The sequence below is a fragment of the Pseudoflavitalea sp. G-6-1-2 genome (genome assembly GCF_012927185.1).
GTDB lineage: Bacteria > Bacteroidota > Bacteroidia > Chitinophagales > Chitinophagaceae > Pseudobacter.
This window is the reverse complement of sequence record NZ_JABBGB010000002.1, coordinates 749,729-807,399: the sequence shown is the minus strand read 5'-3', so window position 1 is coordinate 807,399 and position 57,671 is coordinate 749,729. Positions and strand designations below refer to the sequence as shown.

Sequence of the window (57,671 nt, the reverse complement as noted above, 5' to 3'; positions counted from 1 at the left end):
AAAAAGTAAAGGTTTGGGGATGTTTGTGTACTTAATTCCGGATAAAAATACAATTATTAGGCATTAATCCATAAAATTTACGGCGATTTGCGCTCTGTATTGGATAAAATAAAGTGATTCCACAATTTTATATCAATTAATACGGAGCTACATGATAACTACAAATATCCATCCGGCTGATGAACAGGAACTGCTCGCACGCATTGCAAAGGGCGACCAGCAGGCGTTTTCGCAGATCGTTGCGCGATATGCTTCGCTCATCAATCTCCATCTGGCACGGACAGTGAAAGATGAGAGGAAGGCAGAGGAAGTAGCGCAGGATGTTTTTATGAGTATCTGGATGTTCCGCGAGAAGCTGGCAGGAATGCAGAACTTCCCCGGTTTTGTATATGTGGTTACGAAGAACAGAATGTATAACCAACTGAAGAAAAAGAAAACTGGTTTGTCTGTGGTTGCTGCCGATCCTGCACAGGAACTTTGGGCCGAACCCGAATCTGAAATTGAACTGAAAGAACTGCATTCCATTTTGCATAAAGGCATCGAATCGCTTCCCGAAAAAAGGAAAGAGGTGTTCAAACTCAGCCGTCTCAAAGGACTGAGCAACGAAGAGATCGCCGCCATGCTGAATGTTTCTAAGAATACCATCAGAGAACATATCAGAGAAGCGTTGGCTTATCTGCGTTGTTTTGTTCCCCGCAGTTTCGAAGCAAATGCAGAATGTATCCCCTGCAATGAGAAAAGAAAAGCGGCACGCGCCGTAGCCTGATGCCTCATTGCAAATACCCGCTGCTGCAACTATCTTTGCAGTATGCTGTACAGGTTGCCTGAAACGCTCAAAGATCATCCGGATGTAATGCTGCATATGGGCGATACGCCCGTTGCGAAGATCAAGCTGATGCATTCCACCAGTAAGAAAAACGGATTCATGACCGATCATACATTCGTTTTTGTACTGAAGGGAGAGAAGATGATGTATTTCGGCAACAACACGGTGAAAGCCACTGAAGGACAATTGCTGATTCTCAAAAGAGGCATCTACGTAACATCTGAAGTAGTGCTGGCCGATCAGCCATTTGAGGCATTGGTGTTGTTTCTGACGGATGATTTTGTAAAGAGATTCCTGCTTGCACATCAACTGCATGTAACAGAACCTCCGGCATCAAAGGAATTGATGGTGGTGCCCACCAACGAACTGCTGGATGATTTCAAAATTCAGTTCACCGGATTCTTTCATCAACCCATACAACGCCTCGATGCTATTCTGCAACTCAAACAGCAGGAGCTGCTGTTGCTGCTGCTTGCAGGTGAATGCAAAGAACAGATACTCGCATTTCTGCAGAACATTGCCTTCGGCAAACCCGATATAGAATTCATTGTACGAACCCATCTGCTGCAACCGGTTACACTCGAAGAACTGGCGAAACTTTCGCATCGCAGTCTTGCTTCGTTCAAGCGCGATTTTCAGCAGCATTTTCAATGCGCTCCCAAAAAATGGATCAACGATCAGCGACTCGAACATGCACGAACACTATTGCTTCACTCCGGAATGCAGGTGACTGAAATAGCCATGGAATGTGGTTTTGAGAATACTTCCCACTTCATCAGGATCTTCAAAGAGAAATACGGAGCCACTCCGCAACTCAGCAGAGTAGGAATTGCTGTAAACTGAGCCGGAATAAACATCATCTGAGCTGATACCGTTACCGGCGGTTTTTGATCGCAGATAATTTTGCTGTATAAATTATCTACGATGAAAAGAATAGTCGCATTTCTTGCATGTGCGTTTGCTGTTTCGTTTGCTGCAGCGCAACAGAGCAATGGCCTTGCCAATCCTGAGAGCATTATCTCCGACGGGAAATTTCTTTACGTAACCAACATTGGAAAAAAACTGGAGCCTGTTGCGAAAGACGGTGATGGCAGCATCAGCAAACTCAGTCTTAACGGTGATATCATCGAAGCAAATATCACCAAAGAAATACTGAACGCACCTAAGGGCACTGCCATCATCAAAGGTGTGTTGTATGTAGCGGATATCGATCGCATTGTAGGCATTGAATTGTCTACCGGCAATAAAGTAAAAGAAATTGATCTCGCTAAGCAGAACGTAAGTTTTGCCAATGATCTGGAAGTGAAGAATGATCATACTTTGTTCTTATCCGAAACCGTTCCGGGAAGCATCATCGAAGTAGATCTGAATACCGAAGCAGTAACAACCATCGCAAACGTGAAAGGCGCAAATGGTATCTGTTACGATGCAAAGCGTAAGAAACTCTATACCTGCAGTTTTGTTTTTGAAGATTTGAAAGCAGGCGTATTGGGTGTGATCACATGGAGCGACAACAAACCTGTTTATGAAGCTATTGGCGCTATTGGTGGAGCATTCGACGGATTGGCTTTACTGAACGATCATACATTGCTGGTTTCTGAATGGAGTGCAATGGACCATGCAGCAGGATCTTTGTGGAAGATCGATCTTCAGAACAGCTTTTCTTCCAAAATTGAATTGCCTGCAATAGGTGGTCCTGCTGATTTTTATTTCGATGCAAAACAAAAGAAGGTATTCATTCCTGCATTGCTGGAAGGGAAGATGTTCACGTATTCTTTCTAGTCTCTGTCCCGCACCTGCACATGTTTTTCCACCTGCTCAAACGCGGCCTGCGCCTGTTCCAGTATCGATTGAAAGATAGCAGCCGCAGGCCTTCTTACTGCCCGAGATGCCGATTGTCCGGCCCACATGGTCTGATAATCCGGCAGATCGTGCTGCTGTGCAAAACTGCGAATCGGCGCTGTGAGACTTTGCTGAACAGGGTAGGGCAGTGTGGCAATGCCTGATGCACTGATTGCGCGCATCAGTTTGGTTTCAATTCCTCTGGCCCATCTTCCTGAGAGGTTCTTCGTTAACACGGCTTCGTTCGATGCTGCATTCTGAATGCGGTGTTTGTGTGCGTTGGGCGCCGAACTTTCGTTGCACACGAGAAAGGCGCTTCCGATCTGAACGCCCTGTGCGCCGAGCATCATTGCCGCCATCATGGTACTTCCGTCGCAGATGCCGCCGGCGGCGAGTATGGGTCTGCGGATGGCGTCTGCCAGCTGCGGCACCAGGCTCATGGTTCCGATCATCGGAGGACTGCCTTCCGTGAGGAAAGTGCCCCGGTGTCCACCAGCTTCCGAGCCTTGTGCCGTGATGATGTCTACAAACTTATTATCGAGCAGCAATGCCTCTTCTACGCAGGTAGCTGTGCCGATCAGCCGCGCTCCGCGATTCTTGAGATCGGCTATATGATCGTCTTCGGGTATGCCGAAGGTGAAACTCACTACGGGAATTTTTTCGCTGATCAGTATCTCTATCTGATCATGATATGTATAGTATCTCAGCTGCCCCGGTACCGGTGGCACATAGGCAATGCCATGCTCAGCTGCAAAGGCTGTGAGAAATTCTTTCATGGCGCCGAAGGCAACCTGATCTACGGTTGGTATCGTATGTGCAAATAAGTTTACTGCAAATGGCTTGTTGGTGAGCGCTTTCACTTCCCTGATCAGCGCCAGGGTCTGATCGGGTGAGAGTCCGCCTACAGGCAGAGACCCCAGCCCGCCCGCATTTGAGATGGCCGCTACCATGGCCGGTGTGGTAATGCCCAGCATCGGAGCTTGCACCGCCGGATAGGTTATGTTGAGCAATGAAGTGACTTTATTATGCCATTTCATACCAGTGAATTTTTTTGTGATACAGGTTAGGCCTGCAAGTTACCCCATAAACCATATACCCGCAGTGGTTGCAATAAATTGAGTGATGCGTCGTTTCTGAAACATTGCGTTATGTCAAATAAATATGAATAAAATTTATATGAATCATCTTAATTCCCTTCACTTGATAAATAAAAAAAAATGATTGTAACTTTAAAGGCCTACATCCTATGCATATCCATACCTGAAGGGGTTGCAATGGATGGTTACAATCATTACCCATATGCACCAGGTGATCGAATTCTTTGAAAAATTACTGGATACATCTGATTGGCCACCCCGCTGGTATTGTGGAAAATGGACCGATTTTCATGGGTGGCTCTTCATCATAAGCGATTTATTGGTCTGGTCAGCCTATTTTGCGATTCCGCTGATCATCATACGCTACATTTCCAGAAGACACGACGCAAGATTTTTCCGGCTCTATTTCCTTTTTGCAGGTTTCATATGTGCCTGTGGAGCAACGCATTTATTCGATGCGCTCTCCTTCTGGTATCCTGCATACAGGTTAGGAGCACTGATGCGGCTCATTACAGGATTGATCAGTTGGACCACTGTAGTATATCTGATAAAGCTGATGCCGCTGGCCATCAAACTCAGAACATCGTCGCAGCTGGAAGCGGAAATACAGCAGAGAGAGAAAGCAGAAGATAAATTCAGGACCCTGCTCGAAGTGGCTCCGGATTGTATGGTGATAATGGATGGCAACGGAACGGTGCAGCTGGTGAATGCGCAAACCGAAAAGATGTTCGGACTGAACCGCGAAACCATGATCGGCAAAAGCATCGACCAGCTGATGCTGAGCAGTTTCGACAGGCTGCTGGGAATTATCAGAACCAGTGCAGCCGCCAATACAGACGGAAACACTACACAGGTAGACAGAATAGAATGTTTCGGCAAGCGGGCAGGGGAACCGGAGTTTCCCATCGAGATCAGTCTCAGCCCATTGCAAACAGAAGATGGCCTGCTGCTCATCGCAGCGATCCGGGATGTATCGGAAAAGAAGAGAATGGAAAAAGAGATCCGGGAAGCCAACAGCTCATTGGAAAAAAAGGTACAGCAACGCACCGAAGAACTGGAGCGAAAAAACCGTGAGCTGGAAACATTTGCTTACGTAGCTTCGCACGACCTGCAGGAACCCCTCAGAACCACTTCGGCTTTTGTGGATCTCCTGCGGAAAAGATATCACGGGCAGATGGATGAAACAGCGGATCAATACCTCGATTTCATTCATCAGAGCTCGGATCGTATGAAGGTACTGATCACCAACCTGCTCGACTATTCGAGAATCGGCAGGGAGAAAGAACTGGTAGAAGTAGATTGCAACGAGCTGCTGCAGGATGTGGTAGGAGATCTGGATCAGAGCATCAGAGAAAACAATGCGGCTGTTCAATGCGAATCGCTGCCAACTGTGAATGCTTACAAAGTTGAATTGAAACAGCTCTTTCAGAACCTGATCAGTAATTCACTCAAATTCAGAAAACCGGGCATCAGTCCGGATATCAGGGTAGGCGCCCTGAGAGAAAACGGACATTGGGTCTTTTCATTCAAAGATAATGGCATAGGCATCAATCCTGCCTATCACGAAAAAGTGTTTGTGTTATTTCAGCGACTGCACAAACGAACCGAATACGAAGGAACCGGCATCGGCCTTGCGAACTGTAAAAAAATAGTAGAACTGCACGGAGGGAAGATCTGGGTAGAGTCTGCACAGAACGAAGGCTGCACCTTTTTCTTTACGATTTCAGAAATACAGTAATTATGAGACGAAAATTGAACTGCATCCTATTGATCGACGACGATGAACCAACCAACTTTCTGAACAAACTGATCATCGAAGAAGCGGAGTGCGCAGAAAATGTTCAGGTAGAACAAAGCGCACCCGATGCCCTTGAATACCTTACCACTGAGATCGAAGAAGTGGCAGGCTCAGGCTCTACGCCCGACCTCATCTTTCTCGACATCAACATGCCTGCTATGGACGGTTGGGAATTTCTGGAAGAATACCAGAAACTCACACCTGCTCAAAAAGCCAGGGTAATTGTGGTAATGCTCACCACCTCTTATAATCCGGAAGATGAAGTGAAAGCCCGCAACCATGGACTGATTGCGGAGTTCAGAAACAAACCTCTCACAACGGAAATGCTGATGGATGTTCTGCACCAGCACTTCCCGGAGAAATTCTGATCAGAGCGGCATCACAATCTTCAGCGTACATCCCTCACCGGGAGCGCTGATGATCTCCATTTCGCCGTTCTGCATCTCAACACGGCTCATGATGTTGTGTAAACCAATGCCTTTCCCTTTTTTGCGTGGATCAAATCCGATACCATTGTCTTTTATTGTGAGACGGGTGAACTGCTGATCTGTTTTCAGTTCTATTTCTGCAAGGCTGGCCCTTGCATGTTTTACGATATTGTTCACCTGCTCCTGCACAATGCGGTAAATGATCAGCTTCTTGTTGTTGCTGAGACTCTCCACATGCGGATCATTTGCCCTGATCTTGATCTTCAGTCCCTGCGATACGCTCATGTTCTCGATCATCTCCAGCAGGGCTTCCTTCAGCCCGATATCGCCCAGTGAAGGCGGTACCAGATTCTTGGATAAACTTCTTATCTCATTGATGGCTTTCGAAATGCTGTCGTAGCTTTTGTACAGCAGTTCTTTGCTGATATCTTCTTCGTTGATGGCCATATCCACGCAGAGCTTGGCAGTGGCGAGTATCTGGTTGATATTGTCGTGCAGCTCCAGTCCTATATCCCTTCTTTCCTGCTCCTGCGTTTGAATGGTGATGCGGGTGATCAGTTTCTGCGTTTCTATCTGTTCTTCCTGCTTTCTCTTGCGTTCGGTGATATCGAGCATAGCGCCGATCATGCCATAGGGTTTGTGTTCCGATTTCAGAATATAGCCACGGTCGTACACAAAACGGTAGCTGCCGTCTGCTCCGAGATAGCGGTATTCTTCTTCCCACTGGCTGATGCCGTCGCTGAGGCAGCTGGCAATTTTGGTGAGCACCCGCTCCCGGTCGTCCGGATGGATGTTCTTGTGATGCCAGGCCGTTGTCGGTTGCACTTTCGAGGCAGGATAACCGAAAGTATTGGTGATACCATCGTTCCAGGTGATCTTATGATCGTTGAGGTTCCATTCCCAGATGGTATCGTTGGTAGCTTTGATGATGGTGTTGTAGCGTTCGTAGTTCTCCACCACGTGCTGCAATATTTTTTTCCGCTCAAGGCTGTACATGATGGTTTTGGTGAGCAGTTTCTCGTCGAACTCGCCTTTCATCAGGTAATCCTGTGCACCTTCGGTAATGGTTTGAAGGGCAATCTGTTTGTCGTCGAGACCGCTGAGTACGATAATGGAAATATGAGAAGCCTGCTGATGCAGCTGCGTAAAAGTGGCAGCCCCCTCACTGTCGGGAAGGGTAAGATCGAGAAAAATAAGGTCTGGTTGAAAATCCTGCACAAGCGTAATGGCTTCGGCCAGGCTTTGGGCGTGTTGCAGGGTCTGAACGGGCAGCTTCGTTAGTCTCAGGTATTCATTAAACAGGTAAAAGTCGCTCTGACTATCTTCAATTACGAGGATATGAAGCGGATGCGTAGAATTGATCATAGCGCTGATTTGTGGTGTGATGCCGGTCGATTCCGGATTGACATCTAACCATTTACGGTTATTGCTAACCTTTAGTTTTCGGCTTTTTGTAAATAAATGTCGCATCTCCTGCACTGGGCAGGGTACGGAAATGCGGGTCATAGTCAGGAATTGCCCTAAGGATAAGGTGTTGCGGAGAATTGCCTCGTACAATTACAGGAAAAAGGTACTAATATTTCTGCATAAAAAAATGGGCGGCATTAAACGCTCAATAAAGAAATCCGGTAACTTGATGCCTGACAGCCAGCCCTGTATGATCAGCGATTGACATTTCACAAATCTCTTCCGGCAGCTGGGAAAGAACCGATTAACTTTGAACGCAAATTCAGAAAACCCAATGATCAAACCGAGCAGTTATTGCCAGGCAGTGAGCGGAATGGAAGCGGGTAACCCGAATATCCATTACCACGACAACGAATACGGATTTCCTATTCACAACGATAATGAACTCTTTGCCCGGCTGGTGCTCGAAATCAATCAGGCCGGACTGAGCTGGATCACCATCCTTCGTAAAAAAGATAATTTCTTTGCAGCCTACGATAATTTCGATATCGACAAAGTGAGCCGCTACTCCGAAAAGAAAATAGCTGCCTTACTGGAAGATGCCGGCATCATCCGCAATAAACTCAAAGTGAATGCTGCCATCGAAAATGCCAAACGAATCAAAACGCTGCAAAAGGAGTTTGGATCGTTTGAGAGATGGCTCGATGCGCATCATCCCATGACAAAAGAAGAATGGATGAAGCTCTTCAAAAAAACATTCGTATTCACCGGTGGAGAAATCGTCAATGAATTTCTCATGAGTACGGGCTATCTTCCCGGTGCGCATATCGACACCTGCGCCATTCACAAAAAAGTGCTGAAACAAAAACCCGCCTGGGCTCAAATCAAGAAGAAGAAATAATGAAATGGATCAAACGCGTACTGCAACTGCTGGTGTTATGGGTTGCAGTGCATTGCAGCATCGCTGCAATAGTGGGGCTTCGCTCATTCGACGGGAAAGCAGATGTAGCCATCGTTTTAGGCAATGAAGTGTATAAGGATGGAACCCTTTCTCCCTGGCTGCGTGGAAGGGTAGATGCTGCGCTGCATCTTTACAACAATCATCAGGTGAAAAAGATCTTCGTCAGCGGAGGCATCGGCGATTCCGGATATCCCGAAGGAGACGCCATGCGCAATTACCTTATTCAACAGGGAGTGCCGGTTGCGGATATCATCACAGACAATCTCGGCAACAACAGTTATCTCACGGCTAAGAATTTTGTGGAGGCGAATCAGCAGCTGAAATACGAATCAGCGGTGGCTGTGTCTAGTTGGTTCCATGTACTGAGATGTAAGTATATTCTTCAGAAACTGGGTGTGAAAAAAGTATATGGAGATCATTCGCGCAGTTATTTCGGAAAAGATATCCTGTATCTCCTGCGCGAGTTCCCGGCATACTACAAATACATGCTGGTGTACTAATTGAGGCGAAGTGCGGGCAGGCGGTAATGCTGACCGTCCACCACAAACAATTCGTCGATCTCATAGTCCCAGTATCTGTAGAGGGGGGATTGGGTGAGGTAGCTGTCTACATCCTCTTTCTCTTCTGCTGTGAAAGTGATCCATATGCGCTGCGATTCCATGCTTACCACATACTGATCAATGATCCCTTTCTCGATCAATGTATTGATGTATACACGGTGGGAGGGGACCAGGGAAGTAAAATCATCGTCCATCTCAAATTGTATCGTCACCTGGTATTTCTTCATGTCTGAGAAATATAACAGTAAATAGCAGCAAAAGGTTGAATATGCCTGTTTAGAGGGTCCATTCTACAATCTGGTTGGCCCATTCTGCACGGTGCGGAGTGGTTACCTTGATGTAGTTGTCGGTATATCCTTCCATCATGCCGCTGTGGTCGAACTTCTCAAATAATACTTTACGTGTCTGACCCGCATGAAGTTGGGTGAAGTACTGCATTTTCATGTAACTCAGGTTACGGAGGCTCTTGTTGCGCTCATGCCTTACTTCGATGGGCACCACAGGCGTAATTTCCAGCGCCTTTGTGTTGTCTCTTTCCGAGTACGTGAACACGTGGAGATAAGATATGTCGAGTGAATGGAGGAAGTCGAATGTTTCTTTGAAATCTTCAGCCGTTTCGCCGGGGAATCCAACGATTACGTCAACTCCGATGGCGCAATGTGGCATCAGGGTTTTGATCAGCTGCACGCGTTCGGCATAGAGCTCGCGTTTGTAGCGGCGGCGCATCAGTCCGAGTATGCGGTTGCTACCGCTTTGCAGCGGAATATGGAAATGAGGCATGAACTTGTTGCTGTTGGCTACGTGTTCGATGATCTCATTGGTGAGCAGGTTCGGTTCGATCGAGGAAATTCTGTAACGCTGAATGCCTTCCACTTCGTCGAGCGCTTTCACCAGCTGAAAGAAGTCTTCTTCGTGTTTTTTGTCGCCATCGGGGCCCTTGCCGAAATCGCCGAGGTTTACGCCCGTGAGCACTATTTCTTTCACACCTTCGGATGCGAGGCGCGTTGCGTGTTTCACTACATTTTCTATACTGTCGCTACGGCTCTTGCCGCGGGCCATGGGAATGGTGCAGAAAGAACAGTTGTAATCGCATCCGTCCTGCACTTTCATGAAGGTGCGGGTGCGGTCGTTGGCGCTGTAAGACGAGTTGAATCCGCTCACTTCTTCGATATCGCAGCTGCAGATGAGTGCGGAATTCCCTTTGGTGAGCTCTTTGAGGTGATGGCCGATATTGAATTTCTCAGCGGCTCCCAGCACCAGGTCCACACCGGGGATCTCAGCGATCTCCTTTGGTTTCAGCTGGGCGTAACATCCGGTGATCACCACCAGACTTTCGGGGGCTTTACGCTGAATGCGGCGTACCAGATGGCGGCACTCCTTATCGGCATTCTCGGTAACGGAACAGGTGTTGATCACATACACGTCTGCGAGGTCGTCGAACGCCCGTTTCTCGAATCCTTCATTTTCCAGCTGTCTTGCCAGGGTAGAGGTCTCGGAGAAATTGAGTTTGCAACCCAACGTATGAAATGCCACTGTTCTTTTTGTTTCCATCAGGGCGCAAAGATAGGATAGTTTACGTTTTGCCGTTAAATTGCACAAAATAGTGGGAATGAGAACCAATCAGAGCAGGATCTATGTAGTGCTGCTGGTGCTTGCCAGCCTGATAATCACCGTATATGTGAAGTACCGCAACAAAAAGCAGGGGGAAGAGGCCCGGCAGGAGCAGGTGATCCGACAGGCGGAAAGGGCTATCAGGGCAAAGCAGGAGCGCTACCGGAACAACGACACCGGTCGCCGGGATCCATCACGCCCACCCAGTGATGAGCCAACCCGCATTCCCGGATTCGACCGCAACCGCCCCGGACAACTCATTTTCACTAAACATGCCCGTTGCCGCATGGGCTGCCGCCATATCGATGAGGACGAAGTGCGTGAGATTCTGCAAAACGGCCGCATCAACGAACGCAAGTCGGAACCGGCCGCCCGCCCAGATCCCAAATACGCACTCGAAGGCCGGACCAGAGATGGGCAGGAAGTGCGCATCATTTTTGCTCCATCGGACCGCGGAATGGTGGTGATCACCGTAATAGACCTCGATACCGAATGGCCATGTGATTGCAAATAAGTTAAAACAAGGGTAAAGGCCCGAAGCGGTTACGCATTCTGGTACACGAATATTATATTTACGCTTTCTACCCTGATGAAGTATTTGTTATTACCCATTAAAGGCCTCTACTTCCTCTATGCATGCATCACATTCGTGTTGCTGATGTTGCTGGTTTTTCCGGTTGTGATCGTAGCATCCTTCTTCGGAAAGATAAAAGGAGGTAATTTTATTTATCGCGCATGCGCCTTCTGGGCCGATGTATGGTTCTTTCTGATCGGCATCCGGCATAAGAATATCTTTGAAGTTCCGCATGATAAAAAGCAGCAGTTCATCTTCGTTGCCAATCATATTTCCTATCTCGATATTCCTGTTATTGTGAAAACGGTTCGGCAACCGGTGCGCATTCTGGCCAAAGCCGAAATGAGCAAAGTGCCTGTATTCGGATTCATCTACCGCAATGCAGCAGTAACAGTAGATCGCAGCAGTGCGGAGAACAGGGCAAAGAGTGTACGCATACTCAAGTCTGCCATTCACAAAGGCATATCCATCTTCATATTCCCCGAAGGCACTTTCAATGAAACACATCAGCCGTTGCGCAGTTTCTACGACGGTGCATTCAAAATTGCCATCGAAACGCAAACGCCCATCAAACCTGTGCTTTTTCTGGATACTTATGCGAGACAGCACTACAAAAGCATTGTATCGCTCAATCCCGGCCGTTCGCGCAGCATATTTCTCCCACCCGTTCCGGTAGAAGGGTTAACGTCGAAAGATGTGTCCATACTCAAAGAGCGCGTATTCAATCTCATGGAAGATGCCCTCCGGAAATACAAGGCGGACTGGATCAGTTGAAAACCCGATGATCTGACTTACATTTGATCTCTTGTTTGCAGAAGTAATCATACCATTGGCCCTGCCCAGGAATTATACCTGGAGTGTACCCGAACGGTTCAGAGATCAGGTGCGTCCGGGTGTTCGTGTAGAAGTGGTGCTGGGCAAGAACAAAAAGTACGCAGGTGTTATCCGTGCCATCCACGATATAATGCCGCAGGCATTCGAGCCGAAAGAAATACTGAACGTGCTCGATGTGGAGCCCATCATCTTCGATCATCAGCTCTCACTCTGGAACTGGATTGCACAATACTATATGTGCTCCGAAGGTGAAGTGATGGCGGCTGCATTGCCTTCGCATTTCAAACTCAGCAGCGAAACCACCATCGTGTTCAGCGAAGAATACGGAGAGGATTTCTCCGCACTCGATCACGACGAATACCTTGTTGCCGAAGCATTGCTCATCAGAAAAGAACTCAAAGTACCGGAGGTACAGCAGATACTCGATTCATCGCACGTTTATCCCGTTATCAAGAGACTCATCGAAAAGAAGGTCTGCATGGTTTGGGAAGCGCTGAAAGAAACTTATTCGCCCAAGAAAGAAACTTTTGTTCAGCTCAACGTTGCCTACGATGATGAAGAGGCGTTGGCGCAGCTGCTCAACGAAGACAAAAAACTGCAGCGCGCCGAAAAGCAGATGGAGCTGCTGCTCAGTTATCTCCACCTGCAAAAGACGGTAGGAGAAGTAACCAAATCGGAACTGCTGAAAAAAAGCGGCGCCTCCGATTCGCAGCTGAAAGGTTTGGTGGATAAGAACATTCTCTGGCTGGAGAAACGAAACATAGATCGGTTACTCTATCTGCCGCAAAATATCACCATCGATTTTACGCTCACAGCTGCACAGCAGGAAGCCTACGAAAAAGTAGTGGAATCCTTCGATCAGAAAGCAGTCACCTTATTGCATGGAGTAACCGCCAGCGGCAAAACGCAGGTGTACGTGAAGTTGATCGAAAAAGTGATCCGGCAGGGGCAACAAGTGTTGTACCTGCTTCCGGAGATCGCACTCACCAGCCAGATCATCCGCAGGCTGCAAAAGCATTTCGGCGGATACATCGGCATTTATCACAGCAAATTCAATCAGAACGAACGCATCGAGATATGGAATAAAGTGAAGAACGGAGAACTGAAAGTAGTGCTCGGTGCAAGATCATCCTTATTCCTTCCATTTTCCGATCTCGGATTGGTGGTGGTGGATGAAGAACACGATCCCAGTTACAAACAACACGAACCCGCACCGCGCTACAATGCGCGCGACGCAGCGATATATTACGCATCGTTATTCAAAGCGCGCGTGCTGCTCGGCAGTGCCACGCCTTCTGTTGAAAGCTATTACAACGCGCAGCAACAGAAATACGGATTCGTAGAACTCAGCGAAAGATTCGGTGGTGTGAAGATGCCTACCATCGAACTGATAGACATCAAGAAAACTCCGAAGACCAATAAGGAAAAAGTGATCCTCACACCTGATCTCAAAACAGCGATCCAGCGATCGCTCGAAGCAGGCAAGCAGGTGATCTTATTCCAGAACAGACGCGGCTATTCGCCGTATCAGGTCTGCCAGACCTGCGGCTGGATACCGCAATGCAAGTTCTGTGATGTTAGTCTCAACTTCCACAAGAACACCAATAAACTGCATTGCCATTACTGCGGAACAGTGTATCCGTTGGTGTACACTTGTCAGGCTTGCGGCAATCACCATTTTCTTCAGCAGAATTTCGGTACCGAGCGTATCGAAGAACATCTCGAAGAGCAATTGCCCGGCGTGAAAGTGGCGCGGATGGATATCGACAGCGTTCGCGGAAAAACTGCACACGACAACCTCATTCAGCAATTCGAACAGCAGCGCATTCAGGTGCTCGTAGGAACGCAGATGGTGGTGAAGGGGCTCGACTTCGAGAACGTGAATCTCGTGGGTGTGCTCGATGCTGACAGTCTGCTCAGCTTCGCCGATTTCCGTGTGAATGAACGGGCCTTTCAATTGATGGAACAGGTGAGCGGGCGTGCAGGAAGGAAGGATGGCGAAGGCCATGTGATGATCCAGGTATCGCAGATGGCGCATCCTGTGCTGCATTACGTGCAGCAACACAATTATCCGGCATTCTTCAAAACGGAGATAGAAGCGAGGCGGCAATTTATGTACCCGCCATTCTCGCGGATCATACTGCTTACGTTCAGGAACAAGTCGAAGGATCTGGTGAATGGCGCAGCGAAGCAGCTGGCAGAATATCTGAAACCGCAGTTCGGACAGTATATGGTTGGTCCGGCAGAGCCTGTGGTGAACCGTGTGCGCAATCAATATCTGATGGAGCTGATGTTCAAATTGCCGAAGGATACGGCACTCATTTCGCGATGCAAGCAGCAGATACAGGATCAGATTGCGGTGCTGCATAATGATAAGCGTTTCCGGTCGGTGGTGATTATTCCTGATGTGGATACGCAGTAAGAATCTTTTTCTCCAATCATTTCATTTTATCATACTCATACACCTGCAGCCCTTTGCTGTCGGAGAGTGCTGCATTCACCATGGCTTCCGCCACTTTGCCGGCTTCGATCGGGCGGTACTTGCGCATAGGACCAATCATCATCCAGCTAAGAGCAGGCAGTACAGCTTGCATCAGTTTTTCCGCACTGCGTTTTTCATTGCGATGGCCGAGCAGCAGGGATGGTCTGAAAATATGAATACTGTCGAAAGGAAGTGTGCTGATATCTTCTTCCACAGATCCTTTCAGTTGCAGATAGAAATTGCCTGAATTAGGACTGGCGCCAACTGCAGAAATAAGCAGGTACTTACTGAAATGATGTTTGGCAGCAAGCTGCGCAGCTGTAACAGGAATATCGTAATCTACTTTACGGTAGGCTGTCTTATCGTTATTCACGCGTTTCTGAGTGGTACCTACACAGCAGAATAGTACATCGCCATCGCCGAGGGTGTCTTCAAAGCTTTCGGCGTCGTTGAAGTTCACCTGTTTTATTTCCAGTTTGGGATGTTGAAAGTGCAGAGGATGCCGCACCAGTATTCTTACAGTGCTGAACTGATCGTTCTGAAGGAGCTGCTGCAATAAAATTCCGCCGACCATTCCGGTGGCGCCGAGAACCACTGCTGTTTGTCTTTGCATAATTTCGTTATTTTGCTACCAACACAGCTTTATGCAAATTCAGCAAAATATTTCACTCAGGCAATACAACACTATGGGCATTGACGCCCAGGCAAGGCAGTTTTCCACATTTGGAACAGTGGACGAACTGCAGGAATTGACGGCTTTGTCTGAAAGCAGCCCCAGACTTGTGTTAGGAGGAGGAAGCAATATGCTGCTTACCCGCGACTTCAACGGATGGGTGTTGAAAAATGAATTGACCGGCATTGAATTAATCGACGAAACCGACGAATACTACTACGTAAAAGTGGGAGCAGGGGAGAACTGGCACGGGTTTGTGCAGACTGCCATCAGCAGAGGATGGGCCGGCGTGGAGAATCTCAGCCTCATTCCGGGCAATGTAGGAGCAAGCCCCATGCAGAATATCGGCGCCTACGGCGTGGAAGTAAAAGATGTATTTGAAGAACTCGAAGCCTGGCACTGGAACGAAAAAACAACCCGCACATTTTCCAATAACGATTGTGGTTTCGGATACCGCGAAAGCGTGTTCAAGCGTCAGCTGAAAGATCAGTACGTGATACTGAATGTGGTATTCCGGCTGAGGAAACAACCGAAATTCAATACCAGCTATGGCGCCATCGAACAGGAGTTGGAGAAAATGGGCGTAAAGGAATTGAGCATTGCGGCAGTATCGCAAGCTGTGATCAATATCCGCCGAAGCAAACTGCCCGATCCTGCTGTGATCGGCAATGCGGGGAGTTTCTTCAAAAATCCTTCCATACCTGCTGCTCAGTTTCAACAGCTGAAGCAAAATTTTGAAGGTATTGTCGGATACAATAATCCCGACGGATCTGTGAAGCTCGCTGCCGGATGGCTCATCGAACAATGCGGATGGAAAGGATTCCGCAGAGGCGATGCCGGCTGTCATGCAAAGCAGGCGCTGGTTTTAGTGAATTATGGTAATGCCACCGGCGCCGAGATCTACGAGCTGAGTACAGAGATCGTAGACAGTGTGCAAAATAAATTCGGTGTGGAACTCGAACGCGAAGTGAACATCATCTGATTGAAAGATATCAATGCAAAAGGCGATCCTGCAAAATATGCGGATCGCCTTTTGTTATGTTACTGACAGTACTTAATTGAAATCTTCGCTGTCGAACTCTTCATCCGAAAAAGAAGTAGTGTTGCCGAGATTCAGCATGCTTCCCATCAGGTCTTTGAACTCGATCTTATTCTCCACAATCTTCTTGCTGATCATCGAGAAAGCCGATAATCCGTGCAGTACAAATTCCATCAGCAATGCCGCTTCGCGTTCATTGGCATTCTTGAAGAATTTTTTCACCAGTGCATGCAGGCCATCTACCTTGTAGAGTTGCTGTATCTTTTGATCGTCTTTCACATTCAGCAGCAGATCGAGGGTATTGCCTTTATCGAACCACGATTGAATGCTGCGGTATGGATTCTCTTCCTGCTGCGCCTGTGTACGCTTTTTCTTCAGTGTTTCAGGATTAGGGAAGTAATTGATGAACTGGCTGCGGATAGCGCGTTCCAGCAGGTTCATAGCCACCTGATACGGACCTTCCTGCTCGCCTTCGTATACCAGTTCTATCTTTCCGGTGATGCTCGGTATCACACCCACCATATCGGACACCCACACCTGTGTTTGTTTTTCTTTATTGAGCACGGCACGTCGCTCGGCTGCACTGATGGCATTCTCCAGCGCGGAAATGCTGAGACGTGCCGATACACCGCTCTTTTTGTCTACCAGTTCGCTGCCGCGCGCCTCGAAGGCAATCTGCTCTACCAGCCGTTTCAGCAGATCGCTGATCTCAACAAGGTTCGACTGGTCGGGGAGGATGTCTGCTTCCTGCTCCGTGATGGCCAGCGCTGTATCGATATTCTTCGGATAGTGCGTGAGTATCTGGCTTTCGATACGATCCTTGAGTGGCGTAACAATGGCGCCCCGGTTCGTATAGTCTTCCGGGTTAGCAGTGAATACGAACAGAATGTCCAGCGGCATGCGGAGTTTGAAACCGCGGATCTGGATATCGCCTTCTTCGAGTATGTTGAACAGCGCCACCTGAATGCGGGCCTGCAGATCGGGTACCTCGTTGATCACGAAAATGCCGCGGTTGCTGCGCGGGATGATGCCGTAGTGGATCACCTGTTCGTCCGAGAAATTCAGTCGCAGATTGGCTGCTTTGATGGGATCGATATCGCCGATCAGATCCGCTACGCTCACGTCTGGTGTGGCGAGTTTTTCGCCGTAACGCTGACTGCGGTGCAGCCATTGAATGGGCGTATCGTCGCCATGCGCAGCAATCAGATCGATGGAATATTTGCTGATGGGGTTGAGCGGATCATCGTTGATCTCACTGCCTGCGATCACGGGAATATATTCGTCCAGCAACTCGGTCATCTGCCTCGCCATACGTGTCTTTGCCTGTCCGCGCAATCCGAGGAAGAGAATGTTATGCCTCGAAAGCAGCGCCCGCTCTACATCAGGAACAACAGTGTCTTCATAGCCGAGAATGCCATTGAAGGTCTGTTCCTGCTTTTTCAGTTTGCCAAGGAGGTTGGCTCGTATCTCGTCTTTTACGGAACGCGATTTATAGCCGCTGGCTTTCAGTTGTTTGAGTGTTGTGATATTGTTGTGTTTCATTACCGCTGTGAGGGGAAGATGGATAGCCTTCCGGTTTTAATTTGTTGGAATAATTCTATGCGTTGATGGCCGATCAGTAAACTGTTTTTCTTTTGCCGCTCTCGAAGTCCCGGAAAATAAATGCACCCAGTCTGTCGAGCGAAGCGAAGAATGCTTTTCCGTTATTGGTTTCAGTGAACTCCTGTACAAACCTTTGCAGATAAGGGTCTGTAGCAATCATGAATGTGGTGATCGGTATCTTGAGCTTCTTGCATTGTGCTGCCAGATTGAGGCAGCGGCTGGTAATCTTTCTGTCGAGCCCGTAACTGTTTTTGTAGTAACGTTTGCCTGTTTTGAGACAGGTGGGCTTTCCATCTGTGATCATGAATATCTGCTTGTTCGGATTTTTTCTCCGGCGCAATATGTCCATCGCCAGTTCGAGACCGGCTACCGTATTGGTGTGATAAGGTCCCACCTGAAGGTAGGGAAGATCTTTGATCTCCACCGGCCATGCATCATTGCCGAATACCACTATATCGATGGTGTCTTTCGGATACTTGGTGGTGATCAGCTCGCTGAGGGCCATCGCCACTTTTTTGGCAGGGGTGATGCGGTCTTCTCCATACAATATCATGGAGTGCGAAATATCTATCATCAGCACGGTGGATGTCTGTGCCTTGAAATCTGTTTCGCGGATAGAGAGATCATCTTCCTGCATATTGAACCGCTCGATGCCGTGATTGATCTGTGCATTGCGGATGCTGGCTGTGAAATCGATCTGTTCGAGCATATCGCCAAACTGAAACGGACGCGTTTCGGGATTTTGTTCATCTCCCTGTCCGGGTTTGAAACTATGGTGATCGCCCTGTTTTGTTTTTTTGAGTTTGCCGAAGATCTCTTCGAGTGAACGTTTGCGGATGCCCTGTTCTGTTTTGGGCGTTATGGAGATCTCTCCGCTGGCATTGTTCTCCTGGATATACCCTTTATCGCGCAGGTCTTCGATGAAGTCGCCCATGCCATATTCCTTATCCGTGAGTTCGTATTCTTTGTCGAGCTGATTCATCCAGCTCAACGCCTCGCTCACATCACCATTGGTGTAGGTGAGGAGTTGCATAAATGCATCCAGCAACTGGTCGAACCTGCTCTTGCCCTGCTGGTTGGGATCGAATTTATTGAACCTGAATCCTATCATCACAATTATTTAAGTGGCAACGATCACAGTACCCTCAATTTAAGGATATTTCGGGAATACTGTGGCCGGCCACATCTAATTACAAAATACAGGCTGAATTGTTTTTGAAGGCCGGGAAGGTGGATGGCTGAGGCTCTGTGTTTTGTGCCAAAAAGAAAAGCGCTCCGGTGAGGGAGCGCTTTGTTTATCCATTGTTAAGAGGCTTCGCCTGCTTATGGTTTTGTTGTATCGATCGGTGCTGCTTCCGGCTTCGCAAGGCTGTCAGCTGCATGTTCTGCCGCTCCGCTCTTTTTGCCACCTGGCTTGAACTGCTTCTCCCATTCGCCGATCTGACTCAGCATCTGGAAAGAAGAGAGAATGTCGTTGGCAAAATCGAACTGTTTGTCCGAAAGATTGCCGCCTTTGGCATTCATGATGTTCATCGCTTCCATCGCCATCTGTTCGTTGGACATGCCGGTACCGAGTGAACGGTAGTAGCTCAGTTGTTGTTCGAGATCAGACTTTAGGCTCTTGTTCACTTTTGCAGCGAGTGCGAAATCTTCTGAACGATAAGCTGCCAGCAGGAAGGTCATGGTTACCCTGTTATGGAAGTTGCCTCTGTTGGAGGTCATGCCATACGGTACATTTTCTTCGAGCACGTTATCGTCGTATTTCTTCAGCACTTTGCGCGCAGAGTCTTTTTGGCCATTCTCTGCGAGATGCAGTCCGAGGAATGCATGTGCCTGACGGATGCTGTTGATATGACGGCGATTTTCTTCATCATAATAAACACCGGGCTTATTGGCTCCGCCGTACACGAATTTGGTCATGATGTTCACGTAAGAATCATCAGTTCCGATCTGAGAATTTTCAATTGGCACCAGTCTGTAGCTGAGACCTTCCATGCGTGCATATTTTTCCAGTCCCAGTTCTTCGAGCTCCTGTGTAGAAGTGAAGTAGATAGGGCGTTTCCAGTTGTTGGCTGCGATCAGCGCCAGTACTGCCAGATCATTTTTCTGGAGGTATGGCTTTTTGATATCGAGTTTCAGCTGGCTAACGATGGTGTCGCCGGGATTGAGTTTCAGCGACGCACGTGCTGCTTCCACATCCACAGGGATGGTTACTTTGTTGGATGGGAGGAAGCTGGTGGTTTCATCTTCAGACATCCTTACCTGTAAGTTAGGCGCATCGCTGGCCGTTACATTCTTGAGGATGGTGTAGAGATCGTAATATTGATTGGGATCATATCCTGCCAGCAGATTGCTGAATCCGCCGCGGCGCAGGTAATCGGCCGTGAATACGATATCGCGTTTGTTGCCCTGGATCTGATCTGCTGTGAAGATCACATCGGCAGGTGCACTTTGGTTGAGTTTGTAGCGGAGCTGGTTGATGTACCAGTCTGTTCCCAACAGGCTGTAGTTGATTACGCGGAGATCTTTGCGAACACCTTCCACTTCCTGCGTATACCAGAGAGGGTAGGTATCGTTATCACCGAATGAAAGCAGGATGGCGTTTGGTGCGCAGCTCTCCAGATAATCTTTACCGAGGTCGCGCGCCAGTTCTTTCTTGCTGCGATCGTGATCGTCCCACTCCTGTGATGCCATCAGAACAGGCACTGCGAGGAGCGTAACAGCAAAGGCAACATATCCGGATACTGTTGAAGAAACGAATTTCTCCAGCGCTTCTTTCACCCAGATCACACCAAGACCAATCCATACAGCAAATGCGTAGAACGATCCCACATAAGCGTAGTCACGCTCACGCGGCTGATAACCGGCCTGGTTGAGGTAGATCACAATGGCAAAACCGGTGAAGAAGAACAGGAGGAAGTTCACGAGGAAATCTTTCCTGGTTCTGTTCAGCTGGAATACGAAACCGATGATGCCGAGTATGAATGGCAGGAAGAATAATTTGTTGTTGGCTTTGTTGGCCGATCCGGCGGTTGCAGGCAGTACATCTGGTGTGCCATGGCCAAAGATCTTGTCAACAAAAGTGAGACCGCTGTTCCAGTTGCCATCGCGTGGATTGCCGAAGCCCTGCAGATCGTTCTGCTTGCCGGCGAAATTCCACATGAAATAGCGCCAGTACATCCAGCGGAACTGGTAGTCGGCAAAGTACCTGATATTGCTGCCGAACGTAGGTTGTTCGTCATTGGCAAGTCCGCCGAAATTGCGGTACACATATTCCTGATTGCGCTCGTTGCCGTTGTCGTACATGCGCGGGAAGATATGCGGTCCTATCTTGTCTACATTCCAATCCGGATGGTCGCGGAGGATCGCGTTTTTGTCCTCTTCTGTTGGAGCAGCGCTGTAATCCTGTTTGCGGATCTTGCCTACTGCTTCATATTTGTCGGTGCCTTTCGCATACAGATCACCTGCAGTGATGTAGGGAGAACGGTAAACGAAATCCGGACCGTACAGAATAGGCCAGTCGCCATACTGATCGCGGCTCAGGTAACCGGTAAGGCTCACGGGATTGTCCACATTGTACATATCCACTGAAGGATTGGCAGATGAACGAACCAGCGTGGTGAAATATGTTGAATAACCGAGAATGATGAAGATGGTGCTCCATACGCCGATGCGGAGGAAGCTGGAGATCTTTGTTCTGTACGCATAACATCCGTATACAACCGCTGCCAGCAGAATCAGCAGCAGGAAGAATGTTTTGCCACTCTTGATGAAAGGGAAGCAGAACAGCAGAATGATAGCACAGAGCCATACAGGGAACAAAGTGAACTTCTGAATACCGGCATCCGTGAAACGCAGTCCGGCAATCAGCAGCAGGGCCAGCAATCCGAAATAGATGCCGAAACCTACGAAGAAAGGCATGCCCAGTTCATTTACGAAGAAGATATCGAATGAACCGGCACCGCGGATGCTCCACTGGATCACCACTACCTGCACCACACCTGTGATTACACAGCCTGTGAGGAAGGCGAAGAAGGTTCCCCATTTGGTGATCTTGTAGCGTTTGAAGTAGTACACCAGTACGATCGCAGGGATGGTAAGGAGGTTCAGCAGGTGAACGCCGATAGACAATCCCATCATGAAGAAGATGAAGATGATCCAGCGGTCGGCACGTGAGAATTTATGTCCGTCTGTTGTGCTTTCGTTGTCCACTTCATGCTCCCATTTCAGGATGGCCCAGAAAACGAGAGCAGTGAAGAGAGAAGAGAGGGCATAAACCTCACCTTCAACGGCGCTGTACCAGAAAGAATCGGAGAAAGTATAAGCGAGTGCACCAACCACACCAGCAGCCATTGCAATGAAAAGCTGACTGTTGTTGAGCGCTTCTCCACCTTTCTGAACAATCTTGCGCGCAAAGTGCGTAATGGTCCAGAAGAGGAAGAGGATGGTGAAACCGCTGGCTATGGCATTCATGAAATTCACGCCCCTGGCGGCATTAGCGGGATCATCGCCAAAGAGGATGATGAAGAATCTACCTAAGAGCACAAAGAGAGGGGCGCCCGGTGGGTGGGGGATCTGCAATTTGTATGCGCTGGATACGAACTCGCCGCAGTCCCAGAAACTGCCGGTCGGTTCCATGGTCATGATGTACACAGTGCATGCAATCAGACAGACTATCCAACCTACGATGTTATTTACCCGGTTGAAATTCATAATGTTTTTAAGTTTTAAAACTTGGCAAATATAGGGGAAGCAAATTATTAATGCCAGCGGGATAAAAGATTAAATGTAAGGCGGTCAGAGGATATATGTAGAGGTTTTGTGATTTGTGGATAAGTGGCGTGACTGGTTGAGTTTTGGGATTTATTTTTTGCGGCCGGATCGGGCATATGGCTGGGCGGCTGAAAAATCTGCCCGGCACTGTTGTGGCTCCGGGCAGCATGGGTACTGAGGGTTTGGGCGATAGAATAAAGGTGGGGCCTAACCCACAGATTTTAAGGCCGACCGGCCATATGCCCGACCCGGCCGTAGCCGCTGAAGGTGCAACTTTCGGGAGACTGGTAGTTTGTCAGTATCCCGCCGCATGATGGGTGGGTGAGAGGAGGTGAAGGTGCAACGGCGTGAAGTCTTCGGCGGGCTTTGTGAGTCCATGAATTTTTGAATGCAGTATGGTTCTGATAGAACTGTTGAAGTATGGAGACGAAAATCGATTTATGAGGCAATGGAAGTGCAGGTTATGGGCAGATTAATGGCTGGTTAATGGCTGACTTCCCCCTGAAATACGCTGAAAATAGGCTGAATAATGGCTGAAAATAGGCTGAAACCCGTTGGAAGAATAAAACAGCTCCTGGCAAATGCTACTCGAAGAATACGCGCACGGTTTGATAGAAGAGGCGGTTCTGCATGGAGGCATTTTGCTCGGTGAAGCCCTGGAGACCAAAGAGTCCGGCTGCATTGCCTTTGTTGATGGAGATCTCAAGATAGCCAGCCGAGTTGAAGAGCGCGAGCTTTTCGCCTTCCGGTACGTCGGCATAACTCTCGGCAATGGTGGAGATGGTTTCGTTGCGCTTGAATACGATCTTGAAACTGCGGCCGCGACGCTGCATTTCGAATTGCTCGCGCGTGATGTTCACGATGATGTTCTCGAAATTGTCGATGAAGATGATCTGTCCTTCGATCCAGTTTTCGCCGAGAAGAGGACGCAAATGGTTCTTTTCGGTGATGGTGATATCGGGCGTTCCGATCTGAAGAATGCTGGTACCCTGATGCAGCTGCTGAATGGCTTCGCCCATTACACGCGCGCAATAGAGCGTGTTGCGGATGGCAGATTTGTCGAGCTCAAGGCCGATCACCATTTCGGGCTTGTCTTCGAGTATCATGGTGAGGAGACCATTGTCGGCACAGAGAATGTACTGATCCTGATGATAGGCAAGAAGCAGATGCTCCGGTTTCTTCTCGAAGAGGTTCACCAGAAGGATGTGGAAGGAGAGAGGGGGGAAATTCTTGATGGCATTGCGGCATACATAGGCCGCCTGCGGATAGTTGAAAGGCGATATGTTATGGCTGATGTCGATGAGATTGAAGGCGGTATTCACCTGCAATAGCTGTCCTTTTACTGCCCCCACGAGGTAATCCTGCTGACCTATATCAGATGTGAGGGTAATAATAGCCATTGTTGAGTATCGACGATTGAATTATTTGACCAGTTCTCCGTTTTTGAAATAGAACTTATGCACAAGCTTGTCGGCCAGTGAAGGAAAGAAGCGGTTCAGGAACACTGTACGCTTGCCTGTTGACGTTAGCACCAGGGTACGTTTTCTCTTTTCCACGGCTCTTAGAATATGTTGGGCACATTCCTCGGCTGTCATCATTTTTCCTTCTTCCATGGTTGATTCACCTCTTGCCTTACCCTCGCTGTCGAGCGCCGCATGGCGGATATTGGAAGCCGTGAAACCAGGGCAAACCCACATTACGTGAACGCCGGTATGCAGCATTTCGGTGCGGAGCGCTTCCATCCATCCCTGAAGGGCGAATTTGGAAGCCGAATAAGCCGTTCTGCCCGGAAGACCGCGGTAACCTGCAATGGAGGATACACCCACCACAGTTCCCTGTCTTTCGAGAATGCTGGGCAGTGCGTACTTGGTGCAGTAAACGGCTCCGTAAAAGTTGATGTCCATCACCTGACGAATAACATCGAGGTCCGTATCATTGAAAAGAGCCCGCATGCTGATGCCGGCATTGTTGATGAGAATGTCGATGCCGCCAAATGTTTTGATGGTGGATTCGATAAAACGCTTTGCATCGTTTTCGTGGGAAATGTCACAGGCCATCGTATGAAGCATCACATTCGTATGCTCCAACTGAAGTGTATACAGTTTATCATAGTTGCGGCCACAGGTTGCTACCCGTGCCCCCTGTTCAATAAATGCTTCCACCAGCGCTCTGCCTATTCCATCGCTACCGCCTGTTATAACTACAACCTTATCTTTTAAAAGCGACATGACCTTTGTTTATGCCACAAAAATAGGGAATGGCGCGCATATTGAGCCATTGAGTTCCATACCATTTAATGGTATTTTTTAATGGGTTTTCCGCTTCTTCAGCTGTAAGGAAAGATAGATGAGCATAATGCCGAAGATCAGTGCATAGATGCCGAAGATCATGGTAAGCGTTAATGCTCCCGCGATGGGATTCACCAGAATGAGTATGCCAAAGATGATGGTGAGCAACCCGCCAACGATGTACCAACCCTCTCCTTTGATCTCTTTGCGGAGCCGGATGGCCATCACTATTTCTACAATGCCGGCTATCAATACCCAGAAGGCAATGAGGTAGAGCAGCGCCAATGCCGTTGCAAAGGGATTGCGGAATGTAAGTAGCCCCACAATAATGCCCAGCAGTCCCGATGCCAGGTACCAACCCCAGTTATCCATTGTTTTGCGGGCATTGATGGCCGCTACTATCGAAAATATCCCATCGATCAGGAGATAGGCACCCAGAAAAATGATGAGGGTGGTAAATGTAACGCCCGGCATAAACAAGGCCAGCAGGCCCAGTATCACCCCAAAAATTCCTCTTAGCAGAAATATCCACCAGTATTCACTGAAAAATCGGTTCATGCTATATGGTTTGATGAAGTAAATGCTTTGTGTCGGCAAAAAGGCAGGGGAGCGGTAAAGGGGATTATGCAACTGTAAGGGTTCCTCTAAATTTACGTGGCTATCCGTTAAATGCCAAATAAATTTAATACGAAGCGGAGGCTATGCGGTATTTACTATCAACACTGTGCTTCCCCGTTAGGGCTTAACATTGGCATGCTAAAATAGCTTAGTAGTCGGTTAATCTCCATAGCAATTTTCAACCAATAAAATATTTATTTCACATATGCCAGACAGGGTCTCTTTCCCGCTGATACGCTCCCTCTGGTGTATGTGCTGTCTGGTTTTTTGTTTCACGTTTCATTGTGATTGATGCATTATTCCGATGCACTGTTTCTTAGCAACTCCCCCCATTATAAACTACCCATACCGTGGGTGTGCCTGCCATTTTATTGGCGGGATGTAACGCCATGAATGATCACAATTAAACATTATCAGATGAAACATCTTTACATTGCTGCATTTACCCTGTTGTTCTCGGTTACAGCTAACCGATCGCTCGCTCAGATCAAGCTGAGTGCAGACGGACCAGGTAATACGTATGAATTGATTGAAGGCCTTGGATTCGGGGTGGAAAACCCCGAATGTGTGCACGGCTCTTTCGGCCGGCACGTTACCGAAGTATTCGACAATACCCTCAACAAATATGTGTTCGTATTCCACAGCCATCCGGTGGAGGATAACGACCGTTGCCAGAACTTCGACCGTGTGCGCATGGAGATAAAAGGCGATAACGGCTCTCCCGAAGAACTCAAACACACACTTGGTGAAACCGCCTATTATCGTTGGAAATTCAAACTGGATGCAGGTTTTATTCCCAGCAGCCGATTCACACATATCTTTCAGATCAAAGCCATCGATGGCGATGCAGGCGCACCGCTGATCACCATCACACCACGTGCAGGCAGCCCCGAAAAAATGCAGATCATCCACAGTACAGGTTCCGATCCTGGTGGACTCGGCACTGTAAAAGAAGTGGATCTCGCTCCGTTCAAAGGACAGTGGGTGGAGGCTTACGTGAAATACAAAAGTGCTGAAGGCAGTGCAGGTAGTTTTGAGATCACACTCAGAAGAATGAGCGATGGCGCCACCCTGCTTTCTTACAGCAATAACTCACTCGATATGTGGAGAACAGGCGGTAACGTTAATCGTCCCAAATGGGGTGTGTATCGTGGTAAGGATGATGTGCTCCGCGACGAACAGGTTCGCTTCGCTGATTTCTGCGTATCGGAAACCAGCGCTGATCTTTGTCCCAGCGATATCGGAACACCCAATACACCTCCAACCGTTTCAATTACTTCTCCTGCCAATAACGCCACTTTCACTGCTCCTGCTACTGTGAACATCACTGCCAATGCTGCCGATGCTGATGGTACCGTCAGCAAAGTGGAGTTCTTCAACGGAAGCACCAAACTCGGTGAAGACCTCGCTGCTCCTTTTGAATTCAGCTGGAGCAATGTTGCCGCAGGCAGTTACACCATTACTGCCAAAGCAACCGACAATGGCAACGCAAGCACTACCAGCACTGCTGTGAACATCAGCGTAACAGCGCCACCTACCTGTCCGCCCGTTATTGCGAGTGGCGATGATGGCAATGTTGCAGCCAATGTGCTCGATAATAATCTCGCTACAAGATGGAGCGCCAGTGGCGATGGACAGTGGATCCAGTTCTGCTTAGGTTCTGCCGCAAACGTAACCGGAGTACAGATCGCCTTCTACAATGGAAATACACGCACTTCCACTTTCGATGTACTGGTAGGAAATGATGGCACCAACTGGACTACCGCCGCAGCCGGTAAAGTCAGCAGTGGCACATCCACCGCCCTCGAAACATTCACTTTTACACCCGTTAACGGAAAATATGTTCGCATCGTTGGACATGGCAACAGCGTGAATCTATGGAACAGTTATACCGAAGTAAAGATCCAGACAGGATCCTCCGGCGGTGGCACTTTCACACTTACGCCCGAAGCGGATGCATATGTGCGCGATGGAACAAATGGGGCCATCACTCATGGTACAACCGATCCTACACTGCTGATCACCAAACTCTCTCCGTCTGGTCAGCTGAACAATGCACGTGAATCTTACCTGCGTTTCGATCTCAGCTCTGTTAGCGGATCTGTGAGCAATGCTACGCTTCGTGTGTACGGGAAAATCGATCTCACTACCGTTCCCAGTGTGCCCATCGGCGTGTATGCCGTTGCCAACACTACCTGGAGTGAATCTGCACTTACCTGGAACAATAAACCTGCTTCCGGTGCCGGTCTCGATACAAATACTGTTACCAATGCTGCATATGCCTATATCACCTGGGATGTAACCAGCTATGTGCAAAGTGAGCTGGCAGCTTCGCGCAATAAAGTTTCATTTGCGATGAAGAGCCTTACCGCTCACGATCCGCGCGTATTCTGGAACTCCAAAGAGTTCGGCAGCAATCCGCCTCAACTGGTGGTGAATACAACATCCGCTCTTGCAGGCAACAGTGCTGCAATAGAATCTCAGCATACTGCATCACTCCGGAAATCTGCCAGCATCCGCATGCAACCGAATCCATTCAAAGGAACAGGTGTGGTGTATTTCCAGTTGCCCGAAGCCGGACAAACACACCTCGCAGTATTCGATCTGCAAGGCAAACAGGTGGCTGTTCTGGTGAATGCAAAACTGAATGCAGGAGAACACAATGTACGCTTCAACTCCGGTGGAAAAGGAACTGGTATCTATATCCTCCGGTTGATACATAATGGAAAAACCACCTCTGCCAAAGTTCAGCAGGAGTAAGCATTCCATCTAACCTTAACCTTTTCCTAAAACGATTGCGATATGAAATTCAGCCCAACCAAACCAAATGGCTGCCGAAAGCAGCCAACCATCACTGCTGCTTCAGGTATTCTGAAAGCCAGCAACAGGCTGTTATTATTTTCATTCATTACCATCATATTTTTCACTAACATTCAGGCGCATGCGCAGACCGGAACGTCTTCGTGGGTAGGATTCGGATCAAATGGCAAACTGCAGTATACGCCTGATGCCAAAGGCAATCGCATTCCCGATTTCAGCATGGTCGGTTATCGCTTCGGTAACGAAGCGATACCAACCATTCCCGTTGTCAAGACGCTCAATGCAGTGTCTGGCGATAACCTCACACAGATTCAGGCAGCAGTGGATGAAGTGGCCGCACTGCCGCTGGGATCGAATGGATTCCGCGGCGCCATCCTTCTCAAAAAAGGGGAATACAATATCAGCAATACCATCAGCATCAATGCTGGTGGTATCGTCATCAGAGGTGAGGGCAGCGGAGCTGCCGATACCAGGCTGATTGCAACAAAAACTGCGCAACATACACTCTTCGATATCAAAGGAACGGGAGGTCCGGTTGAAGTCAGCGGCTCCCGAACCAAAGTAACTACCGCTTATGTGGCTACAGGCGTTCAGACTTTTGCTGTGCAGTCCGCCTCGTCTTTTGCAGTAGGGGATGAGATCATTTTCAGAGTGGAACCCAAAGCTGCCTGGATCACTTTGCTCGATATGGCACAGTATGGCTGGACGCCCGCTGCTTACAACATGAACTACATCAGAAAGATCACTGCCATCAGCGGCAACAATATCACCATCGATGCGCCTGTTGTAGATCCAGTGGATGCTGCACTCAAAGATGCGTACATCTACAAGTACACCTGGAATCATATCGAGAACATCGGTGTAGAGAATATCCGTTTCTCATCTACCTACGCCAGCGCTACCGATGAAAACCACGGCTGGACGGCCATTTCATTCAACAACGCCCGCCATGGATGGGTACGCGACTGCGAATTCTATTCATTCGGATATTCGGCTGTTCATGTACTCGACTGGGGTGTGAACATTTCTGTACTCAATTGCAAGAACATCGATCCTGTTTCGCAGCTCACGGGCGGAAGAAGATATTCATTCAACTGCAACGGACAACTCGCCTTATTCAAAGACTGTTATACGCGCAATGGCCGCCACGATTTTGTAACAGGATCCACCACTGCAGGTCCTAATGCATTCGTGAATTGCAAGGCCGATGATATGCATGCCGATATTGGTCCACACCACAGATGGGCCACTGGTCTGCTGCTCGATAATGTGATCGGCAATCTCGATATCAACGTGCAGAACCGCCGTGCTTCCGGTACCGGCCACGGATGGGCAGGTGCGCAATGCGTATTCTGGAACGTGACCGGCGGAAGAAAGATCATTGTTCAGATGCCTCCGCAACACTTCAACTGGGCTATCGGATGCAAAGGTGATGTAACAGCCGATGGCAACTATCAGAACGGTGATCCCGGCATCTGGGAGAGCATCGGAAATTTTGTTCCTCCGCAAAGCCTCTACGTGCAGCAATTGCAGGATCGGCTGAATATCACCACGCCCACCTGCGTGCCAGCCACTGCCAGTGGGGATGATGGAAATGTTGCCGCCAATGTGCTCGACAATAACCTGAATACCCGCTGGAGCCATAACGGAGACGGACAATGGATTCAACTCTGCCTCAGCGATACACTCACTTTCAGCAGCGTGCAGATTGCATTTTACAGTGGCAATACCCGCACATCCACTTTCGATATACTCGTGGGCAACGACGGAACCAATTTCACCACCGTAGCTGCAGGCCGCGTCAGCAGCGGCACCTCGCTGAACCTCGAAACATTTTCTTTCCCTGCCGTTTCTGCAAAATACGTTCGCATTGTAGGTCATGGCAACAGCGTGAATCTCTGGAACAGCTACACCGAAGTGAAAGTGCCGACCGGTGCACAGCAGTACACGTACCTGCCATTGCACGATGCTTATGTGCGTGATGGTTCCAATGCGGCCATCACCCATGGTACTACCGATTCAACATTGCTCATTACAAAAGTTTCGCCCGCAGGTCAGCTGAACAATGCCCGCGAGGCATACCTCCGTTTCAATGCAACAGGTACCAGTGGTTTGGTTACTTCAGCAACACTGCGCGTGTACGGAAAAGTGGATCTCACCACAGTGCCCACTGTGCCCGTAGCTGCCTATGCCGTAAGCAATACCAGCTGGACGGAAAATGCACTTACCTGGAACAACAAGCCTGCCACCGGAGCAGCACTCGATACCGTTACTGTAAACAACACCGCATACGCTTACTATTCATTCGACGTAACCAATTACGTGAATGCAGAACTTACTGCAGGCAGAACCAATATTGCCTTTGCGATGAAGAGCCTGGTTGCGCACGATCCGCGCATCTTCTGGAATTCATCCGAAGCGGGTTCCAATCCGCCGCAGTTGCTCATCAGCACTGGGCAGCAGCAACAGATAACATCGTTGCCGGCCGTTGTCACTGAAAAAACAACACCGGTTATGGCGGTTTCTCCGAATCCATTCCGCGGCACAAGTTCAGTGAACATAACCATGAAGAAAGCCGGCATGGCGCAGGTGGTAGTGTACGATATGAGTGGAAGAAGAGTGGCTACACTGCATCAGGGTGTGCTTGCAGCAGGCAATCACAGATTCCGGTTTACTCCATCAGGAAAAGGTACACAGCTCTATATCATTTCGTTCAAAGCAGACGGGAAAACCGAACTGCTTCGCATCCTGCATGAATAGGCTGGTTTGCATTTTATAATCAACATTCAAAATGAAAAGAACACCGATCAAATCTTCTCTGAAAAGCCAGTTCCAAAAAGGACGCACATGCATGTTGCTTTTGCTGGTTAGCGCTATGAGTTCCGCAGTTGCGGCCGACATTAAAGTGAATTCGTTGCCGGCATTGCAGTCGGCTATCAGCAATGCCAATGCCGGTGATGTGATCACCCTGGCCGATGGCGTGTACACCAGTACCGAAGCCATTACCATCGACCGGCAGGGTACGGCTGCAAAGCCCATCACCATTCAGGCGCAAAGCATACTGGGCGCGGAAATCAGCGGTACGCAGGGGTTTATTGTTAACAGCCCGGCAAAGCATATCATCATCAAAGGATTTAAGTTTACCCATGCATCATCTTCGGCTGCGCTGAACGCAGGCAGCAGCTTTATCCGACTAACGCAGAACCTGTACCAGACAACGGGCAATGGCGATTACCTGTTGATCAACGGATCCGATCAGGAAGTGGATCACTGCACTTTTCAGAACAAGAACTCGTTGGGGAAATTCATTATCGTGCGGGGAACGGGAAGCCAGATCGCTGAACGTCTCCATATTCATCACAACTATTTCTACAAACAGGCACAGCAAACCGGCAATGGAAATGAAACCATTCAGTTTGGGTTGAGTGGGTTTAGTCTCTCCAATACCAACAGCATTGTGGAGTACAATCTGTTCGAAGAATGTGCCGGTGAAAACGAATTGCTGTCTGTGAAAGCATCGCAGCTGACGGTACGTTACAATACCATCCGCAACTGTCCTGCGCAGTTCACACTTCGTCATGGCAACCGTTGCGAAGTGTATGGCAATTACTTTCTCAATACACCCGGACTGCGCATCTTCGGTGATGATCACAAGATCTACGGCAATTACTTCGAGGCATGCAGTGTTGCCATCAACATGGGCAATGGCGGCGCGGAAGTGGCAGACGGAGCGCCACTCACATCGCACGACAGACCCGATAGAAATTTCGTGGTGTACAATACACTCGTGAACAATATCACCAACTATGTGCAGGGCAACAGAAAAAACGGACTGGGGTCCGTTGCCACCACTTTTGCCAATAACATCATACAGGGTGGCGGACCTGCGGCGAGCATCACAGGGCCATACACCAATGGGGTCTGGAGCAACAATATCATCTATCAGACCAATGGAATTGGCGATATGCCCGCAAGCAGTTTCAATGAGACAAACCCGCAACTGGTGCGCGATGCAAGCGGCACATTCCATTTGAAGAAAGGCAGTGCAGCTATCGACGCAGGCACGGGATCATTTGTTTTTGCAGTTTCCGATATGGACGGGCAGCCACGCAAAGGACCGTTCGATATCGGTGCAGATGAAGTTTCCAATGCAACAATCAAAGCACAATTACTCGCTCCATCGATGGTGGGGCCCGACGCTAAATAACCATTAGACGTACCCTGTTTGAGTTGTCAATCTTTTGCATCACCAAACATAGTCAACATGAAAAAAACGATTACTAAAATTCAAATGAAATGCCAATTGAAAAAACTGCGTACACTGGTAGCGCTCCTGCTTGTTGCAGGCATTGCTCCGGCTTATGCAGCTACCATTAATGTAAGTTCATTGTCTGCACTGCAGACAGCTATCAACAATGCCAGCGCAGGCGATACCATTGTGCTGGCCAATGGCGTGTATACCACCAGTGCAGATGTTACAATCAATAAACAGGGTACGGCTGCACAACACATCGTTATCAAAGCGCAATCTGTGTTGGGTGTGGAGATCAAAGGATCCAATGGTTTTGTAGTGAATAGTCCGGCCAAGTATGTCGAGATCATCGGTTTCAAATTCACACATGCCGGACAGAAATCGAAACTGAATGGAGGCACCAGCTTCATCCGTGTATTGCAGTGTCTGTTTCAGTGTCCCGGAGATGGTGATTATTTTGAACTCAACGGAAGTGATCAGGAAGTGGCTTATTGTACATTCCAGAATAAGACTGGTCTGGGCAAGTTCATCATCGTACGTGGATCAGGAAGTCAGATCTCACAGCGCCACTGGATTCACCACAACTACTTCAAAAATCAGCCAGTACAAACCGGCAACGGAAATGAAACTATTCAGTATGGTCTCAGCGGATATAGTCTTTCCAATACCGACAGCAAATTCGAATACAATTTATTTGAGGATTGCGCCGGTGAGAACGAACTGCTGTCTGTAAAAGCATCACAGTTGACCGTACGCTACAACACTATCCGCAACTGTCCGGCTCAGTTCACCCTGCGCCATGGCAACCGTTGCGAAGTGTACGGCAACTACTTCCTCAATACGCCCGGCTTACGCATATTCGGGGACGATCACAAGATCTACAGCAACCACTACGAAGACTGCAGTGTTGCCATCAACATCGGAAACGGAGATGGGGAAGTGGCAGATGGTGCGCCGCTTACGTCGCACGACAGACCAGACCGCACTCTCATTGTTTACAATACGCTTGTGAACAATACCAATAACTACAAACAGGATAACAGAGCAAGTGGCCTCGGTTCAACATCCACCACATTTGCGAACAATATCATTCAGGGAGGTGGAGTTTCTGCAAGCATTACAGGGCCGTACAGCGGAACCTGGAGCAACAATATCACTTATCAGACCGGTGGAGCAGGTTCTATGCCATCCAGCGGTTACACCAATACCAATCCATTGCTCGCGCGCGATGCAACAGGTACTTTCCACCTGCAAAGCGGCAGCCCTGCCATCAACGCAGGTACAGGTTCTTTCGCATGGGCCAATGTGGATATGGATGGACAGGCACGTACAGGCACATTCGATATCGGTGCCGATGAAGTATCCTCTGCAACAGTGAATGCTCAGATACTTTCACCAGCGATGGTAGGTCCAAATGCAGCGCCTTCCGGTCCTGTTACACCAACCTGCGTGCCCGCAAGCGCGAGCAAAGATGATGGCAACGTACCTGCAAACGTACTCGACGGCGACCTCGCTACACGCTGGTCTGCCAGCGGCGACGGAGAATGGATTCAGTTCTGTCTTACCGATACAGTTGCAGTAAATGGCGTTCAGATTGCATTCTACAGCGGCAATACACGCAGTTCAACATTCGATATTCTTGCAGGCAATAATGGCACCAGCTGGACCACCGTTGCAACCGGTCGCACCAGCAGCGGTACCTCTACTGCACTCGAAACATTCACCTTCCCAACAGTAAATGCAAAATACATCCGCATCGTTGGTCATGGCAACAGCGCCAATCTCTGGAACAGCTACACCGAAGTGGTGATCATGCAGGGAGGAAGCGGCAATGTGGCTCCAACCGTGAGCATCACATCACCAACAAGCGGAGCAAGTTATACATCCACTGCATCTGTGAGCATCACTGCAACAGCAGCAGATGCTGATGGCACAGTAAGCAAGGTTGAATTCTTCAACGGAGCAACCAAAATAGGGGAGGCGCTTACATCGCCCTACACCTTAAACTGGACGGGCGTTACAGCGGGTTCATACACACTCACTGCAAAAGCAACCGACAATGGCAGTGCTACCACCACTTCATCGTCAGTAAACATTACAGTGAATGCATGTACACCCGCAGTTGCAAGTGCAGATGATGGCAACGTTGCAGCTAACGTACTCGATAACAATTACAGCACCCGCTGGTCTGCCAGTGGAGATGGTCAGTGGATCCAGTTCTGTCTCGAAAATGCAACTACCGTTAGCGGTGTGCAGATTGCATTTCTGAGTGGCAACGTTCGAACTTCTACATTCGATATTCTGGTAAGCACCAACGGAACCAGCTGGACCACCGCGGCATCCGGCGTAGTGAGCAGCGGCACCAGCACTGCGCTTGAATCATTTGCCATCACACCTGTGAGCGCAAAATATGTACGCATCGTTGGTCATGGCAATAGCGTTAATCTCTGGAACAGCTACACCGAAGTAAGAATTCAAACCGGAGGAGCGCTGATGATGACAGCCGAAACTGCTGCTGAAAAAGCAACAGCCATCAAAACCGGCATCCGCAGTTTCCCGAATCCATTCCACCTCAGCAGCAATATCAGCTTCAGTGTACAAAATGCCGGACAAACCGAGCTCTCTGTATTTGATATGGCTGGAAGAAAAGTGGCAGTACTCGTGAACGGATACCTGTCGGCCGGAGAACATAAAACCGTATTCACACCAACAGCAAAAGCAAAAGGAATTTACCTGCTCAGGTTGGTGAACAATGGAAAAGTAACAACGCACCGTATGATGCAGGAATAAACTGTACAGAACATTTAAACAGCGTCGGACGGAAGTTCGGCGCTGTTAACTCCTTATATCAAACCTATCTTTTATGAAAAAAGGGAATAACCTCACAACGAGGCGGCTGCTAATGCTATGCTGCTTTGTTTTTGCAATGCTTTTCCATTACGCGCATGGACAAACATTGCCAACCAATTTTACGCGCGTTCAGGTTGCAACGGGAGTAACCACTCCCACATCCATGGCCTTCACTCCCGACAACAGAATTCTGGTCTGCCAGAAAGGAGGCCAGCTCAGAGTGATCAAAAACGGTTCTTTACTTTCCACACCCGCCATTACATTATCCGTAAACACCGATGGAGAACGTGGATTGATCGGGGTAGCGGTAGACCCCAACTTCGCTACCAACAATTACATCTACATTTATTACACGCACACCAGCGGGCCACACAACAGGGTAAGCCGTTTCACATTGGGATCTAATGATCTCGCAACCGGTGAAACTGCGCTGCTCGATATGCCTACCCTCAATGGCATCTATCACAACGGAGGGGGATTAGCCTTCGGCAGCGATGGTAAATTATTTGTTGCTGTTGGTGAGAACCAGGTGGGATCCAACTCTCAGGATCTCGATTCCTATCTCGGCAAGATCCTTCGCATCAACACAGACGGAACGGTGCCTGCCGGCAACCCATTCACCGGAGGGGCACAACGCAGCCGCATCTGGGCTTATGGCCTGCGCAATCCTTTCACCATTGCAGTAGATCCTGTCAGCGGAAAATTATTGGTGAACGATGTGGGCAATGCCACATGGGAAGAGATCAACGATGCCACAACCGGCGGTAAGAATTTCGGATGGCCTACCAAAGAAGGGATGTGTACAAGCGGTTGTACCGGCTTCACCAATCCCATCTATGTGTATTCCACCAACAGAACGGACCCTCCGCCAAACGGACAAGGCTGTGCCATCAATGGCGGTACCTTCTTCAATGGAGCTATCAGCAATTATCCTTCTACCTACAATGGAAAATATTTCTTTCTCGATTATTGCGGTGCGTGGATCGATTACATCACACCCAGCACCGGCGCAACACGTACCGGCTTCGGTACGAGTCTGAGTCAGGATAACGTATGTATCAAACAGGGGCCTGATGGTAATCTTTACTATCTGCGTCTTGGCAATAACACTGTTTACAAAATAGTGTATGCTGGTGGAACCAGTGCACCGATCATTACAACACAACCAGCCAATCAGGTGGCTGTAGTTGGCGGCTCCGCTACATTCACGGTGTCTGTATCCGGCAGTCCGGCTCCCACCTTCCAGTGGCGCAAAGGCACTACCAATATTTCTGGTGCAACCAGTGCCAGCTATACCATCAATAATGCACAAACTACCGATGCAGGTACATACAATGTGGTAGTGACCAATAGTGTTGGCAGCGTAACCAGCAACAACGCCACGCTCACTATCAGTCAGGCTCCGACTGCAACTATTACCAGTCCGGCTAACGGAACACTGTTCCGCTCCGGCGATCAGATCAGTTTCTCCGGAACCGGCACCGATCCTGAAGATGGTACCATTCCGGTTGCAAAATATAAATGGTGGATCGCCTTCCATCATGCCACGCATACACACCCCGGACCAGCGGTTCCCAATGGAGTGGCAGCAGGCAACTTCATTGCAGATCTTGCAGAGCACAACGAAACCAATGTGTGGTATCGCATTTATATGTCGGTGGAAGATTCTCAGGGTGTGATCGATACTTCGTATGTTGAAGTATTCCCGATCACTTCCAACCTCACTTTGCAGACACAGCCTGCAGGTTTGCAGGTAACGCTGGATGCTGTTCCGTTCACTACTCCATACACCACAGAGGTAGTGTCTAAGATGCAAAGGCAGGTATCGGCTGTTTCTCCTCAAACAGTAGGAGGTACCACCTATGTATTCGATCATTGGAGCCAGGGTGGTGCAGCATCGCAGTTTGTAACACTCAGCGATAACGATACCACTTTCACTGCGCATTATCGCGTAGCGCCGGCACCGGTTAATCTCACACCAACCAACGATGCTTATGTGAGAGACGGAACCAATGCAGCTATCACGCATGGCACCACTGATCCGACCTTGTTGATCACCAAAGTGTCTCCATCGGGTCAGCTCAACAATGCCCGCGAAGCCTATCTGATGTTCGATGCTACCAGCATCACAGGAAACATCGATAACGTTACACTGCGCGTTTATGGAAAAGTGGATCTCACCACCGTACCATCTGTGCTCACTGGTGTGTACTCCGTTGCCAACACAACATGGAGTGAATCTACACTCACCTGGAATAACAAACCTGCAACCAGCGCTACCGAACTCACTACGGCAGCAGTAGGAAACACAGCTTATTCCTACATCAGCTGGGATGTTACCAATTATGTGAAGAGCGAGATCGCGGCAGGAAGAAAGAAAATTTCCTTAGCGCTGAAAAGCCTTGTAGCCCACGATCCGCGTGTGTTCTGGAATTCGAAGGAAGCGGCTTCCAATCCGCCACAACTGGCATTCCTCGTATCTGGTGGCAATGCAAATCCGATTGTAAGCATCACTGCGCCCACCAGCGGTTCAACCTATACGTCTCCTGCAACCGTGAACATCACAGCCAATGCATCGGATGCTGATGGAACTATCAGCAAAGTGGAGTTCTACAATGGAAGCACCAAACTCGGCGAGGACCTTGTTGCTCCTTATGAATACAGCTGGACCAACGTTGCAGCAGGAACCTACTCACTCACTGCCGTTGCAACCGATAATCAGAGTGCAGTAACTACTTCATCCGCAGTGAGCATCACGGTGAATAACCCGCCGGCATGCAATCCTGTTACATCGAGTGGTGATGATGGCAACGTAGCCGCCAATGTTCTCGATAACAATCTCGCAACACGTTGGAGCGCCAGCGGCAATGGTCAGTGGATCCAGTTCTGCCTGGGCAGCACTCCGGTAAGCGTAACAGGCGTGCAGATTGCATTCTACAACGGCAACACCAGAACTTCCACCTTCGATGTTCTCGTAGGCAATGATGGTGTTAACTGGACAACCGCCGCCACCAACCGCGTAAGCAGCGGCACAACCACCGCACTCGAAACATTCACCTTCACACCGGTTACCGGAAAATATGTTCGCATCGTTGGTCACGGCAACAGCGTGAACCTCTGGAACAGCTATACCGAAGTGAAGATCCAGACCGGCACTGCACTGATGACGGATCCAACCGATCTCTCAGAAGCAGCAGCTGAGAAATTCAGACTGAGCACTTATCCCAATCCGTTCAGTGGCAACAGCACCATTACTTTCTACCTCGGTAAAGCAACGCAGACAGAAGTAAGCGTATTCGATATCACAGGCAGAAGGGTAGCGGTACTTGCAAATGGTAAACTCAATGCCGGCAATCATAAACTCGTGTTTTCCCCTACAAACAATGCAACAGGCATTTACATAATCAAGATGACTTTCGACGGAAAAGTTGTCACAAAGAAACTGCTGAGAGAATAAGCAGTCAATCACAATTGGCAGGGCCTTTCCAGGCTCTGCCCCTATTAAAAAACACAAACAATTTTATCCCATGAGAAAATTTACACGGTTATTAGCAGGTTTGTTGCTGCTCTGTGTGAGCATGACGGCAACAGCGCAAACGCCCTTGCAAAAGAACGGGCAGTTGCAGGTGATCGGTTTGAAATTGTGCAACCAGTACGGAAATCCTATCCAGCTTAGAGGGATGAGTACGCACGGGTTGAACTGGTATCCCTGGGGCGACTGTCTCAAAGATGCCACACTCGATGTATTGGCCAACGACTGGGAAGCAGACGCATTGCGTATCTCAATGTATGTGCAGGATGGCGGTTACGAAAGTGATCCCACCAAATTCACCAACATGGTGAACACCATTGTGGAGGCCGTTACAGCAAGAGGAATGTATGCGATCATCGACTTCCACCAGCTCGATCCCGGCGATCCCAACTACAACACGGCAAGAGCAAAAACATTTTTTACAGCAATGGCCAACGCACATAAGAACAAAACAAATGTGCTGTACGACATCTGTAATGAGCCCAATGGCGTAAGCTGGGCAACCATCAAGAATTATGCAAATCAGGTGATCCCTGTGATCCGTGCCATCGATCCGGATGCACCGATTCTCGTTGGTACGCACGCATGGGCCAGTATGGGAATCTCCGATGGAAGATCTGCGCAGGACATTGTAAGCAGTCCGCTCAACTTCACCAACATCATGTACACTTTCCACTTCTATGCAGGTGATCACGGAACTGAATACCTCAACGAACTGGATTGGGCTTCTGATCGTCTTCCTGTATTTGTTACCGAGTTCGGTACACAGCTTGCTTCAGGTGATGGCCCTAACAACTTCACCAGAACACAACAGTATATCGATCTGATGCGTACCAAAAAGATCAGCTGGATCAACTGGAATTTCTCCGACGACTTCCGTTCCGGCGCTGTCTGGAAAGATGGTACCTGCCCTAATGGTCCCTGGACTGTAGCCAGTCTCAAACCGGCGGGTGTATGGATACGCGACAAAATAAAATTCCCCGCCGATGATTTCCCCGGTGGTGCGGGCAGCCCAACTGTAAGCATTACATCACCCGCACCTGGTGCGAGCTTTATTGCTCCCGCATCTGTAGTGATCAATGCCAATGCAACCGATGCCGACGGCACTATCAGCAAAGTGGAATTCTTCAATGGTGCAACTAAACTCGGAGAGGCTACCACTGCTCCGTTTACTTACACCTGGAATAATGTAGGTGTAGGTACCTATTCACTCACTGCAAAAGCAACCGACAACAGCAATCTCACCACTACGAGTGCGGCTGTGAGCATCAGTGTTACAGCAGCTCCGGGCTGCGATGCTGTATCAAGCAGTGGTGATGATGGCAACGTGGCAGCAAACGTTCTCGACAATAACCTCGCTACGCGCTGGAGCGCCAGCGGCAATGGACAGTGGATTCAGTTCTGTCTCGGTAATGCCGCCAGCATCACCGGTGTACAGATTGCATTCTACAGCGGCAATACACGTACATCCAGCTTCGATGTACTGGTAGGCAATGATGGTGTTAACTGGACAACCGCCGCCACCAACCGCGTCAGCAGCGGCACTTCATTGAATCTCGAAACATTCAACTTCACTCCTGTTACCGGCAAATACGTTCGCATCGTTGGCCATGGCAACAGCGTAAATGCCTGGAACAGTTACACCGAAGTAAAAATCAATCAGACCACAGGCAATGTTGCACCAACAGTGAGCATTACTTCACCTGCAAACAATGCCAGCTTTACAGCACCTGCTTCAGTGAACATCACTGCTACGGCTGCTGATACCGACGGAACCATTTCCAAAGTGGAGTTCTTCAACGGTGCTACTAAACTCGGCGAAGCAACATCCTCTCCTTATGCATATTCATGGAGCAATGTGGCAGCAGGCAGTTACACGCTTACAGCCAAAGCAACAGACAACGGCAATGCCAGCACTACCAGCACTGCTGTGAACATCACAGTGGCAGCGCCTCCTGCATGTAATGCTGTAACCGCCAGCGGCGACGATGGCAATGTACCTGCAAATGTGCTCGACAATAATCTCAGCACCCGCTGGAGTGCAAGCGGAGATGGCCAGTGGATACAGTTCTGCTTAGGTAGCACTTCTGTAAGTGTAACCGGTGTGCAGATCGCTTTCTACAATGGCGCTTCCCGCACTTCTACATTCGACGTGCTCGTAGGCAATGATGGCACCAACTGGACCACAGCTGCCACTGGCCGCGTGAGCAGCGGATCATCCACTGCACTCGAAACATTCACCTTCACTCCGGTTACCGGAAAATATGTTCGCATCGTAGGGCATGGCAACAGTGTGAATGCATGGAACAGCTACACCGAAGTGAAGATCCAGACTGCTGCTGCACTCATGGCCGACCAGGCCGATCTGATGAGTGCAAAAGAGATTGAGCAGTTCAAACTGAGCACTTATCCGAATCCATTCCGTGGCAGCAGCACCGTAACTTTCTATCTCGCTAAAGCTGCACAGGCAGAAATCAGCGTGTTCGACGTTACTGGTCGCAGAGTAGCCATACTGGTGAACAATAAACTCAATGCAGGTAATCACCGCTATGAGTTCAAACCGGCAGGAGGTGGCACAGGTGTGTACCTCATGAGAATGAATATCGATGGAAAAGTAACTACCAGAAAACTGGTGAAAGAATAAATCACTTTCATGCAAAAGAGAAGGGATGCATCCTCGCGGGTGCATCCCTTTCTTTTTTGGGTTAATGCTGATCTGATAATTCCAATCTTGATGAAAGTCTATTTTTTCACATGCACCCAAATTTCTGGCCGATTACTGAGGGGTTACAGAGATAATTCGTATATTCATAGTACTACCCGAAAGCATATACAGCTACATTCTTTTCATCTACTTACCTCATAAAGCTGCAAAGGCAACCTGGCTGAATTAACCGCATCATCCCTCTGCAACGCGGAACAGGAGCGTGTTCCACTGTTTACATCTGAATAGCCACTTGCCGTTCGACCATTTACTCCCTCTGCATTTGCAGGCGTTTAGCCTGTTGCTACTCTGCTGCCCCATCGCAGTAAACCATTAACCATTCGACAGCTTTATGCAATACCTTATCCTGGTTGCATTGCTGACTGTGAACAGTTATGCATATAAGTCAACGTTTGCACCTGCCTCACATCCCGGTAATTTTACCGCTGTTTTCCGTATTGATTCCAGCGGAAATCACTACATCGATCTTACCGCCAATTATCTGGTTTCAGTAGATGACCGGGCTTCCATTGCGGCAGCTGATACCGGCATTAATTTCTGGAACAATCAATCCGGAAAATTCAGACTTGTGCCTGCAAAAGATTCTGCCGGCATTAAAGAGTATATCATCTGCTTTGCGCTGAAAGTGCTGCCGGTGAAAGATCCATCGGCAGAACGATTGAAGCTCAATGGTAAGCGATGGATGGAAGGAAGAAGGCCCGGAGACAATAACCTGCTGGCTGTAGTGCATGATGATGTATTGGGAAATGGCGTAGCAGGAAATACAGATGGTTACTATGATATTACCATAAAAGAATCACGAAAGCTGGACGTGGTGGTTATTGCACACGAAATCGGTCATTCGCTCGGAGCTAAGCATGAAGATGGTGGGGTGATGGTTGAAAGTGCAGAAAACAGTAGTCGGAAAGTAACGCTCTCCTGCATGCGCACCATCATGAAATTCGCGCGCGACACGATGAAGCTGAAATACATTCCTGAAGGAGTTGTAGAGCTGATCAGGAAACCACTTACAGCAGATTGATTGAAAACGACTGTTACCTGTTGAACAGCAGCTTCAGGTAGAACATCGGACTCGCCAGTTTCTTCCGCACATCCACTTCGTAGAACATGCAGGAGATCAGCTCGCGAAGCTGCTTGTTGCGTGTTCCCATTTTCATCAGCATATTGAAAAGCCATTTGTAGCGCACCATGCGTTGCAGTTTTGTACTGAGCGAAAGTTCCGCTCCCAGCACTTTGTACACATGCTCGGTATATGGCGCCAGCTCTGCTGCTCCAAACTTTCCGGCCTTCAGTGCAGCGGCTGCATGTTCAGCAGCGATCCTGCCGGTGTAGAGTCCATTACCGATGCCTTCACCTGTAAACGGATCTATCAGATACGCAGCATCCCCTGTAAGCAGATAACGGTCGCCTGCGAGCTGTCTGCGTTTGCTGCCGAGTGGCAATCCATATCCTTCAATGGGTGTGATGGCTTTTGCGTTGCTGAATCTCGCTTTCAGAATCGGGTCCTGTTCGAGTGTTGCAGTAAGCAATTGTTTGAGATTCACTTTGTCTTTTCGTACGGCACTGCTCAGCATGCCGATGCCAACATTGGCTTCGCCATTCGGCAGCGGAAATACCCAGAGGTATCCGGGCAGGAATGATTTGAGAAAATGCAGTTCGATGAAATTATCCTTATGCAGATCTGTTACGCCCTGGTAATACGCGCGTACACCTGCCATATGATGTGCGGGCTCTACAGTGAACCCCGCCACATGCCTGGTGAAAGATGAATGCGCGCCATTGGCCACTATCACCATATCTGCCTTTACCTGAAACGATCCGCCGGCTTCGGACAGCAGATAGCCGTCTGGTTGAAGCTGATACTGATCTAGCGAAACACCTTCGATGAATTCTATCTCCGGTCTTCTTTTTATTTCATCAACAAGGAACTGATCGAAGTGAATGCGCTTGCATACAAATCCGATCGGAGGATCATCCGTTGTATTGTAGTTCGGCTTGTAAGGCACGTCCATGCTGAGTCTTCCGGGCGACACGAATGTTACGCCCCAGCTGTTCACTTTGTGGAGGTATTGCTGCAATCGCTCTGCAATGGCCGGGTCGATGCGCGTAAGTGCCGTGATCACTTTGCCACTCAGTCCGTCTCCACAAACCTTGTCGCGCGGGAATGTGGCCTTATCCACCACAATGCACCGAATGCCCCATTGCGCTAATTGCAATGCTGCTGCCGCTCCTGATGGTCCTGCTCCAATGATACATACTGCTGTTTGCTTCATGTTGCGTCCGTTGAATAGAAGCATTAAAAATATCCAGCCCGGCTGGCTTTGCCAAAATAACTTATTGGTTTGCCAGTGCCAGGGCGGCGAAAGGTGGTAGATTTATGGAAACCGATTGTATGTCCCAGCAATATCCAGACCCGATTTCACGCCGCCAGTTGTTTGGCAAAATGGTAGTTCCTGCATTAGGAATAGCAGGGCTTTCCGCCATCGCCAGTGAGGCTTCTGCCAATGATCACAATCTTTCGCATCATGTATCAGCTGCTTCAAATACAGGCGTATCGCCACTTCCCGTGTACAATATCCGCGATTACGGCGCCAAAGGGGATGGCGAAACACTGGATACAGCTGCAGTGCAGGCCGCTATCGACGACTGCCATAAGAACAACGGAGGAGTGGTGCTGATTCCCGCAGGAGATTTTCTCATTGCCACCCTTCAGCTGAAATCTTTTGTTACGCTGCATCTTTCTCCAAAAGGGAAACTGGTAGGCAGCAAAACCAAAGCGCACTATTCATCCGGAAAAGGAGTGCCTCCCGGCAACGGCAATATGGTGCTGCTCTATGCCGTAGAAGCTGAAAGGATCTGCATCGAAGGGCAGGGTACCATCGACGGTAATGGCGCGGCCTTCAACAACGGAAGGGGAGACGGAACCGGACCCAATGGCATTCCCGGCAATATGGATCGCCCGCACCTGCTGATCCTGTACAAATGCAAACACGTTATTGTGCGCGATGCATTCTTCACCAACAGCGCCTATCACTGTTTCCGCATTCTGCACTGCGCCAATATGCAGATCAACGGACTGCGCATTCATAACCGGGTGAATAGGAATAATGATGGATTCCATTTCAACGATAGCGAGTACGTACACATTTCCAATTGCGACGTAGCTTGTCAGGATGATGCCTGCGCGCTCTTCGGCAGCAATCAGTTCATTACAGTCACTAACTGCACATTCAGCACCAGATGGAGCATCTTCCGCTTTGGTGGCGGAAAGGCGCAGAACATCACCGTTACCAATTGTGTGATCATGGAGACCTACGGTTGCCCCATCAAGATCAGCACCGGACGCGGACAACTGGAGAATTTCATCTTCAGCAATATCATCATGCGCAATGTAACCGGGCCAATCGGTATTGGTTTCAGCGGCGAATCGAGAAACAATAAAACCAACTCAAACGAAGCCTCCTTCGTAAGAAATATCTTGTTCAGCAATATTCAGGCAACGGTGGTTACGCGGCCCATCGATCATCCGGAGATACCGTTTGTGGTGAAGCCATTTCCGGGGGAGGATAATACCTGTATCACGCTCAATGCCATGAACAATGTGTATCTGGAGAATATCCGGTTCTCAGATATTCATGTACGTTATGCCGGGGGTGGAACTGCTGCACAGGCCGCCAAGCGAGATGTTCCCACTATCGCTTCCGAGTATTTCGGCGTTTGGGGCAAAGAGCCTTATGGTCCGCCGGCTTATGGATTGTATGCAAGAAACGTAAAAGGACTCTCTCTGAATAATGTGCGTTTTGAATTCGATCAACCAGATCTGCGCCCTGCCATTGTGATGGATAACGTGCAGGATGCCAGCATCAGCGGACTGCAGGTGATGGCAGACAAAGAGGCCGAGTCTGCATTGCGCTTCATCAATTGCAAAGAGATATTCCTTTCTTCTCCGCGGTTGCTGAACCCTGCCAAAGTATTCCTTCAGCTCGAAGGAAATGCGAACGAAGGCATCTTGTTACAGAATGGCGATCTGCGCAAAGCCACACAACAGATCACTTACACGCGGGGAGCAGATAAAAAAGCAATCGTAAAATAGAACGGGGCCCTGCCTTGCAGGCCGCCCCGTTGCTGATAAACCAAAACTGCGTGAACACCACATGAGAAATACTGCGGTCAGAGATATTGTTCAATCATTTTCTGCAACTCCGGTGTGGAAGGTCTGGGTGCATCCGCTGATACAATCTTTCCAGCCTTGTCGAATACCATGAACCTTGGAATGCCGGGGATCTTGTAGTAACTGTGTATCGCTGCTCCCGAAGGATCGTAGAGCTGCACACCGCCGAGCTGTTCGTCCTGCACAAACTTCTTCCACTTTTCTTTGTCGGCAGGTTTGTCTGTTCCGATGCTTACGAACACCACATCTTTTCCGTGCATGGCTGCTTCAAGTTTTTTGAGATGTGGGATCTCTGCTTTGCAGGGCCCGCACCAGGTGGCCCATACATCCAGTACCACTACTTTTCCGGCTAATGATTTCAGCGAAACCTTTTTATCATTGATGTCGTCGAGATTGAAATTGTAGGCAGGTGCTCCTTTCTGGTATTTTACCAGTTTATCGAATATCGCTTCTTTTTGAAGCTTCTGTTCTGGAGTAAGAATGTAGCGGCCATACTTTTCTGTATTGTCCAATACTGTTTCGAAGCTGTTGGCGCGTTGCAGATTGCCGATTACAATATCGCCTCTGAGTGTATCGTTGGGGATCAGTTGCAAACTCCAGTCGAGCATATCGGCTTTCTCTTCGGGTTTCTTTCCAAGCAGTATGGGAAGAATGGAGTAATCCTGCAAAATGGATTGTCCTTCTCCGAGCCGGTAGATGGCTGTTGTGGCAAGCAGTTTGCCACGTGCATCGTCTCTGTAATAAGCAGGCAGCTCTTCCGGTGTCGGATGTGCCGATTTGGGCGTCAGCAGAAAATGAAGCGCAGACTGCTGCACATCGGCATCGATGGTAAAGCGAAGCAAATCGTTAAAGGCCTTGTTGCTGGTATTGATGCGTTTGCGGAAGCTGGCTGCATTCGCGAGCAATTCATGCAGTTTAGGGAAGAAGCTATGATAAGTGCCCGTGTCTGAAAGGCTGCGCAGTCTGGGGTTGTCGTTCGAAAGACTATTGCCCATTGCGCGTACTGGCATGCGCATGGTCTCCCATTGGTGCAGCAAGTTGTTTTCGGGCGAAGCTGATTGCAAAGTATAGCCGGTATCTGAAACCTGCATCCGGAGCTGTGTTCCGGGCGAAAGCCAGATTCTGATGCCGCCTCTGTTTGGGTCTTGCGCCAGATAATAGTAACCCGCTTCAACAGAGGGCACCTGAAATGCAAACTCTTTTTTGTCGTTGAGTTTCATGCTGGCGAATTCCTGTCTGGTACCGGCAACAACTTTGTACAACACAACATTGTTTGCTGATCGTTTATTGTAATTCCCCTGCACCAGTGCATGCGATGTTTTTTGAGCAATACTGTGCAGGCTTGCTGCTGCAAGCAGCAGCAATAAGCTGATTTGTTTTTTCATGATCTGAATGTTGAGAAATCCGGATGCATTGCGCATCCGGATGTTATAGGTGGTTTAGGGTTGAGTTTTGTAAGTGATATCGCTGATCTTGCCAAATCCGGAAAATACAGAACGATACGTATTGTCGACGAAGTTGCCGGTAGCTTCCGTTCCGAAGAGATAGACTTTTCCTTCGCCACCCTCATCTGTGGCTACTGCCATCACACGATAGTTGTCCGGATCCGATCCGCTCTTCTGATTGTAATGCCACTTCATCCGCTTTACTTTGGTGCCTGCCGGGAATGTGTACAGCAGCCTGTGTGTTTTGGCAGGAATATCCCAGAGATACAATTGATTGTCTTTGGCGAAATAGATATGCTGCACCAGTCTCGATGAAAGATAGTTACTCGCCGATTGCAATGGAAGGCCCGCCGCCAGTGTGTCTGCGCTGCTGGCTTTGCTGAGTGTTCCTGCACTTGTTCCTGTAAGTACAAATGCGGAATCCCTGTTTTTGCTTTCGAATACGGCATTGAATGTTTCGCCGGAACCCATACCCGCATAGAGCAGTCGCTTGTCTACTTTGTTGAGATTCCAGATATCGGTAGGACCAGAACTGTTGATGTTCACCAGCGAAAAATCGCTCGATGGTCTGTACCAGAAACGCTGTGCAACTGTATCGTAGAATATGAATCCTCTTTGTGAAGAAAGCTGATATGGCGCCAGATAATAATCGCCCGGAGTTGCTACTCCAAACGCATACGGAGGGGGCGTTATCAGATAAATGCCATAAGCTTTTCCGTTGTTCAGCAAATGTTCTTCCGTGCTGTTTGAAAACACCTCCTGCGGCTCTTCTGCCGAAGGTGGAATAAAGAACCATTTGCTGAAAGGCAGGGTAGTGGTGAAGTTTGCCACACTGAGCATTTTGCCGCTATGAGGTGTGAACACATAGATCAGTTGATCGGCTCTTCGCGAATAAACCGCTATGCGACCCTGGCCCGGCGTCAGAAACTGATTGTTGTTGGCTTTTGAATAGATGTTGCGGCTTACTGTGTTGTTGGGCAAAATCATGCTCACATCGTTGTGTCCGCCGGATTCTTCCAGTACCAGCCATCCCTGATTGAAGGGGGTGGTTACTTCCACTACAAAACGTTTGTACATGCTTACATTGGTCTTTTTGTCTTTCACAAAAAGATCGAGCGAGTAGGTAGAAGGCGCATCGGTGATCAGCGCACGCAGGCTGGTGCTATGTCCCAGCTGACGGCGGTAAGTAGACAAGCTCTCTTTGTAGAACACCCAGTCGATTTCGAGACCTTCATTGTTGGGTATCGTTTGCGAAAGCTGAATATCTATTCTCAGTGAGTCCTGCACGTTCACTCTGAACGTGTCTGGCAACGAACCGGCGAGGGCAACTTTATTGATATCGTGATACGTGTAGTTGCCTTTATCTTTTAAACAACCCTGCATCATGGCCAGCAGCAGCAGGCAGATGGAAAGGAGTCTGAATATTTTCATGATGATATTTTTGATCTGTGTAAATGCATCAGAAGGTCACAATGCCTCCGTTTTCGTCTATCATGTCTCCGTGCTCTTTGTTGTAATCGAGCAATGCCTGCCGCAGGAAGATCTGAATGGCAGAGATCTCACCATAGGAGATGTCGTTGGGACCGCCGCCTACCGGAAACTGTGCCCTGCCTGTTTTTTCGATGATGAACTTGTATTTCCTTTGACTGTAATCTCCGAAAAAGTACACCAGCATATTGTCCCAGTTACCCGGCTTGGTGAGAAAATCGTTGATCTTAACCAGCATGCGCACAGATGCGCCGGAATACACGTTATTGCCCGAGCCTACAGGTGAATTGTAAACACCAGGTTGCAGATCGTTTGAAGCCACAATTTCGAGCAGCAATCTCTTCTCCTGCGTTTTCATTTCGGGTGTTCTTTTCACTATCAGATACACAGTGTCTAAGAACCTGCCTGCATGTACAATGGCATTGCCGAAGGCATAATCGGTTCCCGCTATTGCATTGCTGCTGTCTGCTACGGCCTGCAGTTTTACCTGCCTGTCTTTGTCGGCAGCGTTCCCCGCAATGCGTATGGGCAGCTTCACGGTATCGTACAGATGATCCGGTGAAAAGATGGCAAAGGAGAACACACTGCTGTCTCTGAAGTAATTGGCCAGATCTTTATAGAAATGAACCATGGTGGGCTCATCGAAAGATTTCATCTTGCTTTTTTTACAGGAAGCCATACCTGCTGCCATCATCGCCAGAAGCATGATGTACAGTGAATATTTTTTTGGTGACATATATCTCGTTTTTAGGATCAGTATTGACCGAATTCTTTTTCTGCATCAGGTATGGGAAGTACATAGAATCCGGGCGACATAGATGTTTGCCCGTTGTCTATTCTGTAGATCTTCGCTGCATTCCTGCGTTTGAAGTAGTAGAAATTCTGTCCTTCTGCATAACACTCCTTCTTGATTTCTTTCCGCAATTCTGTGTCGAGCGTTGTAGCCGGAATGTTTGTAGCAAGCGCTACCAGTCCGCGTTTGGCCCGGATCTCATTCAGGTATGCAACGCCATCTGCTGTAACCGGCGCAGCTTCCGCAGCGATATAGTACATTTCGGAAAGTCTGATAAGCGGAATAAGTGTGCGCAGATAATCCGATTCCGAATTTGTTGAAACGATATTCGCCTGGCTATACTTGATGGTGGAGAATCCATTGCCAGCACCAAGTATGAGGTAGTTGTATCGAATATCCGAACTTCCTCCATTGCTCAGCTCGAACAACGCTTTCATATGAGCATCGGCCATGGAGAATGTAGCAACCGATCCTTGTGCATTTCCCATGAAATAGAAGTCGGACAAGCCTTTCAGGCCGGAGTGGAATACTGCAAACAGATGCTCTGTCGAATAAGTGTAATCTCTGTTGAAGGTAGCAGACGCTGCCTGCAATGTAACGAACGGATGATATTCTGCCTGAAAATCGATCACAGCCTTCGCTGCTTCCAGCGCTTTGGGCTTATCACCTTTGTAAAGATTGATGCGCGCCTCCAATCCTTTCACTGCCCAGTAGTTCATGTGATGGCGGGTGAAACTCAGATAGAGATCTTTGCTGTTGTAGGTTTTGGTGATGCTTTTGTCTTCGGCAAGAAGGGACTCTGCCTGTGCCAGATCGTTCAGGCATTTTTCGATCACCTGATTTACCGTAAGTGCAGGAAACACCTTCACTTCAAAGGTGGTTACATACGGAATCGATTTTGCTTCTCCGTTCACAACAGGTGCTGTTCCGAAGAGACGCAGCAGATCGAAATGCAGAAAGGCACGCATGGCAAGGGCTTCGCCCTTTATCTGGTTTTTCATGCGTCCGGTGAATATAACAGTGCTGCTGTCGATATGACGAAGTATCTGATTTACGTTGGCGATATTGGCGTACATATCGTACCAGATGCTATCCACATATGGCCTTGTTTTCACGTCCATATAATTGAACTTGACGGCCTGCGCATAATTCTCATCTGTAGTTTGAATATTGTAGCATTGTCCCACCACATCGATAAATCCGAAAGTGAGGTTTCTGCCATAAGTGCGCTGGTCGGCAAGTTTGATGTAAACACCGAGCATGGCATCTTTGAAACCCGCTTCTGTAGAGAACTGGGCCTTTTCGCTGATCAGTGTTTTAGGTTGCACATCCAGCCATTTTTTGCAGCCGGTTTGCAGTATCAGTATCACCGCTGCTGCTGCATATATGATGGTTTTCAATTTCATGATTCAATTACGTTGTGCTGTTAAAAATTACTGGTGAGGTTGAGGGTGAAATTGCGTGCAAACGGATAATCGAGCCCGCGTTCCATTTCGAGATTTCCCCAGCGTGTGATCTCATTGGCAATGAGGGTTACTCTTGTTGTGCCCAGCTTCATCCTTTTGGTGAAATTGGCTGGTACCTGATAACCGAGTGAAATGCTGCCTAAGTTGATGTAATTGTTTCTCTGAAGAAAACGGCTGCTCACATTTGTTTTTACATTGATGTACCGGCCATTCTCATCTGCCAGTCCTTTGAAGAAGGTTTGATCTCCCGGTTTCTTCCACCTGTCTAACAACACTCTTCTGTCTGCCTGATAGCGCAGGTCTACATTCTCTACACGATCTGCCAGCGTTTGATTGTATTGATCGATACCCACCTGATAATTGCAGAATATGCCCAGTGTGAAATCCTTGTAATTTAAACTGGTTCCGAAGTTTCCGAATACACCACCTGTTGGATCTCCGATGATCACTTTATCTTCCGGATTCCAAACCAGTGAAGGCTTTCCGTTCTTGTCGAGAAATACTTCTCTGCCTGTGCTGGGGTCGATGCCCAGCGAACATACTCCCCAGATGGCATTGGGGCTGTATCCTTCCACATACCTGAACTGTGGACGTATCTGCTGATTCTCGTTGTTCTTATCGTTGAGGTCGTTGAGTTTTTTCAGTGCATTGGAGATGGCTACAATCTTGGTGCGATTGTGTGTGCCATTCACGAAAACCGACCAGTTAATTGCTTTTTCAGGTTGCTGAATGAGTACGAAATTCAGGTTGGCTTCAACACCATTGTTCTGCAGTTTTCCTACGTTCTCTTTGTAACTGGTTACACCAACGGATGGCGGTGTATTGATATCCAGCAAAAGGCTTTTGGTAGTTTCGTTGTAGACGTTGGCGCGGATTGATAGTCGGCCATCGAACATTTCAAGATCGATACCCAGGTTCTTTTTGATGGCCTGCTGCCAGGTAAGGTCTTCATTTCCATAACTGGTGAGGTAAGAACCCGGACTTCCGTGGAAGTTGCTGCTGGTAAAGTATTGGTAAGTGGTGATGGCCTGATTGGTGGCGAAACGATCATCACCGGTGCTGCCCACTGTTGCACGCACACGAAGTGTCTTTACCTGCGGAAGCATTTGCTCGATGAATTTTTCGTTGTGCAGGTTCCAGGAAACACCTGTGCTCCAGAATGCTGCATAACGTTTGTTGCTGCCGAATTGTGATGATCCGTCGAAGCGAAGACTGCCTTCTGCAACATAACGCTGATCCCAGTTGTAGCTGAAATTGTTGCCTGCCGAAACTCGGCGGGTAATATCAACATATCCACCGGGCTTTGAGTTTACGGGATACCCGTTTCCGAAAAGCATTTCATCGAGCTTCTCGTGCGGAAAACCTTCCACGCGGATAGTGGTGGCGTTTCTCGTTGCCTGATTCGATTCTATCAGTGTGGTGTTGTACAGCTGTCCATTTGCAATGCGGTGACTGTATTCCAGTTTCAGCCTTGCCTGATAGTTGAAGAATTTGCTGAACCGGCGGTCGTATGATCCTCTTTTGAGGTAATTGGTCTCTTTGGCAAAAGTGGTATGGTTGGCAGGAAGAAAAACGTTGCCTTCATCAACCTGTCTGGTTAGTCCGAGACTTCCGGTAAGGCGGAAACCGTGGCCCATATTCCATTCCAGCTCCGTATTGTTGGTGAGCAACGTGTATTCGCTGTTGTCGATCACATTGAGTGTGGCGTTGTAAAGCGGATTGGTGTACTGGGTTCCGTCTTCGAATTGCTCCAGAATTTTCACCACTTCACCATTGGGGCCATAAGGGCTCCAGTAATTGTTTTGTTTGCTGTAATCGCCGAAGCTGCCGTAAGGCGAGTTCTTCGATTTGTTGTAGGTAATGGAAATCGCATTGCGGAAATTCAATCCACGGAAGCGATAGGTGAGGCTCATGTCGCCGGTGTACACATCGCGGGCGCTTCCTTTCATAACACCGGGATCCGATTTGTAATAGAGATTGAGTGCATACCGGATACTCTGATCTCCACCTCCGAGATTAAGTGAATGCGTTTGTCCGAGACTGTTGCGCAGTGGCTTGGAAAGCCAGTCTGTATTCACTCCCGAAGCTACTTTGCTCATGCGATAGGAGAGGAGACGGCGATAGTAAGCATCCCTGTCTGCATTATTTCCGCCGGGATCCGAATAATCCGAATACATGCCGGCCAGTTGTTCTGCCTGCAGTTTTTCCTGCGCGTTCATCAGATGATACACCGATAAGTCTGGTGCACTCATATTCATGGTACCGCTGTAGAAAACCTGCAGTTTGCCGGGAGCGGGTTGTTTGGTATCTACGATGATAACGCCGTTGGCGGCACGCGATCCGTACATGGATGTAGCAGCGGCATCTTTGAGAATGGTGTAAGAAGAGATGCGGTTCACATCGAGATCGTAGATCTTCTGAAGCGCTACTTCAAAACCATCGAGAATAAATATAGGCTGATTGGGGTTGTAAGAATAGCTGGCCATGAAATCCGCGCCGGACGGAGGCGCTGATGGCCTGCCTGTGCTGGTACCCTGTTGTTGCGGAAAGTTGTTGGTACCGCGGATGTTGATATTCGGCATTCTGTTGGGATCACTTCCGAACTGAACGTTCTCCGGAATGCGGATCGAAGGATCGAACACTTTGATCGCCTGCAGCGCGTTCATCATATTTACACTGCGGATCTGGTCGCCGCTGATGGTAGTGGCTGCTCCGGTGAAACTCTCCTTGGGTCTTCTGTACAAACCCGTAGTGATCACTTCAGACATGGCCATGGGGCGTGGTTTCATGGATACGCTCATGGGACCATCGTTCTCTACACGAACATCCACCGGTTCGAAACCTACCTGCGAAAAACTGAGTACACGGAATCTGGCAGGAATGCGGATGCTGAAGTTTCCGTCGGGATCCGTGCTGGTGCCGTATTTGGTGCCCTTCACCGTTACGCTGGCATTGGGCACTGGTTCACTGATCTTTTCGCTGGACAGTACGCGGCCGGTAATGGTAACCATCGGAATGGTATCCGTTCGGGGAAGAAACAATGCAAGATAATCGGGCATTGCTGTGGAGTCTGCGGTTGTTTCTGTTTTCCGTAGAATGATGTTGTTTTCCCGCTGCACATAATAAAGTCCTGCCTCCTGAAGGATTGTGCCAAGCACATCCGCCAATGAAGCGTCTTTGGTCTCATAAGTTACAGGGGCAGATCGGTCTACATCTATGCTCCGGTAAGTGAAACTGAAGCCTGTTGTGAGCTCCAGCTGATGCAATGCTTTCCGGAGAGATAGATTTTTGAACTCGACCTTAACCCTGGTCTTCTCAACACTTTGCCCTGAGCTGGTGCCGGCGAGCGTTACCAGGCAGGCCATCAATGCTACCGATAGCAGAGATACACGCATAAGCAGTTTGGGGTTGAAGCAGTTAGTGATGGACAAGGCGGATACCTTGCCCCGGCCTTTGCCGGAAGCCAATAAATACATAGCTTTGATTGGTTTTGTTAATTCAAAAAGTGGTTAATAAAACATCCGCCGTTATCGGGTGCCACCGGTAACGGTTTCTTTTTGCTTACTTTTTTATGATGAACTTAGTTTGGTTTCTTTCCAGTTTCAGTTTATAGAGTTCACAGAACTGCAGCAATGCCGCTTCAATTCCTTTTTGTTTTTCGATGGTGGTGTTCACAGGTTCGTCGAGCAGACTGATATCCATCACTTCTATCTCCACATTGAAAGTGCGTTCGAGATCGCTGATGATCTCTTTCAGCGGCTGATCGCGATAATGCAGTTTGCCTTCTGTCCATTCAGCTACTTCCGTTTCTTTCACCTGCTTCACCGCCGCTTCTTTGCCGGATGATGGCACCTGCACTGCCTGTCCCGGTGTAAGTGTTGCCAGTACTTTGTTGGCTTTGCTCACTTCTACTTTTCCGCGTTTCACTTCCACGCTGATCGATTTCTGATCGGGATAGGCGCGGATGTTGAAAGCCGTTCCCAGTACACGCGTCACCACTTTACCGGTGTGGATGATGAAAGGGATCTTCTCCGCATGTTTCACATCGAAGAATGCTTCTCCGGTGAGATATACTTCGCGGCTGTTGCCATTGAATGCGGGAGGGTAGGTGAGCTCACTCGCTGCATTCAGCCACACCTGTGTGCCATCGGGCAATACAAGGTGTTGCAGTTCTTTCTTCTCCGTGGAGCGTTTCACAATCTGCGACAATGCAGGATGTTTGGGGTCTTTTTCATGCGGTATCAATACCCATGTGATCAGCGATACCACCAGCAGTGTAACGGCTGCCACCGCAATTCTGGTGAAATTGTTGCGAACCACCGGTCGTATGGCCGGTGCTGGTTCTTCCACCTGCTCTGGACGGAGGCTTCCGCTCGAATCCACAAATGTTTGTGATGGAATGGTTTGCTCTATCTGGGTATAAACCTTTTGCAGCATGGCACGTACCGGCGCTTCATGCTGGTTGGTTTGCAATAGATCCATCAGTTCATTGAACTCCTGTTCGGTACAGGTTCCGTCGATGAACTTCTGGAAAAGGATCTCGGTTTTATTCGTCATACCGTATCAGACGGATGAGTGAATAAAATCTACCAGTGCGGTTGAAAAAAAATTTTACCAATGAAGTTTAGAGAAGGAAGGAGAAGAATCCATTGATATTCTTCTTCACATAGGAACCTATCTGCCGGATGGCTTCCGCGAGATGATTGCGTACCGTATTGGGGGAGAGCTGCAGTTTCTCTGCGATCTCTTTTTGTTTCAGTCCTTCATTCTTGTTGAGCAGATAAACAGTCTTGCGCTGTGGAGGAAGCTGATTGATGGCTTCGCGGATGATGCCATGGAACTCTTTCTTCTCCAGCATTTCAGTTTCGGTGTGGAGAGATTTCTGCAATTGCTGCCATAATTTCTGACGGTGCTCCTGGCGTGTGGCGGCAGCACGCAGATGATCGTACACCCGGTTTTCGGTAAGCCGATACAAAAAAGCGTTGATATTCTCTATTTCGGTAAGCTGATTGCGGATGGTCCAGAGCTTGAGAAATACATCCTGAATGATGTCTTTGGCAGTGGCATCGGAGCGTAACACCTTCATCACAAATACATAAAGACGATGCTCATATTCGCGGAAAAGCTCCTGAAAAAGCTGTTCCTGAACGTCATCTTCGTGATGGTTGGGTTCGTTATGTGGGGTAATTGCACTCACAGGCAGTACTGCCAAAGTACAATTTATTTCAATTGGCAGAACAATTTTTAGCAACGGTCAATCCCCGCAAACGGTTGCCTAAACTGCAAAAACTTCATATGTGCTTAAGATTGAATATAATATAAAACCCATATCTTTGCATTCAAATACCTGATTCCTCTCCCCAAAACTCACGCTGGTTCCGTTAAGTCTTTCCTGTCTAACACCACCTCCCGATCCTATTCATTCAATTGTTCAGGAAAACACACATTTATGCGAAAAAACTACACTTTCGTTTGGGCCTTACTGTTGGCCACATTGTCAGTACCCGTTAAAACATTTTCACAGGCCTGTACGCTTACACAGGCAGATCTGTTGGCAGCACCGGCAGGCACATTTACTATTCCGGCCGGACAAGTGCTTTGCATCACTTCCGATTTTTGTATGGGAGCCACTTCCAACTGGCCCGGTGGCTGTACCAATGCCAATATCAATTCACTGGCAGTGGATGGAACCCTGCGTATTGCGGAGAATGTAAACTTCAGATTCTCCGGTTCATTCAACGGGTCGGGAACTATCGAAATACTGGACGGAGCTAAGATCTACATCACGGGATCTATCAACTGTGTTTCAGGAATGAAGATCGACGCAGTAGATCATTCCATCACTACGGGAACCAGTTCAATTACATTGCCTACTGTCTGCAATGCTGGTGGTTGCGATCCTGCATTCGCCAATGGGTATACTCCAATCAATATTGTATTTCCTGGTCTGGGATATACTTCCAATGGAGGTTGTACCATTACTGGTTATCCCAGCACCAATGTACTGCTGCCGGTTACCTTGAAGGGCTTTACCGGTTTTGCAGAAGGCTCCGGTATCAGGTTAAACTGGAGAACTGCCAGCGAACAGAACAACAAAGGTTTTGAAGTGCAACGTTCTGCTGCCGGCAGCAACTGGGAAACATTGGGTCTGGTGTATTCAAAAGCGCCTGACGGCAATAGCAGTCTGCCAATCGACTACAGCTACACCGATAATAAAGCATCCACCAGCGGCGCAAACATCTATCGCCTGAGACAGATCGATCTCAATGGCTATGCTACATTTTCAAATCTGATAAGAGTGGAAGCGCTTCGCTCCAATGAGTGGAGAGTGAACGCAGCAGGCAACAGCATCCGCATTCAGGTGCAATCACCTGCTCAGCAGAATGTAGTGATCTCTGTTGTAGGCGCAGGTGGCAACACTGTGTACAAGGCTTCCCACTCACTCAATACCGGCGGTAACCTCATTGTAATTCCTGCAGGAAACTATGCGAAAGGATTGCACGTGGTTAGCATGCAAAGCAAATCCGGAGATGTGCGCAGAGAAAAAATCCTGCTTCGCTAAATAATGTGCATCAACGCACACTTTTCTGTTATTTGGTTGTAATGTTTTTACTTTGATGCTGGTGCAGAGGCTTCCTGCTCTTTGCACCAGCTTCTTTTATATCCATGCCGGTGAAAGATGAATCATGCACATCGTCCAATACAATCGCAGCACG

Annotated in this window: 40 protein-coding genes (1 of these 40 cut by a window edge); 20 read left to right on the top strand and 20 right to left on the bottom strand. The window is 48.6% G+C overall.

The genetic code is table 11. From position 1 onward, the window contains the following. The first annotated feature begins 151 nt into the window (after positions 1-151). From HHL16_RS12910 to HHL16_RS12900, 3 genes are all read left to right on the top strand, one after another. Complete coding sequence (locus tag HHL16_RS12910) at positions 152-766, top strand: RNA polymerase sigma-70 factor (protein WP_169425610.1); 615 nt, start codon at positions 152-154, stop codon at positions 764-766. A gap of 42 nt (positions 767-808) precedes the next feature. Beyond that, a complete protein-coding gene (locus HHL16_RS12905; protein ID WP_169425609.1) occupies positions 809-1,669 on the top strand; it encodes a helix-turn-helix domain-containing protein in 861 nt (286 codons plus the stop codon). Between the two features lie 81 nt (positions 1,670-1,750). Next, positions 1,751-2,608: a hypothetical protein gene (locus HHL16_RS12900; protein ID WP_169425608.1), complete on the top strand. Its 858-nt coding sequence runs from the start codon at positions 1,751-1,753 to the stop codon at positions 2,606-2,608. Here the strand turns inward: HHL16_RS12900 and HHL16_RS12895 are convergent. Then, positions 2,605-3,705: a nitronate monooxygenase gene (locus HHL16_RS12895; protein WP_169425607.1), complete on the bottom strand. Its 1,101-nt coding sequence runs from the start codon at positions 3,703-3,705 to the stop codon at positions 2,605-2,607. The genes HHL16_RS12900 and HHL16_RS12895 overlap by 4 nt on opposite strands. 262 nt (positions 3,706-3,967) lie before the next feature. On the opposite strand from HHL16_RS12895, the gene HHL16_RS12890 reads away from it, so the two are divergent. Continuing rightward, a complete protein-coding gene (locus HHL16_RS12890) occupies positions 3,968-5,503 on the top strand; it encodes an ATP-binding protein (protein ID WP_169425606.1) in 1,536 nt (511 codons plus the stop codon). A 2-nt stretch (positions 5,504-5,505) separates the two neighbouring features. Then, positions 5,506-5,931, top strand: a complete 426-nt coding sequence (locus HHL16_RS12885) for a response regulator (RefSeq protein WP_169425605.1) — start codon at positions 5,506-5,508, stop codon at positions 5,929-5,931. On the opposite strand, the gene HHL16_RS12880 is transcribed toward HHL16_RS12885, so the two are convergent. Beyond that, a complete protein-coding gene (locus HHL16_RS12880) occupies positions 5,932-7,356 on the bottom strand; it encodes a PAS domain-containing protein (protein ID WP_169425604.1) in 1,425 nt (474 codons plus the stop codon). A gap of 376 nt (positions 7,357-7,732) precedes the next feature. Between HHL16_RS12880 and HHL16_RS12875 the strand changes: the two genes are divergently transcribed. Continuing rightward, complete coding sequence (locus tag HHL16_RS12875; protein ID WP_169425603.1) at positions 7,733-8,299, top strand: DNA-3-methyladenine glycosylase I; 567 nt, start codon at positions 7,733-7,735, stop codon at positions 8,297-8,299. After that, positions 8,299-8,859 carry a YdcF family protein gene (locus HHL16_RS12870; RefSeq protein WP_169425602.1) on the top strand — a complete coding sequence of 187 codons (561 nt, stop codon included), beginning with the start codon at positions 8,299-8,301 and terminating at the stop codon, positions 8,857-8,859. The genes HHL16_RS12875 and HHL16_RS12870 overlap by 1 nt, the downstream gene beginning before the upstream one ends. Here HHL16_RS12870 and HHL16_RS12865 read toward each other — a convergent pair. After that, positions 8,856-9,146: a hypothetical protein gene (locus HHL16_RS12865; protein WP_169425601.1), complete on the bottom strand. Its 291-nt coding sequence runs from the start codon at positions 9,144-9,146 to the stop codon at positions 8,856-8,858. The two genes, HHL16_RS12870 and HHL16_RS12865, sit on opposite strands and share 4 nt — an antisense overlap. A 49-nt stretch (positions 9,147-9,195) precedes the next feature. Beyond that, complete coding sequence (mtaB, locus tag HHL16_RS12860; RefSeq protein ID WP_169425600.1) at positions 9,196-10,470, bottom strand: tRNA (N(6)-L-threonylcarbamoyladenosine(37)-C(2))-methylthiotransferase MtaB; 1,275 nt, start codon at positions 10,468-10,470, stop codon at positions 9,196-9,198. Positions 10,471-10,528: 58 nt separating this feature from the next. On the opposite strand from mtaB, the gene HHL16_RS12855 reads away from it, so the two are divergent. From HHL16_RS12855 to priA, 3 genes are all read left to right on the top strand, one after another. Further along, positions 10,529-11,044, top strand: coding sequence for a DUF4258 domain-containing protein (locus HHL16_RS12855; RefSeq protein ID WP_169425599.1), 516 nt, complete (start codon positions 10,529-10,531; stop codon positions 11,042-11,044). Between the two features lie 75 nt (positions 11,045-11,119). Beyond that, the gene (locus HHL16_RS12850; protein WP_169425598.1) at positions 11,120-11,878 is read left to right on the top strand and encodes a lysophospholipid acyltransferase family protein; all 759 of its coding nucleotides are present in this window, start codon (positions 11,120-11,122) and stop codon (positions 11,876-11,878) included. Positions 11,879-11,909: 31 nt separating this feature from the next. Then, positions 11,910-14,360: a primosomal protein N' gene (gene priA, locus HHL16_RS12845; protein WP_169425597.1), complete on the top strand. Its 2,451-nt coding sequence runs from the start codon at positions 11,910-11,912 to the stop codon at positions 14,358-14,360. A gap of 16 nt (positions 14,361-14,376) precedes the next feature. On the opposite strand, the gene HHL16_RS12840 is transcribed toward priA, so the two are convergent. Next, complete coding sequence (locus HHL16_RS12840; protein WP_169425596.1) at positions 14,377-15,033, bottom strand: NAD(P)H-binding protein; 657 nt, start codon at positions 15,031-15,033, stop codon at positions 14,377-14,379. 31 nt (positions 15,034-15,064) lie between these two features. On the opposite strand from HHL16_RS12840, the gene murB reads away from it, so the two are divergent. Next, complete coding sequence (gene murB / locus HHL16_RS12835; protein ID WP_169425595.1) at positions 15,065-16,075, top strand: UDP-N-acetylmuramate dehydrogenase; 1,011 nt, start codon at positions 15,065-15,067, stop codon at positions 16,073-16,075. Positions 16,076-16,147: 72 nt separating this feature from the next. Here the strand turns inward: murB and HHL16_RS12830 are convergent, their stop codons facing one another. The 6 genes from HHL16_RS12830 to HHL16_RS12805 all read right to left on the bottom strand — a co-directional run bounded on the left by HHL16_RS12830 (position 16,148) and on the right by HHL16_RS12805 (position 25,353). Beyond that, entirely contained in the window at positions 16,148-17,674 is a 1,527-nt protein-coding gene (locus tag HHL16_RS12830; protein WP_169425594.1) for a sigma 54-interacting transcriptional regulator, read from the bottom strand. Between the two features lie 73 nt (positions 17,675-17,747). Then, complete coding sequence (locus HHL16_RS12825) at positions 17,748-18,845, bottom strand: VWA domain-containing protein (RefSeq protein WP_169425593.1); 1,098 nt, start codon at positions 18,843-18,845, stop codon at positions 17,748-17,750. 212 nt (positions 18,846-19,057) lie between these two features. Further along, entirely contained in the window at positions 19,058-22,447 is a 3,390-nt protein-coding gene (locus HHL16_RS12820; RefSeq protein WP_169425592.1) for a DUF2723 domain-containing protein, read from the bottom strand. A 644-nt stretch (positions 22,448-23,091) separates the two neighbouring features. Beyond that, positions 23,092-23,907, bottom strand: coding sequence for an SAM-dependent chlorinase/fluorinase (locus HHL16_RS12815; RefSeq protein ID WP_169425591.1), 816 nt, complete (start codon positions 23,905-23,907; stop codon positions 23,092-23,094). 21 nt (positions 23,908-23,928) lie between these two features. Continuing rightward, on the bottom strand, positions 23,929-24,735 hold the full coding sequence (locus HHL16_RS12810) for an SDR family oxidoreductase (RefSeq protein ID WP_169425590.1): 807 nt from the start codon (positions 24,733-24,735) through the stop codon (positions 23,929-23,931). Positions 24,736-24,813: 78 nt separating this feature from the next. Beyond that, positions 24,814-25,353 (bottom strand): HdeD family acid-resistance protein, encoded by a 540-nt coding sequence (locus HHL16_RS12805; RefSeq protein WP_169425589.1) that lies wholly within the window; start codon positions 25,351-25,353, stop codon positions 24,814-24,816. A gap of 477 nt (positions 25,354-25,830) precedes the next feature. Between HHL16_RS12805 and HHL16_RS12800 the strand changes: the two genes are divergently transcribed. From HHL16_RS12800 to HHL16_RS12770, 7 genes are all read left to right on the top strand, one after another. After that, a complete protein-coding gene (locus HHL16_RS12800) occupies positions 25,831-28,173 on the top strand; it encodes a DNRLRE domain-containing protein (protein WP_169425588.1) in 2,343 nt (780 codons plus the stop codon). A 42-nt stretch (positions 28,174-28,215) separates the two neighbouring features. After that, on the top strand, positions 28,216-30,993 hold the full coding sequence (locus tag HHL16_RS12795; RefSeq protein ID WP_169425587.1) for a DNRLRE domain-containing protein: 2,778 nt from the start codon (positions 28,216-28,218) through the stop codon (positions 30,991-30,993). A 31-nt stretch (positions 30,994-31,024) separates the two neighbouring features. Continuing rightward, on the top strand, positions 31,025-32,440 hold the full coding sequence (locus HHL16_RS12790) for a polysaccharide lyase 6 family protein (RefSeq protein WP_240966118.1): 1,416 nt from the start codon (positions 31,025-31,027) through the stop codon (positions 32,438-32,440). A 57-nt stretch (positions 32,441-32,497) separates the two neighbouring features. After that, complete coding sequence (locus HHL16_RS12785; protein WP_169425586.1) at positions 32,498-35,275, top strand: discoidin domain-containing protein; 2,778 nt, start codon at positions 32,498-32,500, stop codon at positions 35,273-35,275. Positions 35,276-35,348: 73 nt separating this feature from the next. Then, the gene (locus HHL16_RS12780; protein WP_169425585.1) at positions 35,349-38,792 is read left to right on the top strand and encodes a PQQ-dependent sugar dehydrogenase; all 3,444 of its coding nucleotides are present in this window, start codon (positions 35,349-35,351) and stop codon (positions 38,790-38,792) included. A 70-nt stretch (positions 38,793-38,862) separates the two neighbouring features. Then, on the top strand, positions 38,863-41,511 hold the full coding sequence (locus HHL16_RS25030; protein WP_169425584.1) for a cellulase family glycosylhydrolase: 2,649 nt from the start codon (positions 38,863-38,865) through the stop codon (positions 41,509-41,511). Between the two features lie 412 nt (positions 41,512-41,923). Then, entirely contained in the window at positions 41,924-42,613 is a 690-nt protein-coding gene (locus tag HHL16_RS12770) for a reprolysin-like metallopeptidase (RefSeq protein WP_169425583.1), read from the top strand. 13 nt (positions 42,614-42,626) lie between these two features. Here HHL16_RS12770 and HHL16_RS12765 read toward each other — a convergent pair whose 3' ends face one another. Then, the gene (locus HHL16_RS12765; RefSeq protein ID WP_169425582.1) at positions 42,627-43,865 is read right to left on the bottom strand and encodes a geranylgeranyl reductase family protein; all 1,239 of its coding nucleotides are present in this window, start codon (positions 43,863-43,865) and stop codon (positions 42,627-42,629) included. 119 nt (positions 43,866-43,984) lie between these two features. Here HHL16_RS12765 and HHL16_RS12760 point away from each other — a divergent pair, with 119 nt between their 5' ends. Continuing rightward, entirely contained in the window at positions 43,985-45,685 is a 1,701-nt protein-coding gene (locus HHL16_RS12760) for a glycosyl hydrolase family 28 protein (RefSeq protein WP_169425581.1), read from the top strand. A 77-nt stretch (positions 45,686-45,762) separates the two neighbouring features. On the opposite strand, the gene HHL16_RS12755 is transcribed toward HHL16_RS12760, so the two are convergent. The 7 genes from HHL16_RS12755 to HHL16_RS12725 form a co-directional block, all read right to left on the bottom strand. Further along, positions 45,763-47,148, bottom strand: a complete 1,386-nt coding sequence (locus HHL16_RS12755; RefSeq protein WP_169425580.1) for a TlpA disulfide reductase family protein — start codon at positions 47,146-47,148, stop codon at positions 45,763-45,765. 54 nt (positions 47,149-47,202) lie between these two features. Then, positions 47,203-48,639, bottom strand: coding sequence for a PKD-like family lipoprotein (locus HHL16_RS12750; RefSeq protein WP_169425579.1), 1,437 nt, complete (start codon positions 48,637-48,639; stop codon positions 47,203-47,205). Positions 48,640-48,667: 28 nt separating this feature from the next. After that, positions 48,668-49,432 (bottom strand): DUF4843 domain-containing protein, encoded by a 765-nt coding sequence (locus HHL16_RS12745; protein WP_169425578.1) that lies wholly within the window; start codon positions 49,430-49,432, stop codon positions 48,668-48,670. 17 nt (positions 49,433-49,449) lie between these two features. Continuing rightward, complete coding sequence (locus tag HHL16_RS12740; protein ID WP_169425577.1) at positions 49,450-50,895, bottom strand: RagB/SusD family nutrient uptake outer membrane protein; 1,446 nt, start codon at positions 50,893-50,895, stop codon at positions 49,450-49,452. Between the two features lie 20 nt (positions 50,896-50,915). Then, positions 50,916-54,431 carry a SusC/RagA family TonB-linked outer membrane protein gene (locus HHL16_RS12735; RefSeq protein WP_169425576.1) on the bottom strand — a complete coding sequence of 1,172 codons (3,516 nt, stop codon included), beginning with the start codon at positions 54,429-54,431 and terminating at the stop codon, positions 50,916-50,918. Positions 54,432-54,516: 85 nt separating this feature from the next. Continuing rightward, positions 54,517-55,512, bottom strand: coding sequence for a FecR domain-containing protein (locus tag HHL16_RS12730; protein ID WP_169425575.1), 996 nt, complete (start codon positions 55,510-55,512; stop codon positions 54,517-54,519). A gap of 67 nt (positions 55,513-55,579) precedes the next feature. Then, positions 55,580-56,167 carry an RNA polymerase sigma-70 factor gene (locus HHL16_RS12725; protein WP_169425574.1) on the bottom strand — a complete coding sequence of 196 codons (588 nt, stop codon included), beginning with the start codon at positions 56,165-56,167 and terminating at the stop codon, positions 55,580-55,582. A 237-nt stretch (positions 56,168-56,404) separates the two neighbouring features. On the opposite strand from HHL16_RS12725, the gene HHL16_RS12720 reads away from it, so the two are divergent. Beyond that, complete coding sequence (locus HHL16_RS12720; protein ID WP_169425573.1) at positions 56,405-57,517, top strand: hypothetical protein; 1,113 nt, start codon at positions 56,405-56,407, stop codon at positions 57,515-57,517. A gap of 28 nt (positions 57,518-57,545) precedes the next feature. Here HHL16_RS12720 and HHL16_RS12715 read toward each other — a convergent pair whose 3' ends face one another. Beyond that, positions 57,546-57,671, bottom strand: partial view of a glycosyl hydrolase family 28 protein gene (locus HHL16_RS12715; protein ID WP_169425572.1) — the final stretch only. The gene runs 1,344 nt beyond the window's last position; 126 of the gene's 1,470 nt are visible here — the last part of the coding sequence; the start codon falls outside the window, past its right edge; the stop codon is at positions 57,546-57,548.

Excerpts from the sequence above, each read along its gene's own strand:
- HHL16_RS12765 (WP_169425582.1), bottom strand. The coding sequence starts at position 43,865 with ATGAAGCAAACAGCAGTATGTATCATTGGAGCAGGACCATCAGGAGCG.
- HHL16_RS12810 (WP_169425590.1), bottom strand. The coding sequence starts at position 24,735 with ATGTCGCTTTTAAAAGATAAGGTTGTAGTTATAACAGGCGGTAGCGAT.
- HHL16_RS12815 (WP_169425591.1), bottom strand. The coding sequence starts at position 23,907 with ATGGCTATTATTACCCTCACATCTGATATAGGTCAGCAGGATTACCTC.
- HHL16_RS12785 (WP_169425586.1), top strand. The coding sequence starts at position 32,498 with ATGAAAAAAACGATTACTAAAATTCAAATGAAATGCCAATTGAAAAAA.
- HHL16_RS12795 (WP_169425587.1), top strand. The coding sequence starts at position 28,216 with ATGAAATTCAGCCCAACCAAACCAAATGGCTGCCGAAAGCAGCCAACC.
- HHL16_RS12855 (WP_169425599.1), top strand. The coding sequence starts at position 10,529 with ATGAGAACCAATCAGAGCAGGATCTATGTAGTGCTGCTGGTGCTTGCC.
- murB (WP_169425595.1), top strand. The coding sequence starts at position 15,065 with ATGCAAATTCAGCAAAATATTTCACTCAGGCAATACAACACTATGGGC.
- HHL16_RS12830 (WP_169425594.1), bottom strand. The coding sequence starts at position 17,674 with ATGAAACACAACAATATCACAACACTCAAACAACTGAAAGCCAGCGGC.
- HHL16_RS12875 (WP_169425603.1), top strand. The coding sequence starts at position 7,733 with ATGATCAAACCGAGCAGTTATTGCCAGGCAGTGAGCGGAATGGAAGCG.
- HHL16_RS12865 (WP_169425601.1), bottom strand. The coding sequence starts at position 9,146 with ATGAAGAAATACCAGGTGACGATACAATTTGAGATGGACGATGATTTT.
- HHL16_RS12800 (WP_169425588.1), top strand. The coding sequence starts at position 25,831 with ATGAAACATCTTTACATTGCTGCATTTACCCTGTTGTTCTCGGTTACA.
- HHL16_RS12825 (WP_169425593.1), bottom strand. The coding sequence starts at position 18,845 with ATGATAGGATTCAGGTTCAATAAATTCGATCCCAACCAGCAGGGCAAG.
- HHL16_RS12770 (WP_169425583.1), top strand. The coding sequence starts at position 41,924 with ATGCAATACCTTATCCTGGTTGCATTGCTGACTGTGAACAGTTATGCA.
- HHL16_RS12755 (WP_169425580.1), bottom strand. The coding sequence starts at position 47,148 with ATGAAAAAACAAATCAGCTTATTGCTGCTGCTTGCAGCAGCAAGCCTG.
- HHL16_RS12790 (WP_240966118.1), top strand. The coding sequence starts at position 31,025 with ATGAAAAGAACACCGATCAAATCTTCTCTGAAAAGCCAGTTCCAAAAA.
- HHL16_RS12750 (WP_169425579.1), bottom strand. The coding sequence starts at position 48,639 with ATGAAAATATTCAGACTCCTTTCCATCTGCCTGCTGCTGCTGGCCATG.
- HHL16_RS25030 (WP_169425584.1), top strand. The coding sequence starts at position 38,863 with ATGAGAAAATTTACACGGTTATTAGCAGGTTTGTTGCTGCTCTGTGTG.
- HHL16_RS12910 (WP_169425610.1), top strand. The coding sequence starts at position 152 with ATGATAACTACAAATATCCATCCGGCTGATGAACAGGAACTGCTCGCA.
- HHL16_RS12735 (WP_169425576.1), bottom strand. The coding sequence starts at position 54,431 with ATGTATTTATTGGCTTCCGGCAAAGGCCGGGGCAAGGTATCCGCCTTG.
- HHL16_RS12820 (WP_169425592.1), bottom strand. The coding sequence starts at position 22,447 with ATGAATTTCAACCGGGTAAATAACATCGTAGGTTGGATAGTCTGTCTG.
- HHL16_RS12850 (WP_169425598.1), top strand. The coding sequence starts at position 11,120 with ATGAAGTATTTGTTATTACCCATTAAAGGCCTCTACTTCCTCTATGCA.
- HHL16_RS12840 (WP_169425596.1), bottom strand. The coding sequence starts at position 15,033 with ATGCAAAGACAAACAGCAGTGGTTCTCGGCGCCACCGGAATGGTCGGC.
- HHL16_RS12745 (WP_169425578.1), bottom strand. The coding sequence starts at position 49,432 with ATGTCACCAAAAAAATATTCACTGTACATCATGCTTCTGGCGATGATG.
- HHL16_RS12905 (WP_169425609.1), top strand. The coding sequence starts at position 809 with ATGCTGTACAGGTTGCCTGAAACGCTCAAAGATCATCCGGATGTAATG.
- HHL16_RS12890 (WP_169425606.1), top strand. The coding sequence starts at position 3,968 with ATGCACCAGGTGATCGAATTCTTTGAAAAATTACTGGATACATCTGAT.
- HHL16_RS12895 (WP_169425607.1), bottom strand. The coding sequence starts at position 3,705 with ATGAAATGGCATAATAAAGTCACTTCATTGCTCAACATAACCTATCCG.
- HHL16_RS12740 (WP_169425577.1), bottom strand. The coding sequence starts at position 50,895 with ATGAAATTGAAAACCATCATATATGCAGCAGCAGCGGTGATACTGATA.
- HHL16_RS12805 (WP_169425589.1), bottom strand. The coding sequence starts at position 25,353 with ATGAACCGATTTTTCAGTGAATACTGGTGGATATTTCTGCTAAGAGGA.
- HHL16_RS12900 (WP_169425608.1), top strand. The coding sequence starts at position 1,751 with ATGAAAAGAATAGTCGCATTTCTTGCATGTGCGTTTGCTGTTTCGTTT.
- mtaB (WP_169425600.1), bottom strand. The coding sequence starts at position 10,470 with ATGGAAACAAAAAGAACAGTGGCATTTCATACGTTGGGTTGCAAACTC.
- HHL16_RS12885 (WP_169425605.1), top strand. The coding sequence starts at position 5,506 with ATGAGACGAAAATTGAACTGCATCCTATTGATCGACGACGATGAACCA.
- HHL16_RS12760 (WP_169425581.1), top strand. The coding sequence starts at position 43,985 with ATGTCCCAGCAATATCCAGACCCGATTTCACGCCGCCAGTTGTTTGGC.
- HHL16_RS12870 (WP_169425602.1), top strand. The coding sequence starts at position 8,299 with ATGAAATGGATCAAACGCGTACTGCAACTGCTGGTGTTATGGGTTGCA.
- HHL16_RS12730 (WP_169425575.1), bottom strand. The coding sequence starts at position 55,512 with ATGACGAATAAAACCGAGATCCTTTTCCAGAAGTTCATCGACGGAACC.
- HHL16_RS12780 (WP_169425585.1), top strand. The coding sequence starts at position 35,349 with ATGAAAAAAGGGAATAACCTCACAACGAGGCGGCTGCTAATGCTATGC.
- HHL16_RS12880 (WP_169425604.1), bottom strand. The coding sequence starts at position 7,356 with ATGATCAATTCTACGCATCCGCTTCATATCCTCGTAATTGAAGATAGT.
- HHL16_RS12720 (WP_169425573.1), top strand. The coding sequence starts at position 56,405 with ATGCGAAAAAACTACACTTTCGTTTGGGCCTTACTGTTGGCCACATTG.